Source organism: Streptomyces sp. NPDC047841 (genome assembly GCF_040704085.1).
GTDB classification, from domain to species: Bacteria; Actinomycetota; Actinomycetes; order Streptomycetales; family Streptomycetaceae; genus Streptomyces; species Streptomyces argyrophylli.
The window spans coordinates 113,991-171,168 of record NZ_JBEYRP010000012.1; the positions used below are offsets into that span (position 1 = coordinate 113,991).

General features: G+C 68.7%; 48 protein-coding genes (1 of these 48 running past the window's edge). 19 read left to right on the plus strand and 29 right to left on the minus strand.

Features of this window, described 5'->3' with window-relative positions; all coding sequences use genetic code 11:
- The 11 genes from AB0947_RS21315 to dndB form a co-directional block, all read right to left on the minus strand.
- Window positions 1-438: the beginning of a hypothetical protein gene (locus AB0947_RS21315; RefSeq protein WP_366751907.1), read on the minus strand. The gene continues 471 nt to the left of window position 1, outside the view; only the first 438 of its 909 coding nucleotides appear in the window; it begins with the start codon at window positions 436-438; its stop codon lies beyond the left edge, outside the window.
- Window positions 439-567: 129 nt separating this feature from the next.
- Window positions 568-1,230, minus strand: coding sequence for a hypothetical protein (locus AB0947_RS21320; protein ID WP_366751908.1), 663 nt, complete (start codon window positions 1,228-1,230; stop codon window positions 568-570).
- 291 nt (window positions 1,231-1,521) lie between these two features.
- Window positions 1,522-1,992, minus strand: coding sequence for a DNA phosphorothioation-associated protein 4 (locus AB0947_RS21325; protein ID WP_366751909.1), 471 nt, complete (start codon window positions 1,990-1,992; stop codon window positions 1,522-1,524).
- Window positions 1,992-4,046, minus strand: a complete 2,055-nt coding sequence (locus tag AB0947_RS21330) for an AAA family ATPase (RefSeq protein WP_366751910.1) — start codon at window positions 4,044-4,046, stop codon at window positions 1,992-1,994. Before AB0947_RS21330 ends, AB0947_RS21325 begins: the two co-directional genes overlap by 1 nt.
- The gene (locus tag AB0947_RS21335) at window positions 4,043-4,207 is read right to left on the minus strand and encodes a hypothetical protein (protein ID WP_366751911.1); all 165 of its coding nucleotides are present in this window, start codon (window positions 4,205-4,207) and stop codon (window positions 4,043-4,045) included. The genes AB0947_RS21330 and AB0947_RS21335 overlap by 4 nt, the downstream gene beginning before the upstream one ends.
- Before the next feature lie 27 nt (window positions 4,208-4,234).
- A complete protein-coding gene (locus AB0947_RS21340; protein WP_366751912.1) occupies window positions 4,235-6,379 on the minus strand; it encodes a DNA phosphorothioation system restriction enzyme in 2,145 nt (714 codons plus the stop codon).
- The gene (locus tag AB0947_RS21345; RefSeq protein ID WP_366751913.1) at window positions 6,379-8,286 is read right to left on the minus strand and encodes a histone-like nucleoid-structuring protein Lsr2; all 1,908 of its coding nucleotides are present in this window, start codon (window positions 8,284-8,286) and stop codon (window positions 6,379-6,381) included. Before AB0947_RS21345 ends, AB0947_RS21340 begins: the two co-directional genes overlap by 1 nt.
- A 1,471-nt stretch (window positions 8,287-9,757) precedes the next feature.
- Window positions 9,758-10,138, minus strand: a complete 381-nt coding sequence (gene dndE, locus AB0947_RS21350; RefSeq protein WP_366751914.1) for a DNA sulfur modification protein DndE — start codon at window positions 10,136-10,138, stop codon at window positions 9,758-9,760.
- A complete protein-coding gene (gene dndD, locus AB0947_RS21355) occupies window positions 10,128-12,155 on the minus strand; it encodes a DNA sulfur modification protein DndD (RefSeq protein ID WP_366751915.1) in 2,028 nt (675 codons plus the stop codon). Before dndD ends, dndE begins: the two co-directional genes overlap by 11 nt.
- Entirely contained in the window at window positions 12,142-13,722 is a 1,581-nt protein-coding gene (gene dndC / locus AB0947_RS21360) for a DNA phosphorothioation system sulfurtransferase DndC (RefSeq protein WP_366751916.1), read from the minus strand. The genes dndD and dndC overlap by 14 nt, the downstream gene beginning before the upstream one ends.
- The gene (gene dndB, locus AB0947_RS21365; protein WP_366751917.1) at window positions 13,719-14,858 is read right to left on the minus strand and encodes a DNA sulfur modification protein DndB; all 1,140 of its coding nucleotides are present in this window, start codon (window positions 14,856-14,858) and stop codon (window positions 13,719-13,721) included. The genes dndC and dndB overlap by 4 nt, the downstream gene beginning before the upstream one ends.
- 245 nt (window positions 14,859-15,103) lie before the next feature.
- Between dndB and dndA the strand changes: the two genes are divergently transcribed.
- Window positions 15,104-16,258 (plus strand): cysteine desulfurase DndA, encoded by a 1,155-nt coding sequence (dndA, locus tag AB0947_RS21370; protein WP_366751918.1) that lies wholly within the window; start codon window positions 15,104-15,106, stop codon window positions 16,256-16,258.
- Window positions 16,259-16,264: 6 nt separating this feature from the next.
- On the opposite strand, the gene AB0947_RS21375 is transcribed toward dndA, so the two are convergent.
- The 4 genes from AB0947_RS21375 to AB0947_RS21390 all read right to left on the minus strand — a co-directional run bounded on the left by AB0947_RS21375 (window position 16,265) and on the right by AB0947_RS21390 (window position 21,472).
- On the minus strand, window positions 16,265-17,701 hold the full coding sequence (locus tag AB0947_RS21375) for a DNA phosphorothioation-associated putative methyltransferase (RefSeq protein ID WP_366751919.1): 1,437 nt from the start codon (window positions 17,699-17,701) through the stop codon (window positions 16,265-16,267).
- 230 nt (window positions 17,702-17,931) lie between these two features.
- Window positions 17,932-19,200: a restriction endonuclease gene (locus AB0947_RS21380; RefSeq protein WP_366751920.1), complete on the minus strand. Its 1,269-nt coding sequence runs from the start codon at window positions 19,198-19,200 to the stop codon at window positions 17,932-17,934.
- A gap of 253 nt (window positions 19,201-19,453) precedes the next feature.
- A complete protein-coding gene (locus AB0947_RS21385) occupies window positions 19,454-20,137 on the minus strand; it encodes a hypothetical protein (protein WP_366751921.1) in 684 nt (227 codons plus the stop codon).
- A 633-nt stretch (window positions 20,138-20,770) separates the two neighbouring features.
- Window positions 20,771-21,472: a type 1 glutamine amidotransferase domain-containing protein gene (locus tag AB0947_RS21390; protein WP_366751922.1), complete on the minus strand. Its 702-nt coding sequence runs from the start codon at window positions 21,470-21,472 to the stop codon at window positions 20,771-20,773.
- A 403-nt stretch (window positions 21,473-21,875) separates the two neighbouring features.
- Here AB0947_RS21390 and AB0947_RS21395 point away from each other — a divergent pair, with 403 nt between their 5' ends.
- Together AB0947_RS21395 and AB0947_RS21400 are read left to right on the plus strand one after the other, a co-directional pair.
- On the plus strand, window positions 21,876-22,376 hold the full coding sequence (locus AB0947_RS21395; RefSeq protein WP_366751923.1) for a hypothetical protein: 501 nt from the start codon (window positions 21,876-21,878) through the stop codon (window positions 22,374-22,376).
- Window positions 22,377-22,534: 158 nt separating this feature from the next.
- Window positions 22,535-22,990 (plus strand): GNAT family N-acetyltransferase, encoded by a 456-nt coding sequence (locus AB0947_RS21400; RefSeq protein WP_366751924.1) that lies wholly within the window; start codon window positions 22,535-22,537, stop codon window positions 22,988-22,990.
- Here AB0947_RS21400 and AB0947_RS21405 read toward each other — a convergent pair whose 3' ends face one another.
- Together AB0947_RS21405 and AB0947_RS21410 are read right to left on the minus strand one after the other, a co-directional pair.
- Window positions 22,991-23,587, minus strand: a complete 597-nt coding sequence (locus tag AB0947_RS21405; protein ID WP_366751925.1) for a hypothetical protein — start codon at window positions 23,585-23,587, stop codon at window positions 22,991-22,993. It lies immediately after the preceding gene.
- 123 nt (window positions 23,588-23,710) lie between these two features.
- On the minus strand, window positions 23,711-24,781 hold the full coding sequence (locus AB0947_RS21410; protein ID WP_366751926.1) for a Ku protein: 1,071 nt from the start codon (window positions 24,779-24,781) through the stop codon (window positions 23,711-23,713).
- 54 nt (window positions 24,782-24,835) lie between these two features.
- Here AB0947_RS21410 and ligD point away from each other — a divergent pair, with 54 nt between their 5' ends.
- A complete protein-coding gene (ligD, locus tag AB0947_RS21415; protein ID WP_366751927.1) occupies window positions 24,836-25,723 on the plus strand; it encodes a non-homologous end-joining DNA ligase in 888 nt (295 codons plus the stop codon).
- A 533-nt stretch (window positions 25,724-26,256) separates the two neighbouring features.
- Here ligD and AB0947_RS21420 read toward each other — a convergent pair.
- Window positions 26,257-27,060 carry a nuclease-related domain-containing protein gene (locus AB0947_RS21420; RefSeq protein WP_366751928.1) on the minus strand — a complete coding sequence of 268 codons (804 nt, stop codon included), beginning with the start codon at window positions 27,058-27,060 and terminating at the stop codon, window positions 26,257-26,259.
- 100 nt (window positions 27,061-27,160) lie between these two features.
- On the opposite strand from AB0947_RS21420, the gene AB0947_RS21425 reads away from it, so the two are divergent.
- The 5 genes from AB0947_RS21425 to AB0947_RS21445 all read left to right on the plus strand — a co-directional run bounded on the left by AB0947_RS21425 (window position 27,161) and on the right by AB0947_RS21445 (window position 32,738).
- Window positions 27,161-27,667, plus strand: a complete 507-nt coding sequence (locus AB0947_RS21425; RefSeq protein WP_366751929.1) for a protein phosphatase — start codon at window positions 27,161-27,163, stop codon at window positions 27,665-27,667.
- Between the two features lie 91 nt (window positions 27,668-27,758).
- Window positions 27,759-28,484 carry a hypothetical protein gene (locus AB0947_RS21430; protein ID WP_366751930.1) on the plus strand — a complete coding sequence of 242 codons (726 nt, stop codon included), beginning with the start codon at window positions 27,759-27,761 and terminating at the stop codon, window positions 28,482-28,484.
- A complete protein-coding gene (locus AB0947_RS21435; protein ID WP_366751931.1) occupies window positions 28,484-29,728 on the plus strand; it encodes a HAMP domain-containing sensor histidine kinase in 1,245 nt (414 codons plus the stop codon). Before AB0947_RS21430 ends, AB0947_RS21435 begins: the two co-directional genes overlap by 1 nt.
- Window positions 29,729-29,886: 158 nt before the next feature.
- Window positions 29,887-31,248: an FtsW/RodA/SpoVE family cell cycle protein gene (locus AB0947_RS21440; protein WP_366751932.1), complete on the plus strand. Its 1,362-nt coding sequence runs from the start codon at window positions 29,887-29,889 to the stop codon at window positions 31,246-31,248.
- Between the two features lie 32 nt (window positions 31,249-31,280).
- A complete protein-coding gene (locus AB0947_RS21445; RefSeq protein ID WP_366752076.1) occupies window positions 31,281-32,738 on the plus strand; it encodes a penicillin-binding transpeptidase domain-containing protein in 1,458 nt (485 codons plus the stop codon).
- A gap of 255 nt (window positions 32,739-32,993) precedes the next feature.
- On the opposite strand, the gene AB0947_RS21450 is transcribed toward AB0947_RS21445, so the two are convergent.
- Together AB0947_RS21450 and AB0947_RS21455 are read right to left on the minus strand one after the other, a co-directional pair.
- Window positions 32,994-33,851 (minus strand): hypothetical protein, encoded by an 858-nt coding sequence (locus tag AB0947_RS21450; RefSeq protein ID WP_366752077.1) that lies wholly within the window; start codon window positions 33,849-33,851, stop codon window positions 32,994-32,996.
- A 58-nt stretch (window positions 33,852-33,909) separates the two neighbouring features.
- A complete protein-coding gene (locus AB0947_RS21455) occupies window positions 33,910-35,019 on the minus strand; it encodes a ferritin-like domain-containing protein (protein ID WP_366751933.1) in 1,110 nt (369 codons plus the stop codon).
- Window positions 35,020-35,142: 123 nt separating this feature from the next.
- Between AB0947_RS21455 and AB0947_RS21460 the strand changes: the two genes are divergently transcribed.
- The 4 genes from AB0947_RS21460 to AB0947_RS21475 all read left to right on the plus strand — a co-directional run bounded on the left by AB0947_RS21460 (window position 35,143) and on the right by AB0947_RS21475 (window position 38,327).
- The gene (locus AB0947_RS21460; RefSeq protein ID WP_366751934.1) at window positions 35,143-36,081 is read left to right on the plus strand and encodes a diiron oxygenase; all 939 of its coding nucleotides are present in this window, start codon (window positions 35,143-35,145) and stop codon (window positions 36,079-36,081) included.
- Between the two features lie 96 nt (window positions 36,082-36,177).
- Entirely contained in the window at window positions 36,178-36,828 is a 651-nt protein-coding gene (locus AB0947_RS21465) for a TetR/AcrR family transcriptional regulator (RefSeq protein ID WP_366751935.1), read from the plus strand.
- On the plus strand, window positions 36,821-37,141 hold the full coding sequence (locus AB0947_RS21470; protein ID WP_366751936.1) for a hypothetical protein: 321 nt from the start codon (window positions 36,821-36,823) through the stop codon (window positions 37,139-37,141). Before AB0947_RS21465 ends, AB0947_RS21470 begins: the two co-directional genes overlap by 8 nt.
- Window positions 37,142-37,253: 112 nt before the next feature.
- The gene (locus AB0947_RS21475; protein WP_366751937.1) at window positions 37,254-38,327 is read left to right on the plus strand and encodes a C40 family peptidase; all 1,074 of its coding nucleotides are present in this window, start codon (window positions 37,254-37,256) and stop codon (window positions 38,325-38,327) included.
- Between the two features lie 165 nt (window positions 38,328-38,492).
- On the opposite strand, the gene AB0947_RS21480 is transcribed toward AB0947_RS21475, so the two are convergent.
- The 6 genes from AB0947_RS21480 to AB0947_RS21505 all read right to left on the minus strand — a co-directional run bounded on the left by AB0947_RS21480 (window position 38,493) and on the right by AB0947_RS21505 (window position 45,104).
- On the minus strand, window positions 38,493-39,074 hold the full coding sequence (locus tag AB0947_RS21480) for a TIGR00730 family Rossman fold protein (RefSeq protein ID WP_366751938.1): 582 nt from the start codon (window positions 39,072-39,074) through the stop codon (window positions 38,493-38,495).
- 395 nt (window positions 39,075-39,469) lie between these two features.
- Entirely contained in the window at window positions 39,470-40,723 is a 1,254-nt protein-coding gene (locus AB0947_RS21485; RefSeq protein WP_366751939.1) for a styrene monooxygenase/indole monooxygenase family protein, read from the minus strand.
- A 41-nt stretch (window positions 40,724-40,764) separates the two neighbouring features.
- Window positions 40,765-41,421, minus strand: a complete 657-nt coding sequence (locus AB0947_RS21490) for an ATP/GTP-binding protein (RefSeq protein WP_014674963.1) — start codon at window positions 41,419-41,421, stop codon at window positions 40,765-40,767.
- The gene (locus AB0947_RS21495) at window positions 41,402-41,827 is read right to left on the minus strand and encodes a DUF742 domain-containing protein (protein WP_366751940.1); all 426 of its coding nucleotides are present in this window, start codon (window positions 41,825-41,827) and stop codon (window positions 41,402-41,404) included. The genes AB0947_RS21490 and AB0947_RS21495 overlap by 20 nt, the downstream gene beginning before the upstream one ends.
- Window positions 41,824-42,327: a roadblock/LC7 domain-containing protein gene (locus tag AB0947_RS21500; protein ID WP_366751941.1), complete on the minus strand. Its 504-nt coding sequence runs from the start codon at window positions 42,325-42,327 to the stop codon at window positions 41,824-41,826. The genes AB0947_RS21495 and AB0947_RS21500 overlap by 4 nt, the downstream gene beginning before the upstream one ends.
- Window positions 42,324-45,104 carry a nitrate- and nitrite sensing domain-containing protein gene (locus tag AB0947_RS21505; protein WP_366751942.1) on the minus strand — a complete coding sequence of 927 codons (2,781 nt, stop codon included), beginning with the start codon at window positions 45,102-45,104 and terminating at the stop codon, window positions 42,324-42,326. The genes AB0947_RS21500 and AB0947_RS21505 overlap by 4 nt, the downstream gene beginning before the upstream one ends.
- A 372-nt stretch (window positions 45,105-45,476) precedes the next feature.
- Here AB0947_RS21505 and AB0947_RS21510 point away from each other — a divergent pair, with 372 nt between their 5' ends.
- Window positions 45,477-46,265 (plus strand): protein phosphatase 2C domain-containing protein, encoded by a 789-nt coding sequence (locus tag AB0947_RS21510; RefSeq protein WP_366751943.1) that lies wholly within the window; start codon window positions 45,477-45,479, stop codon window positions 46,263-46,265.
- 342 nt (window positions 46,266-46,607) lie between these two features.
- On the opposite strand, the gene AB0947_RS21515 is transcribed toward AB0947_RS21510, so the two are convergent.
- The gene (locus AB0947_RS21515) at window positions 46,608-47,099 is read right to left on the minus strand and encodes a MarR family transcriptional regulator (RefSeq protein ID WP_366751944.1); all 492 of its coding nucleotides are present in this window, start codon (window positions 47,097-47,099) and stop codon (window positions 46,608-46,610) included.
- Between the two features lie 251 nt (window positions 47,100-47,350).
- Here AB0947_RS21515 and AB0947_RS21520 point away from each other — a divergent pair, with 251 nt between their 5' ends.
- On the plus strand, window positions 47,351-48,193 hold the full coding sequence (locus tag AB0947_RS21520) for a lysozyme (protein ID WP_366751945.1): 843 nt from the start codon (window positions 47,351-47,353) through the stop codon (window positions 48,191-48,193).
- 141 nt (window positions 48,194-48,334) lie between these two features.
- Window positions 48,335-50,695, plus strand: a complete 2,361-nt coding sequence (locus AB0947_RS21525; protein ID WP_366751946.1) for a SpoIIE family protein phosphatase — start codon at window positions 48,335-48,337, stop codon at window positions 50,693-50,695.
- A 73-nt stretch (window positions 50,696-50,768) separates the two neighbouring features.
- On the opposite strand, the gene lon is transcribed toward AB0947_RS21525, so the two are convergent.
- A complete protein-coding gene (gene lon, locus AB0947_RS21530) occupies window positions 50,769-53,189 on the minus strand; it encodes an endopeptidase La (RefSeq protein WP_366751947.1) in 2,421 nt (806 codons plus the stop codon).
- A 160-nt stretch (window positions 53,190-53,349) separates the two neighbouring features.
- Window positions 53,350-54,147 carry a rhomboid-like protein gene (locus tag AB0947_RS21535; protein WP_366751948.1) on the minus strand — a complete coding sequence of 266 codons (798 nt, stop codon included), beginning with the start codon at window positions 54,145-54,147 and terminating at the stop codon, window positions 53,350-53,352.
- A 197-nt stretch (window positions 54,148-54,344) separates the two neighbouring features.
- Between AB0947_RS21535 and AB0947_RS21540 the strand changes: the two genes are divergently transcribed.
- The 3 genes from AB0947_RS21540 to AB0947_RS21550 all read left to right on the plus strand — a co-directional run bounded on the left by AB0947_RS21540 (window position 54,345) and on the right by AB0947_RS21550 (window position 56,996).
- Window positions 54,345-55,022: a spermidine synthase gene (locus AB0947_RS21540; RefSeq protein WP_366751949.1), complete on the plus strand. Its 678-nt coding sequence runs from the start codon at window positions 54,345-54,347 to the stop codon at window positions 55,020-55,022.
- Between the two features lie 112 nt (window positions 55,023-55,134).
- The gene (locus AB0947_RS21545) at window positions 55,135-55,875 is read left to right on the plus strand and encodes a response regulator transcription factor (protein ID WP_014674952.1); all 741 of its coding nucleotides are present in this window, start codon (window positions 55,135-55,137) and stop codon (window positions 55,873-55,875) included.
- The gene (locus tag AB0947_RS21550) at window positions 55,872-56,996 is read left to right on the plus strand and encodes an ATP-binding protein (RefSeq protein ID WP_366751950.1); all 1,125 of its coding nucleotides are present in this window, start codon (window positions 55,872-55,874) and stop codon (window positions 56,994-56,996) included. Before AB0947_RS21545 ends, AB0947_RS21550 begins: the two co-directional genes overlap by 4 nt.
- The last annotated feature ends 182 nt before the right edge of the window (window positions 56,997-57,178 follow it).

Consider the following 57,178-nt stretch of genomic DNA (forward strand, 5'->3'; position numbering starts at 1 on the left):
ACGAGCGTAGTCCGTCCTTTCATGGTAGGGACGGCCGCCCTGCAGTTTGCGGAAAATAGTGACCAGGCTTTGCAACACGCTCCACTTGAGTAGGTCCGGCCGGTCCCCGCCGACACCGGTCTGTACAAGCCCGCAAAACGGACTGTCCTCGGCACGAGTTAGATAAGCAATGGCCTGGGAGTCCTCGAGTCGGATCCCTGCTCCCTTGAGTCGCTCCCGGACTGATTGCAACTCTTCCCGACCGAGACTAGTCGAGATGATCGTTCCCAGCAGGGCCGGCCCCATGAGTACTGCTTTCTGGTTGACGACCACGAACTGAAACACATGCTCGCTTGGACTGCTGTCCATGAGAAGTGAGATGGGAAGGTGGCGACTCCTTTCCAGCAGCACCTGCCTCACCGCCTCGTCAGGATCCAGACCCGCTTCGACCGATTCCATAACCGCTTCCTCGGCCGCCGGGGTCTCCGCCAGTTGTTGAGCAGACAGGACGGCTCCTCTGAGCCTGTGTTGCCCATCGACGAGGACGACGGGCTTAAGATATCCCAACAGCGCAGCCTTACTGAAGCCCTAATTCTCATCGGCATCGTCAACCCCTAGATGCTGCAGAACACGCATCCGCGCCTTAAGCTCTACGTAGAAGTCGACTAGATGCGTTTCTTCGGCGAGCAATGCCGCGTTTACATCACCGCCTTCATTGTCCGCAATTATCTCGTTCATATCGTCGCTAGACACGTCTTCCGACTGTTCGTCATCTGCGACAGTCGACGGCTCTGCTCGCTGAGATTCCCGCTCGAGCAGCAGAGCCACTTTTTCCTCGTCAACGAGGGTTTCATTGAGTGCGCTGACACGCTCTTCAAGTTTTTTAGTCAGTCTCTGCAGCAAGTTAAGGAGTGTGACTTTCGAGTAGTCTTCGTACTCGATCTCGAGCTGTCCAAAAGGGGAGCCCGGGGTCTTCTCTTTAAAATTCACCTTCGTTTCATCTTGCAAGGCTCCAAGCAGCGGATTTTGAGCTACGTTACGGTCATTAAAAAACGTTGCTAGTTCTCGGACCCGACTAGCGTCCTGTTCACGTTGGAATCCTGCGGTCTCCTCTCCGGCGAGGCGTCGCCGTTCGGGAACACCTGACCACTTCTCGATCTCCACGGCGGGAGCAGAGAAGAGAATCAGTGGCTTACTGTCTGAAGTCTGAAATGTACGAAAAGCGTCGTACGAACGACGAATCGTCACCACGGTGTTTTCCTCCCCCTTGCAGATCAGCAGCTGTAAAACGCTAAGTGCATCACCTGGAAGCGAGGTTCGCTTCCAGCTACTTGATAGCAGTCCCTGGTGATGCGGCTTGTGCTAGAGCGGCTGTCGACCATATGTGTTCCGTTCCCTGACGGAACGTCATTCTATCCGTACAGCAATCCCGCCGGAACTCCCTCAACACAGGGTTCAGGGAAATTTGGCATAGGTAGGACTCGGCTGGTGGACAAGCCCGGCACAGCAGCTGCAGCGCTGTGCCGGGCGCCTATGTGGCTGTTACCAGTCCAGGTCTACGGCTTGCATCAGCTCGGAGGAGACGTCGTTTTGCCGCTCGTCGGGCGCGGTGAGCGCAGCCATGACCAGGCTGCTGATGACGGAAACGTAGTCGTGCCCACCACTGGCGTTGATCTCGCCTTGGATATAGTTCAGCCCGCCGTTGGCATACTCTTCGAAGATCTTGACCCGATCTGGCTGGCGCTCGTCGGCGAGGATCTTCGGGTCGTCCGGTTCCTCGGCCACTGCGATCATGTCTATGAGTACATCGCCGTATTGGCGGCCTTCGATCAGCGCCAGGCGGATGGGCTCGCCAGCTTTGTCGAAGGGCTTGCGCTTCTCCTTGTTGCGACCCAGCACAGCGGCGAACATGAGCACGTCCACCATTGCGTTAAAGGGGCCTTCTTTGCCGGCCAGTGCCGAGATGAGCTCCTCGTGGGCAGCTGGCCTGCGGAAGCGGTCTTCGAATGCCATCAGAAGGCTACCTCTTCCAAGACAGTGTGCTCGAATTCGCCGTGCGTGACGTAGGGGACGGCCCGGTTGTTGATTTCGATGGTCTCTTGCGCGGCATCGGTGTTGGGGGTCACTGTGCGCAGAACATACATGCGGGTGGCCGCTCCTTGGAGGTTATCCATAACTTTGCCGCTTGCCTGGGAGTTCGACAGGAGTGTGACGATCTGAGACGTGAGCTTCGGCAGTGCTCGGGAAATTTCTTCCTGGTAGGTGAAGTCCAGGCTGCCGAAGGGGGCATCCATGACGACCGGGTAGATGCCTCCCTCGCCGATGATGTCTTTTCTGTCTTTGGCCCTGCGTTGATGGATCTTCTTGGCGATCTCCGAGACAGCACCGACAAAGGACAGGCCTAGGACCTGGTTTTCGCCCGTGCTGCGGATAGCGATGCCCGCGGGCGACTTCAGCAACAGCTCGAACGAGTCGGTCAGTTCAGGCTCGTAGGACTTGATGAAGATCCGTGAGAAGACCTCCTTGAGCTTCGCATCGAGCTGTTCGCGAACTTCTTCGGTCTTAAGTTCCAGTGCCTCGCGGAAGGTGTCCAGCACCTCGTTGACAAGATTGACCTGCCGCTGCACCTTGCGAGACGCCTCGTCCGCCGCCTGCGCGGACCTAAAGAGCCGCTTCAGCTTCTCGATTTCGGCTTCGAACTCAACCCGGCGCTCTTCCAACCTCCGGTGCTCAGCGAGCCCATCGATCCGCTTTTCGTCGTACTCCTTGCGCCGTTGTTCAAGACGCTGTACGTCTTCGATATTCACGCCCTGAAGTTGGCGGTCGATCTCACTCTTCTCTTCCTCCAGGCGCTTGATCTCCTCCTGGCACTTTTCAATCTCGAATGTTGCCTGCTTCAGGTCATCGAGAAGCTTTTGGCGTGCCTCGCTCAGGTGCTTCATCTGTCCACTGACATACATCCACCGGGCTTCCACATCAGCGAGACCGGCGTTGTAACGGCGTTTGTCCAGCTCTCGATATGCCGCGCTCCCCTGTGGGACGGGGGTGCCGCACATGCACGTCCCTTCGTCGAGGAGACCGTCGATAAAGTCGCGTTGGATGCCGGCGGGTAGTTGGCGGCGCTCCCGCATGGCTTCTGCTAGCCCAATGACGGTTTCGTCGACGTGCGAGGTGAAGGCGAGGAAACCTGCCTTTGAAAGAACTTCCCGTTTGCGCGCATATCGGTCCTGCAGCTGCCCGCCCATTTCGTTGATTTTCCATTCGAGCTTCTTGCGGGCATTTTGCAGAGGTTTGGACTCCGAGTGGCTGCGCAGCGCGCGTTCCATCTCTCGAACTTCGCTCTCGTAGCTGCTGATATCAGCGGAGACTTTCCTTGCGCGGCGGCCAGCATCATCGCGCTGCTGCTCGAGGCTTTCCTGTTGATCACGCAGCTGCTGGAGGCGCTTGTCGCCACCCTTGTCGATCTCCTTGGCGAGGCGTCGTGCAGCTGCGGGGAGGTGCTCGGTGATCGCCCGCTCCATCGGTTCAATATCCATCATCGTCTTGATGGCGCGTTTGACCTCGTCGTTGTTTTCTTCACCGATGAACATCTTCTCCATGCGCTCACCGTTGAAGAAGAAGAAGCGGCGCAGCCCTTCGGGGAGAATTTTTTCGATGCGGTCTTGGCCGTTGGGAACGGGTTTGCTCTCACCGTTTTTGATCTCGTTCAAGGTGAGCTTGGGCGGTACGAGGGTTTGTTCGTCAGCATTCTTGATGGTGGCCACTTCGCGCAGAGCGGTGAAAATCACTCCTGCGTGTTCGAATTTCAATTCCACCGATGCGCTGACAGGAGTGCCGTGCTGTGTCTCCGCCCATTTTTGGTCGTGGATGACCCGGTGCTGCTGCTCGACGTCGGCGGAAAACTTGCCATACAACGCCCAGCCGAAGGCGTTGAGGAGGGTAGTCTTTCCCGCACCGTTGTTACCGAATATCAGCACCGCCGGCTTACTGTCGTCGACGGCCAAATTCAGCGTCTGACGGCCATAGAACGCGCGCCAGTTATCCAGCGTCAGCCTCAGGAGCTTCACTTGATCAGTCCCTTCACGGCCGCCACAATTTCGGTGACCACGGTGGTGGAACTTCTAATGTGCAAGTTTTCACGCTCCAATTCCATGACGCGCTTCGCGAGTTTGACTCCCTGGGGCGACAGCTGATTCAACGCGTCCTGCGCAGTTTTCTTATCGTTCACGGCTACTCCCTTGGGTGATGCTGTGGATCAAATATCGAGCAGGCCATAACGCAGGCGTAGCGGACGAAGCATGTCGAGGGTTTCGGCCTCGTTGTCCGCTAGTTGTGCAAACTCCGTCACCCGGGCCAGCTCGCGGGCCACCATGCCGCGCTCGGTGCGGTCCTGCAGGTCCGGCATGTTGGCTGGGGGGACCACGATGAAGTCAACGATGTCGGCCATGGTCTTGCCTGGTGCCTGTCGCAGCACTCGGCCGCGGCGTTGGATGAACTGCCGGGGGTTGGAGGAGCTGGCCAGCAGGTATGCGGTGCGGGCGGCGGGCACGTCGACGCCTTCGTCCAGGCAGCGCATGGAGGCGATGACTTGCAGCTTGCGGTCGGCGAACCGCTGCAGAACCTCGCGACGTACGGGTCGTTTGGTCTCGGCGGTGTAGCGAGCGGCGGGCATCTGCAGCTGGTTGCCGACGAGGTCCAGTACTTGATCAATCTGCGCTGGTTCTGTCGCGGCACCGTCTTCGTAGGACAGGGGGTGGTGCCCCTCTGCGCAGTACAGCAGCTGATACCACTCCTCGCTGCGCCGGCTGATCTGCCGTCGCAGTGCCGGGAGTTTTGCGCGGGCGTGGCCGAGTAGGTTGGCCCGTTTGCGCAGCAAGTGGCCTAGGGGGCTGTTGTCGTCGGCTTGTTCGGAGAACTGCTGCATCGCAAACAGCTTGCCGATCTTTTCGGTGATCTCTACGTAGAGGTCGGTCTCGTCGGCCTCCAGTTCCACGATCACGGGCTTATAGGTGTAGCGGCACAGTGCGCCCGCTTTGATGGCGTCGCCGAGGCCAAGCTCGAAGACCACCGGACCGAAGTAATCGGTGAGTGCGGCGGTGCCTTCGTCGTCGAACCAGCGTTCCGGGGTGGCCGACAGTCCGAGGCGAAACCGTGCGCTGTCGGGCAGCTTGGAGCGGATGCGTCGGGCGCCAAGGTTGTGTGCCTCGTCGGCGATGAGGAGGAGCTGGCCGCGGTAGCGCTGGAGGATGCTTTGAAAGGCGGTCTCGCCGAAAGTCTTGTTCGTGGTGATGATGACGCCGCCACGGGTGGTGTGCAGCGCCAGCGCATCCAGCATTTGGGAGGCGTGAGGGAACCATGAAGCGGTCGACTCGTAGGCCCGCAGTGGGTGCACCCCGAACCACGTGATGTCTTTCGCCCACTGGTCGACCAGGTGCTGGTAGGGGGCGATCACGACGGTGAGCAGTGGTTCGCCGGCCCTGTGGAGCATCTTGGTCACCTGGGCGGCGGCGGACAGGGCGGTGAGGGTCTTGCCGGTGCCGGTCGCCATGCGCAGGATGCCGCGGCCCTGCTGGGCGAACCACTGGGTGACGGCCCTCTTTTGGTAGTCGCGCACTTGCAGCTGCGGAGGGATAGTCAGCATGCCGGTGCTGTCTTCGCGGGTGATAGTGATCGGTGCGCCGGACGGGGGGATTGCTGCGTCGTCGTTGGGGTCGGCTGCAGCACGGCTGCTGCGCTCGATGATCTGCTTGGCAGCGTCGGTGAAGGGCATGACACGCAGCAGGGGGGTCTTGTCATGCCACAGGTCGTCGAAGTCTTTGCTGATACGCAAAGCCCGTTCGCGGTCTCGGTCGTCCCAGCTGCGGAAGACCTCGATGGATTCGAAGTTGCCCACCAGGCCCGACAGCGTCTCATTTGCGCTGCCCTTAAACGCGACGAGGTCGTAGTCGTCTCGGAAGACGCCGATCTTTTCGTGATACATGCCGACCCGGTTGCCGGCCGTGACGTAGGCGAGCTTCATGTCCAGGTGCCCCTCGGCGATGAGCTCGCCGAGCTTGCCCAGTCCGCGCACCGCCCTGACGTCTTCCGCCGCACGCTCCAGGTCGCGAAGGGCGGCCTTCTCCATGACGGCGCGGAGCTCGTAGCCCGCTTCTATCTCAGCGATGTCTTCGGCAAGGAGATAAGGCGAGGCCACGATGCGCATTTTCCCGGCGCGCTGGGTGAATTCTTCTAGGCCCTCGCCGATGACAGCCAGGACAGAGGCGGTGAAGTAGCCGACAGCGCGGTCATAGGCGGTCGATGCCCGCAGGGCCGGCACATAGAAGTTATCGACAACGCTGCCGCGGTCGCTACGGTACTCTCCCCCAAGATCAGCTTCTCGGAGAGCTTTGAGTGCGTGCACTAGAAGTCCAATCCGAGATCCCGGGCGAGCTGAACACCCACGGCTTCATCAGTGGGCTTGTCGGTCTGATGCGTGTGTCGTTGTTCCCTCTCGCTCTCAAGGTCGGCGAGCCGTCGCACTCGTCCCCCGCGTACAGTGAAGGGCGGGGTGGACATTGCCTGCCGCACCGTTGATTCCTTAATCGAGAAGGCTTGTGTCAGCAGCTTCACCAGCTGATCGCTTTCTATGCTGCCGCCTGCCTTACCGACTTCCTCGTCTACCAATGCGGGCACACTGGTGTAGGGGCGCAATTGCCATTCTGCGAGCGCCCAGGAGTCGATATCGCTGCGTGTGAAACGTAGGTCAGCGGCAAGCTGTACCTTCAAGGACCGCTCATTTACGGCGTCGCCCATACGTGAGATGAGTTCGCCGGTCGATAGCGGATGGTCCGCTACCTGGAGTACCTCCCAAGCGCGCTGCTTAAGCGTTTTCCGTGCGGGGGCACTGTCGCCAACCTGCGGGACCTCTTCCGTGCCCACGATCCATCCATTTTCACCCAGCGTGGCGTTGAGGATGCGGCTGACAATATTCTGTGCCTGCGGCGGTAGCTCTTCTACGAATCGCAAGAGGAAGCCGAATGTCACGCCCTGCTCGTCGGGGTTCATCAGAGCTGCAAGCGTCGTGAATTCCTCGGCAAGCGCGTTATTTGTTGAACCGGAGGGATCATTACCACGGGTGAGAGACAGTGGTGGCGTCTCTTGCGAGGATGCAGCAGGCGACATGTCGCCGAGTGCCGCGGCATAGGCTTCTTGAACAGCGCGCGAAATACGTCCGCGCTCTCCTATGGCAAAGCCGTTGCTGCGTGCCCATGCTCGAATAGCGACGGCATCTGCCTGCGCTGGGATGCCGCCAACCGAAGAAGGCGACTTCGACTCCCCGGCGTGATCGTGCGTGCCGGGCTGTGATGCTCCGTCGAGATTCTTCGCAGTTGGGGGCTGATCTCCTATCGCCGACTGGGCATCCTGTCGCGGAAGATCACAGGGCTCGGGTGCGATGGACGCGCTGCCGAAGTGCAGCTGACCGGAGTGGGAAGATATTTCGCAAAATGCGAGCCAGGCATCAATGTATGCTGCAACCCATCCCTGTTGACTCAATATCCTCCGGGCAACGGAGAGCGACATCACCTCATCTTTTTCAAAATCAAGGAGGTTTAGTGTCTTTTTCACCTGCTCACGCACAGTGGGGCGGCATATCCATTTTTCTTGCACTTCGGCGTGGCGCAGGGAGGAGAGTAGCGATATGAAACTCACGTCACTGTCCGGCAAGAAGTCGCCCAGCCACGGACGGCGCTGCTGAAGCTGCACAACAGGTGTCGGCGTACAGGTGACATGGTCGAAATCTGACACGGCTGCCCGCAAAGCGTCGGATATTGCCATGGCAGCGTCGAGGCGGCTGGGTAGCTTGTCACAGAGTTCTTGCAAGCGCTCCAACGGTATGCGGTGCTGCGTTGCCAGCGTGGACAATTCTTGGGGCTCTGCGGCACATCGGTGCAGGAGCAAGATATTTTGCTCTTCGCTGTCCAGCTCACTGAACCACCGTGTTACTGCTACGGCATGTGACCTCTCGTCCGGCAGGGCGACCACACGCATCACAGCGCACAGTAGGGTGGCTACCTCAGCCTGCGTCAGGGGAAGGTGCAAACTGAGATCATGCGGTGTCTTGCTCCGCAAATCACTCAGTGTGAAAATCCCGAACTCCGCCAATGTTGCGACGTTTCCCATATCGAGGTCTTCGATGACAGTGGTGGCAGGCAAAGCCGGAAAGAGCGTGTTGCAGTCTTCGTTCACGAGGTTCCCGCTAGACAATAGGATGCCCCCGAGCAGGTCAAAGACTTCTTCCATGGAAGCCCGTCTCATCGCCGTCTGCATCGGACTTTCCTTACCCCACCACTGAGCGGGTCCCCCGAGTCGTTGGAGGTCGATAAGGTCTGAGGCACCAAGATATTCGATCCACGGGAAGACATCAATCCACGTGTCAACACGCTGCGACGACTCAGCTGGAAATGCCGCCACTTTACGCTCCCACCATGCTTACGTCACTGCCGTATCGGATGCGCAATTCACCTGTGCGACCGGTCAGCGGGCCGACAATCCGGCTTTCAATTTTGATGACTTCGCGATATTTCTCGCAGGAAGAGATCGCTCTTGTGCCTCGCATGCGGTAAATCCCCCCGACCGCCGATAGTCCGTTACATCGCCGAGCCCCTTAACGGGGCAGGAGCCGGATCCCGTCGGCCCGGATATGCTGGATGGATTGTCGCCTCCTTCGGGGCAACGGCGAGAATGCGATGGCAGTAGACCGTGCTTGCCGCACCGCACCAGCATGCGCAGGCCATGTTCGGGGCTGGGGCTGGGCCTGGGCAGCCGGGCCGCTGCACACGCGGAGGTCGGACCGCACTCGCGAGGCAGCGAACAATCTGAGGGCACACTGCTGGCCGACCGGTGCCGCCCCTACGGCGCTGCCTTCATCACCGGGTACATGGTGTGCGGAAGACGGCAAGCACGCCCCCTCGGCGGCTCGACCCGCCCGCGTGCGGCGCCGAAGGTCTTGCAGCATGGAGTCCTGCCCTTTCGCGCGTGCCAATCACCGAAGGCGACGCACCGTCGCGGTGCGACGAGCCAGTGCGAGCAACGTCACGCTCTGCCCCGCACTTTGCGTCTCGGCAAGCGGAAGGTGGCGGTGGGGCGTCCACTTTCCGCCCGGCATCGTAGCGGAACGTACTGGTGGGCGTCTCTCTTCGATATATCACGATTCAACCACTATCCCCATCAGAGGCTGAACCGGGAGATACTGCGCACCGGGCGCTGGGGAGTGCGAAGAGCGCCGCTGGGGGTTCCCCCTCGATGAGATCCCTCCCTAAGGGGGTACCGGCATGTTCTCTCTGGGGGTTGCCGCCGCTCCCACCACATGGGGGGCTCCTGTATCCCAATAGGTGGCGCGGAACGGAGGGTGATGTGCGCACAGGCCTCGCTGCCTGCGCGGAGTCGACGTCGCACTGTGAGGCCGAAAAGGAGCTAAGCGCCCGCAATCTCCGCTTCGCCATGGGGTTGCTGCGCCCGGCAGCTCACGCAGTCGCCGAAGCTTGCACGTCCTGGTGGCGTCGCCGCCCTGTCCTTGGCTCAGGCAACGTCTCCCTCAGCGGTGACTGCGCTGGCGAGGGATGGTGCTGACGTTGTAGGAAAATTGCGGTGCGTCGAGCATGAAGCTGTCGGGCATGCGAGGGGTCGCATGCCCGACAGCATGGGGCGTAGGGGCCTGTGTTCTCTTTGAGGGTGGATTTGTGTGCCAGGGCGGGGCGGATTGTGCGCCCTGGCAGGCGCGAGGGCGGGTGTTGGCGCGTCAGGCGGGCACGACGGCGCCAATCATTCCTTCGATGGTGGCCATCGCCTTGTCCGCGCCCAGATATCCGATGCCGCGGTGCAGGTGCACGGTCAGCATGCGAGCGACGTTCTCATCGGAGACTTCCTGCCCAATCGCCGCGCAGCGCTGCTTGAGCAGGGCCAGATAGACATCACCATGCTGGCCGGCGAAGGTCTTCCAGGTCATCTCCACGTTGGAGTCGGTGACGATGTCCTTGACCAGCGGAGTCGAGGGGTCTTTGAGGGACAGCAGCAGCGCCCAGCGGCACAGTACGTTCCACTGGGTGATGCCGGTGGTGCGCTTGAGGTAGATCAGCCGGTCCTTGGCTGGCTGGGACAGGCGGACGTTGTCAACCGGCATGCTGTGCTCCTGCGTTCCACCAGTAGCCTTCAACGACAGCGGTGGTGAACTCGGTGTCGTCGTGGACGAGGGTGTAGGTCTGGGCGATGGACTTCTTCAAGCGGCCCAGCAGGTACTCGTCGATCTCCTCGTCGGTGGACAGCAGGAGGACCTGGTCGCTGGCGTTGGGGAAGTAGCGGTCGACGAGGTGCTCGCGGTGACGGCTGTCGAGGCGGCCCAGGGGGGTGTCGATAACGCTGGGCAGGCGGTTGCCGGCGACCCGCATCAGGCCCCACAGCAGGGAGACGGCCAGGAGCTGGCGCTCGCCGGCGCTCAGCCGCGCGGGGTCGATGGGCTCACCATCGGCATCAGCGAGGGTGAGGGTGAACTTATCGGTGTCGATGCGCAGGTCGTGCACGAGTCCTTGCTTGCGCATGAGGACCTTGAAGCTCTGCAGGACGGCCACTTCGAGTCGGCTGATGTGCCGCTTGAGGAGGGCCGAGCCGAAGCGGTCGAGAGTGTCGCGGGCCTTTTCAGAGTATTTGATGATCCGCTCGACTTCTTCTGCTTTGACCTTGGTGCGGACGAACTCCTTGTGGGCCCGTTCGAGCAGGGTGGTGACGTGCTCGCGGCGTCGCTTGAGGTCCTCCAGCTTGGCCGTGGCGCGGTCGCAGGCGGCTTGGCTACGGGCGACTTCCACGATCTGCTCGTCCCGAGCGACTTGCAGGGCTTCGACCTTGTCCTGGGCGGGGACGCCGGCGAGCTGTCGGTCCAGTTGGTCGAGTTGTTCTGTCAGTTCTGCGGCGCTGTGCAGTAGTTGCTGTGAGCGCTCCTGGTCCCGCTGCAGGAGTTCATTCAAGACGGTGAGCTGGGCCAGTGCGTCGTGCGGCAAGCGTAGGTCCACCGGCAGCTGCGTCTTGCCGGCACGCTCGGCGCGGTCGGCGTCCAGTTGCTTGAGCACATCGGCACGGACGGTGTCGGGCACCAGATCCAGCAACCACTGGTCACGCGCTTCGAGTACCTCCAGAACCTGCGCCGATTGCTGGGCTTCCTGCTCCCTTTCGGCCTGCCGGCGCACGTCCTGCAGGAGCGGTTGGGCCATCAGCAAGGGCAGCGGGCCCGCGGCGAGCTGGATCAGCTCGCCGCGCACCTGGGCCAGGCGGGCGGCGGTCTGCTTCTTGTCGTTCTCCAGCTCGATGCGCCTAGTGAACAGATCGCCGCCCTCGTCGGCGAACGCCTTCTCCAGGCTGTCCAGCTTGCGCTGCGCCTTACCGAGCTCGGTGCGGGAGTGGGCGAGTTCCTGATGGGCGATGTCGTACTGGGAGAGCACCGCTTCGCGTTCGGCTTCCTGGGCGCGGATGTTGTCCAGCAGGTGCTGTTCCTCGTCGGACAGCTTCTGGCGACGCTGCAGGGCCAGCAGGTCGTTGCGCAGCTGCTGGACGGTGCTCACGCCCAGGAGAGAGTGGACAGCGGACTCGATGACAGAGGCGGCCCGTTCTGGGTCGGCCAGTGATTCGATCTTCTCACCGTCGAAGAAGGCCAGGGAGGCGATCTCCAGGGGGAGGAGGGATTCGACGTGGTCGGCCCAGCCCTCACTCAACAGCCGATTGAACTTACCCTCGGGCGTGACGCTGTGTTGCGTCTTTGCGCGTGCGCCGTAGGTGTCGTCGACGTAGACGTTGAGGAATTCCTTGAGGGTCTTGCCGCTGATGTGCCAGCTGCGGACGACTCGGTAGTAGTGCTCGTGCCCGCCGGTCATGACGGTGAACTCGAGAGTGATGGCAGAGCCGCGGGTGGGGTCGGCCTTGCGGTTGATGCTCTCACGCAGGTAGGCGTCGTAAGCCTTGGTGCCGCGGCCGCTGCAGCGGGCGCGGTTGCCATAGAGCGCCAGCTGGATGGCGTCGAGCAGGGTCGTCTTGCCGCACCCGTTCAACCCGCCGATCAGGATGATCGGCTTGTTCTTTTTGGGGGTGAGATCAAGAGACTGCTTGCCGCGGTAGGCCCCGAATTCTTCGAGGGTGATCTTACGCAGGAGCATCGAGTTCGTTTTCGTCGTCGAAGGTCAGGTTCTCGGCGATGTCGTCACGCCACTTTTTCTTGCGCGTTGCGAATTCCACGGCGTCTTCGTGGTTGTCGTAGTAGCCCTTTTGCACGGCTTGCTCAAGGGCCTGGAAGAGGCCGGACCGGCGAGCCATGGTGCGGTACTTCCGCTCGACGGCAAGGAGTTCGCGGACCATGTTGTAGTGCAGGTCGTCGCCGTCGCAGACCTGCTTGAGGACATCCATCTCGTCGGAGCCCATGACAAGCTGCTCATCCAGCGGGCCGCCCGGGAACGGCTCGCCGGTGGCGTCCTGATAGATCTGCGGCAGGCTGTCCTCGACCTCATGCTTGTCGAACACCCAGATCCGGCGGATCTCATGGAGTTCCTCAAGCGTGATGAGTTCGATGTTCTGCACGTGCTCGGGGGCGTGGGCACGGATCCATGTTTGCGCCTGGAGCAGCTCCTTGAGCCACTCTTCGCGGTAGGACTGCAGATAGGGGCCGTGGATGGCGCCGTCGTTGAACAGCATCACCTTGCCGTTCATCCGGCGGAAGTCACGGGCCGGCTTGTCGGGGCGCGGGAAGGGTGCCTTGCGACCGGGCGGGAGGTCGGGGTCGCCCTCCTGGTAGTGGCCGAAGGGGGCATCGAGCTTGTTGCGCAGATCCAGCAGGGGGAGCATCCACTCCTTCTCCTCGTCATTCTGGATCATGGCGGACATGGACTTGTCCTGCTCGACGAGGGTGCAGGTCCAGCAGCCGAAGCGGCTGGAGCCGCAGGAGGGGGTGGTGGAGTCGACCACGAGGGGGCATTCGCCGTCCCCGGAGGCGCCCTGGTACATGGTGAGCAGGTCCTGATTGTTGTAGCCCCAGGGGTTGGGCTTCTGCATCAGGAACTCCCACACATCGTCGTTGGTCCAGTCCTCAACGGGGCTGTAGACGAGGGAGTTGGGCAGGTTGGCGTTGGGTGAGAGGCGGTCGCGCACGCGTCGCTTCTCGTGCTTTTCCATGGCGCGGGCGCGGGCTTGGCTTTCTGCCTTGCGAATGCCCAGGACCATGATCGCTTCGCCGTGGGCAGCGACCACGCTGCGGATGAAGCTGTTCGACGGCTTGATCTTCAGTCGTTCGGTGCACCAGCGGAACTTCGGGCGTGGCGCAGGATAGCCGCGGCCGATGAGGTTCACCCAGAAGGTGTCCTTTATCTCCGGCGTGAGGCGGTGTGGTTCGATCGGCAGGCTCTGTGCCTGTGCCGCGTCCTGCATGGTGCCCAGGGAGGCGGAGACCCAGGCGGCGACGACTGGGTTCTCCACGAGGGTGTCGGTGGAGATGACGTGCACGGCCTTGGTGCGCTGCTCGGCGGGCAGGTCCGCGAGGGCCATCCACACCAGCTGCAGGACGGCGGTGGAGTCCTTGCCTCCGCTGTAGCCGATAACCCAGGGCACCTGGTCGGCAGTGTAGAGCTCGCGGATCTCCTCGGTGAGCTCGGTGACGACCTCGTCCAGCGAACGCCCGTTGAAGGGCTTGCGGCGTACGGGGGTGAGCCCGAGATTGAGGGGGATGGTGGTCATGCCTCGCCTCGCAGGTATGCGTCTTCCACGCGTTGTTCTTCCGGGCTCAGCTCCAGGCCCAGATGCTTACGCAGGTAATTCACGGTAAGTGTCACGTTTTGGTGGCTTTTGGAAACGCGACCACCGACGATGGCGCGCCCCTCCCAATCGGCGTTGGCCCGGCTCCAGTCCACGTGCTTTAGCGGAGCCAAACGCTTCTTCCACGCGGTCGCCTTGGTGGACTCCCGCAGGAGCGAGTTGCCGATACGGCCCAGCGCATGCAGGGCGATGCCGTGGCTGTGAATGAAGTCTCGGCGCATCTCTTGCGCGGAGAGTTGCTTGTCACGCACCATCGCCCATTCTGGCAGCGCCGCGTCCATGGCCTCCCAGAACGACTGCGCCAGCCCAGTCGCCTCGTCCTGCTTCAGCTCGAGGCCCTGGAGCAGGGCTTGGTTGCCGAAGTACAAGGCACTGAGGGTGAACAGCTTGCGGGAGCGGGCGGACAGGGTGCTTTTTTCCATCTCCACAAAGCCCTTGAAGATGGCCGAGCGTTCGGTGAGGGTCCGGGTGATCTGTGCGTTGACGTCCCGGTGGTCGTACAGGACGCCGATGGAGCGCGCTGGACGGACGGCGTGCCGGTTGAGGTCGGCGAACATCTGCTGAGAGCGCGCAAGTCCCGTGTCGTGGAAGAAGACCACGGCGATGGTCTCGTCCCCCAGGTCGGGGTTTTCCTTCAACGCCAGCTCGATGGCGGCGCGGCGGTGCTGCCCGTCGTTGATGAGGAAGCGTGCGTCCATGGGGATGCGCAGCTGCCCGGTACGGTGCGCGGCTCCTTCGGCTCCCTGGCTATCGAAGACCATGTCTCCGTCCACGGAGGCGGTGAGGGCACTGAAGACGTAGTCCTCGGGGTTGTCCAGGATGTAGCGGGCGAGCGCCGGCAGGCGTCCCTTGTTCAGGACGCGCTGGGCTCTCAGCTCGGCGGAGAGATCATCTTCGTCGAAGAGGAAGATCTTCGGGATGAGCCGCAGTGGGCACATCGACGCATAGAACTCCCGCCCCGCCTGCACCCCGCGGATCGCAGGAAAGGTGTACTCAAAGCCATCAGACGCTCGCGAGACAGCCCGCCCCGCAGCTTTGCTCGCCGCTTCAGTCTGCACCCGTGCACTCTAGCGTGCGCGTACGTGTCCTGAGAAACGTACGTCGCTTTCGTCTCGACGTACTCAGGTGCACAGAATGACGTACCACTCCTTCGACCATGCGTCTGCAGTCGGCGAAGCGACACAGGCACAAGCACCGCGAGGACGATGTTGACGTACTGGGGTGATGGCTTCATGCGCTGCGGTCCCAGCGTGTACGTTAACCACTTGACGTACGACTGTTATGGAAGCGTGCAAAGAGGCGGGTGAGCGCCGTGGTGGCGTATCTGGATGTGGCGGCGACGACACGGGTGGACCCGCGGGTCGCCGAGGTGGTGCTGCACTGGATGACCGAAGACTTCGGCAACGCCGGCAGCCGCACCCACGAGTACGGTGCACGCGCCAAGAAGGCGGTGCAGCAGGCGCGTTCCTTCATCGCCAGCACCGTAGGCGCCAAGACGGAAGAAGTGATCTTCACCAGCGGGGCGACGGAGTCCAACAACATCGCTCTGCTCGGGCTGGCGCCGCACGGCGAGCTCACGGGTCGCAAGCACATCATCACCTCCGCCATCGAGCACAAGGCGGTACTGGAGCCGCTGACACACCTACGCGACACCCGCGGCTTCGAGGTCGACTTCCTCTCCCCCGGCCCCAGCGGCCGCATCACCGCCGACGCCGTGCTGGAGCGGCTACGCCCGGACACCCTGGTCGTGTCGCTGATGCACGTCAACAACGAAACCGGCGTCATCCAGCCGGTCGCCGAACTCGCCGAGAAGCTGCGCGGCACGCCCACATATCTGCACGTCGACGCCGCCCAGGGCTACGGCAAAGTCCCCGCCGACCTGATGGCGCCCATCGACCTGATCAGCATCTCCGGCCACAAGATCGGCGCCCCGAAGGGCGTCGGCGCTCTTATCACCCGCCGGCGAGGATGGGACAAGGTGCCGCTGGAGCCGATCATGTTCGGCGGTGGTCAGGAGCGCAAACTGCGCCCCGGCACCCTCGCTGTTCCATTGATCATGGGCCTGTGCGAGGCCGCAAAGATCTTCACCGAGAGCCGGGAAACGTGGGAGCGGGAGGCGAAGGCGATGCGCGAGCGGATCCTTGCTGCGCTCAGCACGACGCGCTTCCGCCTCAACGGAGACCCCGAGCACAGCGTCCCCCACATCCTCAACGTCAGCTTCGATGAGCTGAATGCCGAAGCACTCATCGTCCGCCTCAAAGACCAGGTCGCCATCGCCACCGGCTCGGCCTGCACCAGCGCCTCTTACACCCCCAGTCACGTCCTTCAGGCAATGGGCCTGGACGACGCCGTGGCTGCCAACGGGCTGCGTCTTTCCTGGTTCCCTTCCCAGGCAGCCGATTTCGATCCCCTCCCGCTCGCCGAGACCATCGCCAGCATGCAGCCTCAGGAAGGTTGACCAGCCCTACGCCTCGGAGCGACGCACCAGCCGGTGCCCGCGCAGCTGCCGGCCGCACCTGACGAGCTCGGCCTCCCAGCCGTTCTCGGTCCCGATCAGATGCGGCCGTTCATACAACCCCACCCGCATCTCAGACTCGGTCAACCGGCGGTATCGCGGCACGTCCGCATCATCTGGTGCCAGAAACTCGTGCTTGCGGTGCAGCAGCGGCCGGTTGGCCGAGCTCTCGTATGAGAGGTGGGAAGCTTCAAGCGTCTGCAGGTCCACCATGTAGGAGGACCGGATCCGCGGATGCGGGTCTTTGTCAAAGTCCGGGTAGTCCAGCCACGAGACCGCTCGCCCTTGGTGCTTGAGCTTGGCCACGGTCCACTGCTCCGGGCGACCGGCAGCGATCGATGCGCAGTGCTCGTACAAGCGCAACACCGTCGGGATCCGCTCCAGCGCGCGTCGATGCACGTACAGCGCCGTTGGTGTCACCTTGCCGGCAATGGAGGCGTTCATGGCATTGCGCACATAGCCGTCGTCGCGGAGCTTCAACAACAGTCGGTCAGCCCGCTGACACGCCTCCTTGTAGGAACTGAAGAACGTGCGCACGTCCTGTTGCAAGCCCACTGGCAGACTCCCGAACGGCCCGCGACCGTTGAACAGCTCCACCGCCAGGTAGAGCAACGTGTTCAACGTCGATCGCTTAGCCCCCGCAGTGGCCCGCTCAGGATCAGCACCATCCCGCACCAGGCGCTTCACGTCGCCGGGCCGCAGGTGAGCCAAGAGCTCCGCAACGGTCCGCGGCATCTCCTCAATCCGCGGCGGACGTCCCCTACGCTCGAAGAAGTCCACCACCGCACTCACCGCTGAGGCAGTGTCCTCGGAAGCAAGCCACTCGGCATCCGGGATCACCCGCTGCGCCAGATAGCTCAGACGGGCGCCCTCGTCCCGAAACGCGTAGACGACCCCGGGCGCAGCCGCCACCACCCGCGCGCCAGTCACCTGCTCCACGTACTCCCGCAGCTCACTCGCGGCATAAAGATGCTGGAACGTCTGCCGGCTCGTGAGCAGGCCGTCACCGAACTCCTGACCGTGGACCTTTGACTTCTCCCACGTCAGCCGGGCTGAGACAACCAGCAGCGTCGAGGTCAGCTCCCACGCCTGCTCCAAGGTCTGCCGACGCTCTACCGGATCCTCGATCACGTTCAACACGTAGGTCAGCAACACCACGTCGCTGGCGACCAGCTGGGTGTCGGAGCGGTAATACGGATCCCACCCAGCCACCTGGCAGTCCAGTCGCTGCAAAGCTCTGACATCGTCACCACGGCCACAGCCGTAGTCGAGGATCGTCCGCTCAGGTACCAACTGGCGGTCCGCCAGCGCTTGACGCGCGGGCACCGACAGCGTCATCCGCCCAATCGCCGTCCGGCGACGCTCACTACCCCAGATTTGCTGCATAACAGACACCTGCGTCCAGGTAACGACACCATCAGCAGAGTAGAAGACATTGGACCGGCACACCCACGCAACGACAAAGATGCCCCCAAAGCGCCAGCAGGCGGCTGTCTGGCAGTGGACGGTTGTCACGCACGCCGGCCAGCCCTTGCGACGGTAAACGTAGCCCGGCTATGAGCAAACGCGAGGGGTGCAGCACCTGACGCTCGCCGCCGCGTTGGCCACCGCGTGTGCTATCGGGAAGCGGCAGGCCTCTTTATGTGACTGAGCCACTTCTCGACCAGTGTCGCTTGAGTAGGGGTAAGCCCCGCTAGGGATCCATCCTGGAGTTTTTTGCGTAGATCCGCCCTTGTGAGAGACCTGGACAGTTCTTCGATTTCCCGGGCACCCACGATACGACTTAGAAACAGCTCGAGGAGGAAGCTTGAATCCGGGTATTCCAGCAATTTCCGACCAGCCAGGGTCAAGTTCATGTGATCATTCTCAACATCCACTAGACCTAGGGAAACCAGGACACGCGACCGTCGACGCGCCTCATCGGAGCGCGTAATCGTAGGAAACCGCTCCTGGAATTTGGCGACGTAGTCATCCCAACTCGGCTGACCATCGGCAAGGTCGGTCATAGAGACGATGCAGTCCAAAAGATCCTTGCCTCGATCCGATGGCATCTTCTCGATGTAGTAGCGCGGCTGAGCATTTTGAGACGGTTGGGAGGGGCTTCCTTGAATAGGGCTCCCAGCCTTGCCTGTAATAGTTGCCAATGCCTCCAAGTCGAGGGAAAGGAGGGAAAGACGCGACGCCTGGACTCCAATACCGTGCTCAGTTAGCAAATCAGTCAACAACCGGCCATCGATCAGGTGAATTGGAGTGAGAGCATCATCCAGGGCCTCCTTGGGAGCATCTTTAGTGTACTTTCCGGTGGTCACGATGATCCCCTGCGTACCGGCCCTCAGCGTGCCCCTGAGTTCTCTAACCTCCTTGACGGTTACCGGTTTCGACCAGCGCTTCACTTGGATGGCGGTAGGTACTGTCATAACGCCGCCTGCTACGAGAGTGGCTCGGACGTCAACGCCACCATCCTTAGATCTTCTAGTGACCTTTACGTCTTCGTATCTCATCGCAGTGAACAAATCAGCTACAATGTGCTCGAAAACTTCCGGAGGAACTTCTCGCAACTGCTTCAGCAGCTGCTCCTTGACTTGCTCATTTTCTTGTTCAATGGCCAACTCAGCTCGGTTGCCGGGAGGGCGGAGGCGAATAGACCTCCCGGACATCGAAAAGCGCTGTCGATATCCTCGCGCCGAACGCAATCTGTCATCCCTCAACAACGCTTCAAGCAGCTGCTCTTGCGCGAGGGTGCTGCCGGCGATCTGTCCGTCACCCAATTCCGTGAGAATTCGGTCAAACTCCAGAGGGCCCCCATTGTGGTCACGGAGGACTTCGTAGACCTTGTGAGCGGTGAGCTGTCCAGGAGTGGCGAGAACTGTGAAGGCGGAGTCCATCAGAGGTTTGCGTACCTTCTGTCAGATTGTGCGCGTGTTGTCGGTGCGGCCGACGCATGAAGCGACGCGGTCATCAGAAGCAAGCATGACACTGAGGTCTGACAACCCACCGTGGGGTCAGGGCATTTAGCCCCGCACCCATCGGACAGGTGGTGGGCGAGCAGCCGCTCTCGAGACCTACCCATCCCTCTGACCAGCCCAGACGGCTGAAGCAGACGCCATCCGGAGTGGGGCGCGAATGGCTGTCGAGCGGTCAGACCTTCCGCTGGCTTTCCCAGATCGCGTGGTCCAGCTCCCACGGTGTGCACCTCAAGCGTGCCGCAGCCTCAGTGATGAGTTCGATCGCTTGGGCCGTGGTCACCGTGTGCTGCAGCACTGTTTGCAGCCATCGAAGAACCATCCGGTCCGGCTTGATGCGGCTGTCGTCCCCCAAGAGCATCCACAGGTAGGCGAGACGTGCGCCGGAGCCGTGGCCGGTAACCCCCGCGAGGTCACGCTCAACGGCCTTTAGCGTGTCCCAGTCAGCGAGCGACGCGTTGGCTTCAGCGAGGGTTGTAATGCCGTGGGATACCAGGATCTCGGCGTATTGACGGGCAGCAGCCACCTTCAGCGGAGCATCGCGGTTTGCCCGTGTGCGCTGCTTGTTCTGCAAGATCTCCGAAGAAAATGCCGCTTCGCCGTGGGTCTGGATGTGCGTAACGAAGCTTTGTAGCGGTTGTTCGTCGCGGACAGGGAGTTGCGCACTACCTGACAGCGGGTCTGAGATGCCAGCCCAGCCCGCGTAGCGGTGGCAGGTCGGGACCGTGTGCCGCTCGTAGTGAGCGTTGATAGAGAAGACGGCGTCCAGGACACACAGGGAGGCATGGGCCCACCGACGGCCTCGCGGTTTCAGTGCCAGATGCCCAGCGGCAACGACTACTTGTCCTATCTCGTCCATCGATCCCCCATTGATCAAAACCGGGAGACAGTGTTGCATACGGCACTGACAAGAGACTCAGGTTCGTTCACACACCGCGAGGGCGTCGGCAGGGTTTGGGTACGCTGTCGAATGCGTGTCGAGACTCATCGGGGAGCACTCGTGTTCCTGGCCGCTGCCATCGGTGTCGCGGCGGGAACTACTGGTTCCTGCTGTGCCCTCGTGACTGCTTCCAGCGCCAGGCCGTGGACTACCTGTGGACAGGGTGATCTCAGCAGGCGCCCCTAGGCTCTGTGACTTGCACATTTACACAAGTCAGAAGCCCCCTCCGGAGCCGTGTGCGCAGGTTCGAATCCTGCCGGGGGCACCCCTTATGAGGTGCCCAAAAAGACCCCGTCACCAGCGGAAACGCTGAGGCCGGGGTCTTCGCGTATGTGCAGGCCTGTGCAGCGCTGAGCGGCCCTGGGACGGGGACCGGGGACTATTCGTGCACAGGATCTTGGCGCATTCGCCCTGGTCAGCCGGAACAGACGAGGACGCCACCGGACGGCTTCGAGGGTCGGGAGCCTCGCCGCGACGGGTCAGCCCGCCTTTCGGGACCAGCCGTCTACGGCAGACTGCCTCCGGGCCGGCTCGGCTCTGGTGATGCTGCGCTCAGGCCGTGCTCAACTGCTTCAGAACCGCCTCTGCCACTCCCCTGGCACTACCAGGGTTCTGGCCCGTGATCAGCCGCCCGTCCTCGACCACATAAGACTCGAAGGGCTTGTCGGCCGTGCTGTAGTCGGCCCCGAGTTCCTTCAACCTCTCCTGCAAGTTGTAGGGGACGGCGTCTGCTCGGTTCGCCAGTTCCTCTTCGGGCCAGGAGAAACCCGTGACCCTCCTCCCCTTCACGAGAGGGTCGCCGTTGCTCAGGACGACGTTGAGCAGGCCGGTCCCGCCGTGGCAGACCGTAGACACAACGCGTCCCGACTCGTAGAACCGCGCCATCAGTTCTTCCAGCTCAGGGGTCTGCGGAAAGTCGAACATCACTCCGTGACCACCCGTGAGGTAGATCGCGTCGTAGTCGTCGAGGTGCACGTTGGAGATCTTCCGCGTGTCTTCCAGGAGATCCATGAACGCTCGGTCTCGGTACCGCTTTTCGGTGCCGAGTTCCGCCAGGACCTCGTGAGAAAGACTCTCAGGATCCAGCGGGATCTTGCCACCCTGAGGACTGGCGATGTCCATGGTGTAACCACCCTCTGCAGCCACGTCCCAGAAGTGAGTCAGCTCCCCCAGCCACAGCCCCGTACGCATGCCGACTTTCTCGTACTCACCGACGTTGGTGACGATCACCAGTATCTTCTTCGTCGCTGCCATGATCTCTTCTCGCTCCAGTCGTTTTCCGCGTACCGAACGATGCCTTGGCTTGGAAAATCCGTGTCATTCGACCTCCGTTCCGCGGTCAGAGCGAGGTAGCTCGCTGAGCCCCGCCTCCTCATAGACTGAGGGTGCGGACGTCAGGGAGATCCCGAAAACAACCGTAGACCGATCGATTTGGCACGGCAAAGTCACGTCACAGCGATGGTGAGGGCCCCTGGACTGTCCAGGACAACTCCTCGATCTTGCGGTTAGCGATAGCTTGGCAGCCGTCGATGCACTTCGCGTAGCGGCTCGACAGGACCTCGACGCTGTTGCCCGCACGCTCGGCGCCGGCGGCATCGGTTCGTCCTTGACTCGTCCATCTGGTGCCGTCGTTACCAGATGCCCCAAGCTGGCCCGCATGGACTGGTTGCCACTGCTCTCCACCCTGGTCGGGGCCGCGATCGGGATCGTCGCTCCTCTCGTCGCCGATCGGAATCGGTGGAAGCGTGAGGATGCCAAGGACGCCCTTCGGCTGCGGCTCGACGTCTACACGCAGTACACGACCACCGTGAAGGTCCTCGGGGAGAACCTGCGGGCCCTGGCCGAGCGAGGGCACGCGTCCGATGACGAGCGGGCGCTTGCGTTGCGCGAAGCCTTTCGGGGGTCCGGCATGGCCATCGCCTCTGAACGGATGTGGCTCATCGCGCCTCAGCCTGTCGTCAATGCCTCCAACCGCGTGTTCCACTGCCTTCGCAGCATCTGCGACGGCTACGCCGACGGCACCGCTGTCAGCAGTCCGGAGGACCGCGCCCGCTGGCAGGCCCGCGGCAAGGCAGCCGCCGAGATGCGCGCGCTCATGCGTGAGGATCTCGGCGTCGGCCCACTCACCGAACGCCACAGCCCCCTTCTCGGCGACTAGGACAACCCCGTGCGCAGCCGCCTCGGGACAGTCACCGTCCGGCGTGCCGGTCCTGTTTCGCGTCCACGGTGCCGCATACGCTGCCAAGACGTCCGATTTGGCGTCCTTGATAGTGGCTGCGCACATCTGGGAAAGGGTGTGGCATGGAGCCTCCCGGCGTGCACCTGCGAGAAGTCACCGACGACAACCGGGATGCCGTTCGTGCCCTTCGCGTCCGGCGTGATCAGAAGCAGTTCGTCGCCTCCGTGTCCAAGTCGCTCAAGCAGGCGGCACAGCACCCGGAGGCCAATCCCTGGTACCGCGCGGTGTACGTCGGTGACGAGCCGGTCGGGTTCGTGATGCTGTCGTGGAAGCCGCCGGCTGGTCCCTACAAAGGGCGCCACTTCATCTGGCGCCTCCTCGTCGACAAGCGGCACCAGAGGCGAGGGATCGGCCGGGAGACTCTCGCACAGGTCGCCGCCCTGGTGCGTGCGGATGGCGCCACCGAGCTGCTGACCAGCTACGATCCCGGCGAGGGTGAACCGTGGCCCTTCTACCAGAAGTTCGGTTTCCAGCCCACCGGGGAGATCGATGACGGGGAGGTCGTACTGCGGCTCGTCTTCCCCACCCGCTGATCACCTGTCCGAGCTCCCTCCGCCCCTGGGTGACAGGAGCCTGGCGCGGGTCTCTCTCATGAAGTCGGGTTCGGACCATGGGGTGCGTTGGTGTCGTAGGCGGCGTATGTGCCGGTGGGTGTGGGGGCGGAGCAGCCAGCCCCAGGGGGTCAGTTCTCTTCGCATCGCCAACAGGCACAGTTCCTGCTCCGGTTGGTTGTCGTAGGGGAAGTACGCCCTCCCGGACATGTCCGAGTCGGTCGCGACGGGGGGTGTGTTCCAGGCCTCCAGTCGGTGGGGGCCGGCGTGGCGGCGGGTCTGCTGGAACAGGTCGGCGTACGCCTCGCCGACTACGTAGGAATCCATCAGCAGGAGGTTCTGGTGCAGGTTGACCTTCGTGAAGACATCGCTGATCTGCTGGGCCAGCGCCGCCCTGGTCGGGGGGTCTGACGCGGGGCGGCATCTGATCAGGTAGGGGAGGTCTTCGTAGGAGTGGATGACCTGGAGCGCCTCCGCGTACATGCGGCTCTTCTGCTCACGGCGCTTGGCGTGCTGGTTGATCCAGTAGCCCATGAGCGCCACCAGCGCGGTGGTGAGCGCGGCCAGCAGAGTGGCCATCGAGGCAGCATCCATCGTCGCCGGCGCCCGGGCAGGCGCCTCCCCCCTTCGCGCGACCAAGACCCTGTGGGCAGGTTCGGCAGAGGGAGGGCTCTGCGTAAAGAGCGTGAATCGGACAGATCCTCACGCCGTGCTTTTGCGTGACGCCGTCTTCTTCGTCGCCGTCTTCTTCGCCGCCGTACTCTTCGACGCCCCCGTACCCTTCGAGGCCCCCGCGTTCCTCGCCGTCGCCGTGCTCTTCGTGGTCGTCTTCTTCGTCCCCTCCCCCGTCCTGGCCGTCGACTTGCGGGCCGGCGCCGTCTTCTTCGTCGTGGCCGGCTTCCTCGTGGACGTCGACTTCTTGCCCTCCGTCTCCTTCGGCTCGGGTCGGCCCCGGCGCAGGGGTCTGACCTCGGCCTCCTCGCCGGGGGGCGGGGTGCCGCGGGACTCGCGGGCCGCGCGGACGCTGTTCTCCAGGGCTGCCATCAGGTCCAGTACCTTGCCGCCGGCCGCGGGCTCCGGGGTTTCGGGCGGGGCCTCGCCGGAGGCCTTCGCGGCGATGACCTCCTCCAGCGCCTCCCGGTACTCGTCGTGCAGGTCCTCCAGGTCGACCTCGCCGAGGGTGTCCATCAGGGCGTCGGCGAGGTCGAGTTCCTTGTCGCGGATGGTGACGTCGGTGTCGGGGGCGACGCCCTCCGGGGAGCGGACCTCGTCGGGCCAGAGCAGGCCGTGCATGGCGATGGCGTCGCCGACCACGCGGAGCATGCCGAGGCGTTCCCGGCCGCGTAGGGCGTACTTCGCGATGGCGACCTTGTTGCTGCGTTTGAGTGCTTCGCGCAGGAGCGTGTACGGCTTGGCGGCGGGGGCTCCGCCGGCGGCCAGGTAGTAGGCCGCGCCCATCTGGAGCGGGTCGATCCGTTCGGCCGGTACAAAGGCGACGATCTCGATCGTGCGGGCGGTCGGGATCGGGAGGTGGGAGAGGTCCTCGTCGGTGATCGGGATGATCGAGCCGTCGGCGTCCTCGTACGCCTTGCCGATCTCGCCCTGGCTGACCTCGCGGTCCTCCAGTTCGCACACCTTGCGGTAGCGGATGCGGCCGTTGTCCTCGGTGTGGATCTGCCGGAAGGAGATGGCGTGGCTCTCCGTGGCGTTCACCAGCTTGATCGGGATGCTGACGAGCCCGAAGGAGATGGCGCCGTTCCATATCGATCGCACGTGCCGCACCCTTCCCGTTGCCGATTCGCCCGGTTCGTCTGGGATTGTCATCCTATGACGCCTATCACAGAGGTGGAGGGGCGCCGGATCGCGCTCAGCAACCTGGAGAAGGTGCTGTATCCGGAGACCGGCTTCACCAAAGGGGAGCTGCTGCACTACTACGCGACCACCGCCACGGCCCTGCTGCCGCACCTGCGCGACCGGGCGGTGTCCTTCCTGCGCTATCCGGACGGCCCCGAGGGGCAGCTGTTCTTCACGAAGAACGTGCCGCCGGGTACGCCCGACTGGGTCACCACGGCCGAGGTCCCGCGGTCGTCGGCGGACAGCCCGGCCCGGATGGTCGTGCTGCAGGACCTGCCGAGCCTGGTCTGGGCGGCGAACCTCGTCACCGAGTTCCACACCCACCAGTGGCTGGTGCGGTCCCCGCTGGAGGCGGACCGGCTGGTCCTCGACCTCGACCCGGGCGCGCCCGCGACGATCGTGCACTGCTGCGAGGTCGCCCTGTGGCTGCGGGAGCGGCTCGCGGCGGACGGGATCGAGGCGTACCCGAAGACGGCGGGGTCCAAGGGGCTGCATCTGCTGGCGGCGGTGCGCGGGAGCTCTTCCGAGCGGACGTCCGATTACGCGAAGGCGCTGGCGGTGGAGGCCGAGCGGGCGATGCCCCGGCTGGTGGTGCACCGGATGACGAAGAGCCTGCGGCCGGGGAAGGTGTTCGTCGACTGGAGCCAGAACGCCGCGCGCAAGACCACGGCCGCCCCCTACACCGTGCGCGCCCGCCGCCTCCCCCTGGTGTCCGCGCCGGTGACCTGGGAGGAGGTGGCCGGCTGCCGCAGTCCTGGGCAGCTGGAGATCCACGCGGAGGACATGGCTGCACGGTTGCGGGACCACGGGGACCTGATGGAGCCGTTGCTGGACCGGCGGTCGGCGGTCCAGCTGCCGTGACGGCGCACGTCAGCCGCCCGCGCGGCCCGGTTCCGCGAGCGGTCCCAGGGCATCCCGTGCAGCGCCCCCACGTCCGCCGCCCCGAACACCCCGCCCAGCCGGGGCAGCCCCGCCGGCTCCGGGTCCGTCATGATCCCGACCCTGCGCGGACCGTCTCCGCCACGACTCCCGGGCCGTCCCGTGCGGCGCCTCCATCCCCGCCGGCCCGAGCACCCCGCCCAGCCGGGGCAGCCCCGCGGGCTCCGGGTCCGTCGTGATCCCGACCCCGCGCGGACCGCCTCCGCCACGACTCCGGGGCCGTCCCGTGCAGCGCCCCTACGTCCGCCGCCCCGAACACCCTGCCCGCCCACCCGGAGCAGCCCCGCCGGCGCCGTGCCCGTCGTGATCCCGACCCCGCGCGGACCGCCTCCGCCACGACTCCGGGGCCGTCCCGTGCGGCGCCTCCATCCCCGCCGGCCCGAACACCCCGCCCAGCCGGGGCAGGCCCGTCGGCGCCGTGCCCGTCGGGGTCACCGCCTCGCACAAGCCCCCCGCTACACCCTCCCCCACGTGTTCCGGTCCCGGGCCATCCCGTGCAGGGCCTCCACGTCCGCCGGCTTGAGCACCCCGCCGAGCCGGGACAGGTTCGCCAGTTCCGTGTCCGTCATGATCCGGACCCCGCGCGGCTGCGCCGTCACCGTCACCTCGGACGGGCTGACGAGGGCCAGCAGCGGGTGGACCTCCGCGGTCAGGGCGTAGGAGGCGCGGTCCGCGTCCGCGCGCAGCCGGCGCAGCAGCGGCTCGGGCTCGTGGCGGCCCAGGGTGACCATCGGGTCGGCGACCAGGACCCGGCCCTTGCGGGCGTACAGGGCGTGGACGGCGTACAGACCGCCGGGGCCGATCACCAGGTGGTGGATGCGGTCGCCGCCGGGCAGGGGGAGGGAGTGCAGGGTGTGCCAGCCGGCCCCCTCCAGGCCGTCCAGGGCCTCGCCGACGCTCTGCTCGGCGGTCAGGGCGCGGCGGCGCGGGTCGGGGCGCAGCCGGTGGGCGGGGCCGGGGTCGCGGTCGAGGGCGACCAGCAGGGCCTCGCCGGGGCGGTTGGGGGCCAGGTCGTCGTCCGGGTGCAGGGTCAGCCGGGCGAGTTCGGCGGGGGTCGGGACCGGGGGCGGGCCCACGGTCACCGGGCCGGTCAGGAAGGGCTTCAGGGCGTGGAGCACCTCGTCCCTGCTGTCCTCGCCGAGCAGGTTGACCCGGCCCGTCTCCCGGTCGTACCAGGCGATATTGCCGCCGTCCTCGCGGCAGACGTACAGCCGTTCCCGGCCGTGCCGGAAGGCCGGCACCACGCGCAGTCCGCTCATGCGCCATCACCCCTCGACCATGGGAACAGGCGGGGTGCTCCCGGGGCAAGACCGGTTACCGTGGAGGGCGTCCCGGTGAGGGAGAGTTGGGGAGGCGCCGTTGCGGACCCGCGGAAAGCAGCCCGACGTACCGGCTCCGGACAGCCCGTGGAGCGAGATCGTGCCCGGCCTGTGGATGGGCGGGCACGAGTTCCGGGGCGGGTCCGGCCGCTTGGAGTTCGCCGTCGTCCAGGACGAGTTCGATGTGGTGCAGTCCCTGCTGCGGCTGCCCGGGTACGGTCCTGATCCGGGCGTGGAGCACCATGTGTGGCCGATCCCGGACGGTCCGCTGGACGGGACGCAGCTCGCCGGGGTGATCCGGCTGGCGCGCGCGGCGAACGAGGCGCTGGACACCGGCCGCCGGGTGCTCGTGCGCTGTTACCACGGGTACAACCGCTCGGGGCTGGTGATCGCGCACGCCCTGGTGCAGCGGGGTGACTCGGCCGACCAGGCGATCCAGCTGATCCGGGCCCGGCGCTCGTCCTGGGCGCTGCACAACGAGCTGTTCGTGGAGTACCTGCGGGCGGGTCTGTCGACCGTGCGGCTGCTGGAGGAGCTGGCCGAGTAGCCCCGCCGGACGCCGGGCACGATCAGCCTGTCCCCCTGCCCACCCCGGACCCCCGAAGCAGCACAAAGCTCACTTCCGTCAGAATGTGACCATGCCAGTCCCCCGTCCCGCGCGCACCGCCCTCGCCGTGGCCGCCGTCGCCCTGCTCGCGGCGACCGCGACGGCCTGCGGGGACACCGGCGAGCTGCGCGGCGCCGGGCCGGCCCCCACCGCCGTCAGCCCCGCCCGGCTCTGGCCCGATCTGCGTCCGGCGTCCAGCCCGGCCTACCCGTACGACGTTGCGACGCGGGCGACGGTGCGGGGCGTCACGGTCCCCGGTGACGACATCCGCCGGGTGGACCCGGTGGACGTGGTGGAGGCGGAACTGAAGGCGCACCCCGACGACTACGGGTCGAAGGGCGCCTTCCACGGGACCGTGGACCGGCTGAAGGAGTGCCGCCCGGGCGGGGAGCGGTCCCGGTGCCCGCTGCTGAAGCCGTACTACCGGGACCTCACCGGGGACGGCCGGGCCGATCTGACGCTCGGCTTCCGGCTGTACCCGACGAACCAGACGGCCGTACGGGTCTACACCGTCGAGCGGCACGGGCTGGTGCAGGTGCTGGCGGACAACGACGCGATCACCGGGGTGGAGCTGGCCGGCCGGGCGCTGATCGAACGCTCGCCGGCCGACATCTCCGGCTACGAGTACCGCACCACCTGGCTGTGGGACCCGGGGCAGCGCGCGATGGTGTTCTCCCGCGACGAGTACCTGCACGTCGGTGACGGCCGGCACGGCAAGACGCCGTCCCCGTCGCCCTCCCCCGCGCAGAGCCCGTGATGCGGCTCGCGCTGCCCCGGTGGGCCGGGACCCTCGCCGTCAAGGCCGCGGCGTTCATCACGGTGATGTGCTGCGCGCTGGCCGCGCTGCTCGGCGTGCTGGTGCACGTGTCGGTGCGGAACCAGACCGTCGGCCAGGCCCGTGACCTGGCGCTGTCACGGCTCGCGGACGCCACCGAGGCGTACGAGGCCGGGGACACCCTGCTGCCGGGCGCCGGTGTGGACCCGCGGGGGCTGCCCGCGTCACTGCGGACGCTCGCGCTGGCCGGGCAGCGGGGCACGATGGTGGCCTCGTACCGGGGGCGTCCGACCATGTGGGCGGCGGGGCCGGCGGCCGGGCACCGGGCACTGGCCGTGGAGGTCGACTACTCGCAGCAGTCCCGCACCATCGCCGGTCTCGACCAGTCGATCCTGTGGTCGTCGGGGCTGGCGATCGGCGCGACCGTCCTGGTCGGCGTGTTCGCGGTGACCCGGGTCACCCGGCGGCTGCACGGCACCGCGCGGGTGGCCCGGCGGATCAGCGCGGGCGACCTGGACGCCCGGGTGCACGACCCCCGGACGCGGGACGCGACGCGTCCGCAGGACGAGGTCGCGGCGGTGGCCGCCGCCCTGGACACGATGGCCGCGAGCCTCCAGGGCAAGCTGCTGAGCGAGCAGCGGTTCACCGCGGACGTCGCGCACGAGCTGCGCACTCCGCTGACCGGGCTGCACGCGGCGGCGGAGCTGCTGCCTCCGGGGCGGCCGACGGAGCTGGTCCGGGACCGGGTGGCGGCGCTGCGCACGCTGACCGAGGACCTGCTGGAGATCTCGCGGCTGGACACCGGGCGGGAGCGGCTGGAGGCCGACACGGAGGAACTGGGCGCGCTGGCCGGGCGGGTGGTGCGGGCGTCCGGTACGCGGACGGAGGTGCGCGTGCTGCGGGACGCGCGGGTGGACACCGACCGGCGGCGGCTGGAGCGGGTGCTGGGGAACCTGGTGGCCAACGCGCACCGGCACGGGGCGCCCCCGGTGGTGCTGACCGTGGACGGACCCGTGGTGACCGTGCGGGACCACGGGGCCGGGTATCCGGAGTACCTCCTCGCGCACGGCCCGCAGCGGTTCCGTACGGAGGGCGGGGCCACGGGGCACGGGCTGGGGCTGACCATCGCGGTGGGCCAGGCGGAGGTCTTGGGCGCCTCACTGACCTTCGCCAACGCGGTGGACGGGGGCGCGGTGGCGACGCTGACGCTGCCTGTGGCCGAGTAGAGCCCGGGGGCCGCCTGTGGTGGTCGGGCTTCCCGCCGTGTGCGGTCGCTGGCGGGCCACGCGGCGGAGCCGCATGCCGGCGCCGACACGGTCCCGCCCTTCGGGGGCGCGGCCCCGCCCTCCCCGCACAAGACGCCCCGTTTAGGTAGGTTCCGGACATGACGAAGGCCGGAACCACCCTGGCGGCGGCTCCCGCTCCCGCGCGTGCCGTGCGCCTGCCGCGGCGCCGGGGCGTCGAGCTGTCCCTGCTCGTGCTGGCCGTCCTGCTGTCCGTGTACGGCTACTGCGCGGTGGGGCTGGCGCGGGCCGGTACCGTGCCGCCCGGTGCCGTCGGGTACGGCGCCGGGCTCGGCGTGCTCGCCCTGTCCGCGCATGTCGCGGTCCGCATCCGGGCGCCGTACGCCGATCCGCTGCCGCTGCCCATCGGCGTGCTGCTCAACGGGCTCGGGCTGGTCCTGATCTACCGGCTGGACCTGGAGACACCGGGTGACCGGGCGGCCCCCGCGCAGCTGGTGTGGTCCACGCTGGGGGTGGGTCTGTTCATCGCCGTCGTGCTGGTGCTGCGCGATCACCGGGTGCTCCAGCGGTACGCGTACGTCTGTGTGGTGGCGGCCCTGGTGCTGCTGGCGCTGCCGATCCTGTTCCCGCCGGTCAACGGGGCCCGGATCTGGATCCGGATCGCCGGGTTCTCCATCCAGCCGGGCGAGTTCGCGAAGGTGCTGCTCGCGGTGTTCTTCGCCGCCTACCTGGCCGCCAACCGCAGCGCGCTCGCGTACACCGGGCGCCGGCTGTGGCGGTTGCAGTTCCCGACCGGGCGGGTGCTCGGGCCGATCCTGACGATCTGGCTGGTGAGCGTGGGCGTGCTGGTGCTGGAGCGGGACCTCGGGACCTCGCTGCTGTTCTTCGGGCTGTTCGTGGTGCTGCTGTACGTGGCGACCGGGCGCACCGGCTGGATCGCGGTCGGGCTGCTGCTGGCCGTGCTCGGCGCGTTCGCCGTGGGGCGGCTGGAACCGCATGTGGGCGCGCGGATCGAGGACTGGCTGCACCCGTTCGCCACCATCGAGGCCGGGCAGGGCCCCAACCAGCTCTCCCAGTCGCTGTTCGCCTTCGCCGCCGGCGGGTTCCTCGGCACCGGGCTCGGGCTCGGCCACTCCATCCTGATCGGCTTCGCCGCCAAGTCGGACTTCATCCTGGCCACCGCCGGTGAGGAGCTGGGCCTGACGGGGCTGGCGGGGATCGTCCTGCTGTACGCCCTGCTGGTGGAGCGGGGTTACCGGGCGGGCCTGGCGCTGCGCGAGCCGTTCGGCCGGCTGCTCGCGGTCGGGCTCGCCTCGATCGTGGCGCTCCAGGTGTTCGTGATCGCGGGCGGGGTCACCGGGCTGATCCCGCTGACCGGGATGGCGATGCCGTTCCTCGCCCAGGGCGGCTCCTCGGTGGTCACCAACTGGGCGATCGTGGCGCTGCTGGTCCGGGTGAGCGATTCGGCGCGCAGCCAGTACGACGGCCGGGAGGCACCGTGACCGAGTACGGCCTTCCCGACGGCGGGCGCCCGATGGGGAAGTACATCCGGCACGCGTGCGTGTTCTGCGCCCTGCTGCTGGCGGCGCTGCTGGCCAACGCGACGCGGGTGCAGGTGGTGCGGTCGGAGGAGTACAACGGCAGTCCGGCGAACCGCCGGGCCGCGATCGCCCGGTACCAGGTGCCGCGCGGGAACATCCTGGTGGACGGCGTGCCGGTCACCGGGTCCGTGGACACCGGCGAGCAGCTGCGCTACGAACGCACCTACGGCAACGGCCCGTTGTACGCACCGGTCACCGGCTTCTCCTCGCAGAAGTACGGCACCACGTACCTGGAGCACGCGGCGGACGGGGTGCTCTCCGGCACCGATCCGGCGCTCGCGCCGCTGCCGCTGTGGACCGACGTGACGCGGGCGCCGAACCGCGGCGGCGACGTCGTCACGACCCTGAACCGGCAGGCGCAGGAGGCCGCGTACCGGGGGCTCGCCGGGCGGAAGGGCGCGGTGGCCGCGGTCGAGCCGGCCACGGGCCGGGTCCTGGCGCTGGTGAGCAGCCCGTCGTACGACCCCTCGGAGCTGTCCGGCAACAGCGAGGCGGTGACGTCGGCGTGGGCGCGGCTCAACCAGGACCCGGAGAAGCCGATGCTCAACCGGGCGGTGCGGCAGACGTATCCGCCGGGGTCGACGTTCAAGGTGGTCACCGCGGCGGCGGCGCTGGACGCGGGCGTGGTCAGGGATCTGGACGCGCGCACCGACTCCCCCGACCCCTACCGGCTGCCCGGGACCACCACCCGGCTGACCAACGAGGGCGACGGCTGCCGGGACGCGTCGGTGCGGGACGCCTTCGAGTGGTCCTGCAACACGGTCTTCGCCAAGCTGGGCGTGGACGTGGGGGTGCGGGACATGACGACCACGGCCCAGGCGTTCGGGTTCAACGACACCGGGGTGCGCATCCCGTTCTCCGTGGCGCCCAGCACGTTCGACACGCGGGTGGACAGGGCGCAGCTGGCGCTGTCCTCGATCGGTCAGTACAACACCCGGGCCACGCCGTTGCAGATGGCGATGGTCGCGGCGGCGGTCGCGGACGGAGGCCGGCTGCGTCCGCCGTACCTGGTGGAGCGGACCACCCGGCACGGCGGCGAGACGGTCTCCGGCAGCGCGGCCCGGCCGGGGCGGCAGGTGATGCGTCCGTCCACGGCGGCCCTGATGAAGGAGCTGATGGCCGGCGTGGTGGAGGACGGCACCGGTACCAACGCGGCCATCCCCGGCGCGCTGGTCGGCGGCAAGACCGGCACCGCCCAGCACGGGCTCGGCAACGCGGGGGTGCCCTACGCCTGGTTCGTCTCCTGGGCGCAGGCCGAGAACACCCCGGAGCCGCAGGTGGCGGTCGCGGTGGTGGTGGAGGACGCCTCGGCGGACCGGGGCGAGATCAGCGGCGGCGGGGACGCGGCGCCGATCGCGCGGGAGGTGATGCGGGCGGTGCTGGGACGGTGAGACCCCGCAGCCGGCTCCGGCGCCCCCGAGCGGATCGCGGGACCGGCCGACCGGTACCGCGCCCCGGGGCGGATCGTGAGGGCCGGCCCATCGGTCCCGTGCCGCGGCGCATGGCGAGGGTCGGCGGATTGACCCGTGCCCTGGGCGGATCGCAAGGCTCAGCCCATCCACCCAGCACCCCGGGCGCATCGTGAAGCTCAGCTCCTCGCCCCCCGGCCCCCGGCCCCCGGCGCCCGGGCGGACCATGAGCGCGGGTCAGCCGATCGGTCCCCGCATCTCCGAGCGGATCGTGAGGGTCTTGTGCGCGAACGCCTCCAGGTCGACGTCCGAGGGGTCCTGGTCCATGGCCGCCGTGGCCACCTCGGCGACCGTGGCCCCGGTGTTGCCGTCGGCCCAGGCGCACACCGGCACGGTGACCTTCGTGCCGAGGTGTTCCTCGGTCATCACCTCGCAGCTGATGGTGACGCCGTCCAGCTCGAACTCCTTCGCCGGTACGGCGACGGTGGCGCCGGCGCCCTCGCCGGCGCCCTTCATCATGTTCGTGCGGGCCTCGTCGGTGTTCTTGAACCGGCCGTACATGCCGGACACCACCAGGGTGCCCTTGGTCTCGTCGCCGCCGGGGCTGTAGGTGCCGACGACGCCGTGGATGTCCTTGGCGTCCCAGGCCCCGTCGGCCTCCTCGCTGATCTTCCTGCCCTCGGACCCGGAGAGGTCGTCGACGAGCCGGTACTTCCCTTCGAGCAGCGTGCGGGGCAGGGTCAGTTTGTGCTCCGCCGCGGGGAAGCCGCTCTCGGCGACCATGCCGAGCGCGATGAGCAGCACCACGACGGCCGCGACGACACCGCCCACGATGCCGAGCACCAGACCGATCCGCCGCTTCTTGGAGGGCGGGGCCATCGGCGGCACGCCCCAGCCGGGATAGGGCTGCTGCGGGTACGGCTGCTGGGCGGGGTAGGGCTGCTGGGCCGGGTACGGCTGCTGCTGCGGGTAGGGCTGCTGGGGATACGGGGAGCCGTACGGGCCCGGGGCCTGCGGGGGCTGCCCGCCGTACGGCCCCGGCTGGTGCGGGGGCTGCTGGCCGTAGGGGCCGGGATTCTGCGGCGGCGGAGGCATGGACACGCCAGCACGCTACTGCACCCGGGTGACGGACCGGCACCGCGTGCCGCGCCGGTCAGTCCTCCGCCGCCCCCGACGCGATCGCCGTCTCCACCTCGGCCACCCGTTCCCGCTCCTCGGCGGCGAAGCGCTCGGCGTCCAGCCGCTCGGCCAGCTCCTCGTCCTGGGCCATCAGCAGGTCCAGGTCGGAGTCGCCCAGCTCCAGCACACCCATGTCCACGTAGGCCTGCTGGAGCCGCCTGCCCCACAGCCCGATGTCCTTGACGCACGGGACGATGCGGCTGAACAGCAGCTTGCGGAAGAGCTGGAGGAACTCGGAGCGCTCGCTCAGCGCCTCCGCGTCGGCCTTGGGGATGCCGAAGTTCTCCAGGACCTCGACCCCGCGCAGCCGGTCGCGCATCAGGTGGCAGCCCTCGATGACGAACTCCTCGCGCTCGCGCAGTTCGGCGTCGGTGAGCTGCTTGTAGTAGTCGCGCAGCGCCATCCGGCCGAAGGCCACGTGCCGGGCCTCGTCCTGCATGACGTACGTGAGGATCTGCTTCGGCAGCGGCTTGTCCGTGGTGTCCCGGATCATGCCGAAGGCGGCCAGTGCCAGGCCCTCGATCAGCACCTGCATGCCGAGGTAGGGCATGTCCCAGCGGCTGTCGCTCAGGGTGTCGCCGAGCAGCGACCGGAGGTTGTCGTTGATCGGGTAGACGAGGCCCATCTTCTCGTGCAGGAACCGGCCGTAGATCTCGGCGTGCCGGGCCTCGTCCATGGTCTGGGTCGCGGAGTAGAACTTGGCGTCCAGGTCGGGCACCGACTCCACGATCCGCGCCGCGCAGATCATCGCGCCCTGCTCGCCGTGCAGGAACTGGCTGAACTGCCAGGAGGCGTAGTGCCGGCGCAGCTCGCCCTTGTCCCGCTCGGAGAGCCTGTCCCAGTACGGGGTGCCGTACAGGGACATCGCCTCGTCGGGTGTGCCCAGGGCGTCGCAGGGGTCGACCTCCAAGTCCCAGTCGATCCGCGTCCGCCCGTCCCACTGCTTGTCCTTGCCCTTCTGGTACAGGGCGAGGAGGCGGTCGCGGCCGTCGTCGTACTCCCAGCTGAACCGGGCCGCGCCGGCGGCGGGCACCTGCCAGGGGGAGTCTCCCGGCTCGTTGGCGTAGAGCTCGTGGGTCGGCATACCCCGCAGGCTCACACGCGGACGCCGGCTCAACAAGTCATGCCCAAGGGATTGACGGCCTTGCTGACAGGCAGTCTCATAAGAGGCAGGACGACTACCCCCGGGTAACGAGGTGAGGGAGCCATGACGACCCTGACGGAAGCGGACGCGCTGGAGGGGCTGCGCGACGCGCTCGGCCTGCTCAAGGACCGGGAACAGGTGGCCGAACGGCTGCTCGTCTCTTCCGCCAAGCACTCCTTCGACCCGGACAAGGAGCTGGACTGGGACGCGCCCTTCGAGGAGGGCAAGTGGTACTGGCCGCCGGAGCTGGTGTCGCTGTACGGCACGCCGATGTGGAAGCGGATGAGCGAGGAGCAGCGCATCCTGCTCTCCCAGCACGAGGCCGCCGCGCTGGCCTCGCTCGGCATCTGGTTCGAGATCATCCTCATGCAGCTGCTCGTCCGGCACATCTACGACAAGGCCGCGACGAGCGCGCACGTGCGGTACGCGCTCACCGAGATCGAGGACGAGTGCCGGCACTCGAAGATGTTCGCGCGGCTCATCTCGCACGGCGGCACGCCCTGGTACCCGGTGAGCCGCGCCCACCAGAACCTGGGCCGGCTGTTCAAGACGATCTCCACGACCCCCGGTTCCTTCACCGCCACGCTGCTCGGCGAGGAGGTGCTGGACTGGATGCAGCGGCTGACGTTCCCCGACGAGCGGGTGCAGCCCCTGATCCGGGGCGTCACCCGCATCCACGTGGTCGAGGAGGCCCGGCACGTCCGGTACGCCCGTGAGGAGCTGCGGCGCCAGATGGTGACCGCGCCGAAGTGGTCGCAGGAGTTCACCCGGGTCACCTCGGGCGAGTTCGCCCGCGTCTTCTCGGTCGCCTTCGTCAACCCGGAGGTCTACACCAACATCGGCCTGGACAAGCGGGAGGCGATGGCGCAGGTGAAAGCCAGTGCGCACCGGCGGGAGGTCATGCAGACCGGTGCGAAGCGGCTGACGGACTTCCTGGACGACATCGGGGTGCTGCGGGGTGTGGGGCGGCGTCTGTGGAGGTCCTCCGGCCTGCTGGCCTAGGGAACCGCCCGGGCGGCCACCGCGGACCGGCGGCCGGAAGACGGCCGGAGCCGCGGGGAAGCCGGCCGGGGCCGCGCGGCGATTAGGCTGCGGGGCATGACCCCGTCGGCCACCCCCGCATACCGCCGGCTCAGCGTCGAGGAGCGGCGAAGCCAGCTCCTCGACGCGGCCCTGGGCCTCTTCGCGCACCGCGCGCCCGAGGACGTCTCCCTGGACGACGTGGCGGAGGCGGCCGGGGTGTCGCGGCCGCTGGTGTACCGGTACTTCCCCGGCGGCAAGCAGCAGCTCTACGAGGCCGCGCTGCGCTCCGCCGCCGAGGAGCTGCGGCAGTGCTTCGACGAGCCCCGCGAGGGCCCCCTGCTGCCCCGGCTGTCCCGCGCCCTGGACCGCTACCTGGCCTTCGTGGACGGGCACGACACCGGCTTCAGCGCGCTGCTGCAAGGCGGCAGCGTGGTGGAGACCTCCCGCACCACCGCCATCGTGGACGGGGTGCGCCGGTCCGCCGCCGAGCACATCCACCAGCACCTCGGCGTCGTGGACCCGGGTCCCCGGCTGCGCATGACCGTCCGGATGTGGATCACGGCCGTGGAGGCGGCCTCCCTGATCTGGCTGGACGAGGGCAAGCAGCCCCCGGTGGAGGAGCTGCGCGACTGGCTGGTGGAGCAGTTCCTGGCCGTCCTCACGGTCACCGCGGGCCGGGACCCGCAGACGGCCGCGCTGGTCACCGCGCTGTCGGCGGATGGCTGAGACTGGACCCGTGAAGAGCCAGGACACCCCGTTCGAGGGCGGCCCCATGGACGGGCGCGTGCTGCCCGTCCTGGTCGGCCCCACCGGGCACCCCCCGAAGACGTACCGCATCCCCGTCCCGGACCCCGGGGGCGGCCCGCCCACGGTGCTGGTCTACCGCCGCGTGCCGAGGGGGCACAGCAGGAGGCTGGGGCTGATCCAGGGGTGGAAGTACCGGTACGACCCGGACGACCGGTCGGGCGGGAAGCTCCGCTGGCCCTGGTCCCGGCCGGACGCCACGCCGTCCGTCAAGCCGGACGACGCGAACGGGTGAAACCGCTGCGCCGAACCGCGCAGGCTTCGTATCCAGCCGGCACCGACACGTCTGATTATCGGGTTGCGCCGGGAAGCGGAGATTCCGTTTCCCGCGCAGCGGAGGTGATGACGTGTCAGGAAGGCTTCTGCGTCTGGCCTGTACGACGGCGGTGGCGGCCCAGGCCGTCCTCGCGCCCGTGCCCGCCGCGGCCGCGCCGGACCCCCAGCGGTCCGTCGCCGGACTGCTGACGGACCTTCAGCGGCTGTACCGCAGGACCGAGCAGGCCACCGAGACCTACAACGCCACGACCGAGCGGCTGGAGCGGCAGCGCGCCGAGGTGGCCCGGCTCGACGGCGAACTCGCCGGTGCCCGGCTCCTCCTGCGGGACAGCCGGGCCGAGGCCGGGCGCCTGGCCCGGCAGCAGTACCAGAGCAGCGGCGGCCTCGGGCCGTACGTGCGCGTGCTCCTCGCGCCCGACCCGCAGCACGCGCTGGACGAGGGCCACGTCCTCGGCGAACTGGCACGCGAGCGGGCCCGTACGGTGGCCCGGCTGACCGCGGCGGAGCAGCGCAAGGACGCGCTGGCCCGCGCGGCCCGCAGGGCCCTGGACACCCAGCTCGGCCTGGCCGCCCGGCAGCAGCGGCAGCGCGACGACGTCCGGGGGAAGCTCGCCGACGTGGAGCGCCTGCTGGCCGGTCTCACCCCGGCCCAGCTCGCGGCCGTGGCCCGGCTGGAGCAGCAGGGGGTCGCCGCGGCCCAGCAGCGCCTGACCACCGCGGGCGCCCTGCCCGCCGACCGCGCGGCCACCCCGGCCGGCGACCGTGCCGTCCGCTACGCCATGGACCAGATCGGCAAGCCGTACCAGTGGGGCGCGCAGGGCCCCGACGCGTACGACTGCTCGGGCCTGACCTCACGGGCCTGGTCCCACGCGGGCACCCCCATCCCGCGCACCAGCCAGGAGCAGTGGAACCGGCTGGCCAGGGTCCCGCTGAACCGGCTGCGCCCGGGCGACCTGGTGGTGTACTTCCCGGAGGCGACCCACGTGGCGATGTACGTGGGCGGCGGGAAGGTCGTGCAGGCGCCCCGGCCGGGTGAGAAGGTCACGGTGTCACCGATGGCCAGCTATCCGGTCCTGGGCGCCGTACGTCCCGGTACGGCGCCCACGGCCGGTACCCACGGGGACGGACCCGTCAGGCCCCGGTGAGCGAGCCCAGGTACACGGACGTCGTCTCCGGGTCGGAGAAGCAAGCCGACGGCCCCGCAAGGCTTCTACCAGCGGTTTCCACCGAGTGGCGTACGGGACGGGAGCTGGGGACAGTGGTGGTGATGGAGGGATTGCAGGAGACAGGTCGTCTCAGCTCCTGATCAACTACCGCAGGCTCTCTCCGTGCGCGGGCTGCGGGATGCTACGCAGCCGCTCATCCAGCACGTCCAGCAGGCCGGGCAGGTCGGGGGCAATGGCGAGGTCTTCCAGAGTGGACGCGGAGAGGAAGCCGGAGTCGGCGATGCCGCGCAGAGCCCCGAGCAGCGGCGTCCAGAAGCCTCCAGCGTCGAGGAAGCCGACGGGCTTGGTGTGGAACCCCAGCTGGCGCCAGGACGACACCTCGAAGATCTCCTCCAGGGTGCCGAGGCCGCCGGGCAGGGCGACGAAGGCGTCGGCGTACTCGGCCATGAGTGCCTTGCGCTCGTGCATCGAGTCACATATGACCAGCTCCGTCACCTCCTCGTGCGCCCACTCGCGCTCGACCATGCTGCGCGGCATGACGCCAATGACCTCGCCACCCGCCTTCAGCGCGCTGTCCGCCATCACGCCCATCAGTCCCCGGCGGCCACCGCCATAGACGACTCCGATACCGCGCCGAGCCAGCTCTGTGCCGACGCTGGCGGCCAACTCGGCATGCGCCGGGTCGTGTCCGTTGGACGAAGCGAGGAAGACAGCGAGGCGACGCACGAAGATCTCCGGAACAGTCGAGACGGACCGCCCGGTCTACCACAGGCGTCTCCAGGCTGGCCAAGGCTTTTCCTGCGAGTAGCTTCGCGGGGTGATTGAAGGTGGGCAGCTCTTTCAGCCCGCCCCATCCGGGAGACGTGGCCCACATGCGTGTGGGTCGACGGCGGACGGGATGGAAGCTAGGGCAGTTCCGTGGGAAGAACAGACCGCTTCCCGGCCGCCGGACCCGACGGAGCACCCGGCGATATCCTGAAGGCCGGCAACGTGCGCGTACGCGATCTTCCGAACTAGAGACGGCCCCGGTGCTGCCGGGGCCGTCTGTGGGCCGTCCGAGGCCAACCGATGTCGGCCAGCAACGACAGACGAGGACGGCCGGACTCCAGGTCAGAGACCCCTTACGCTCCGGTGACCGAGGCCAGATAGGCGGCCGTCTTCTCCGGGTCGTAGAAGAAGTTCTCGAAGTCGGCCGGGTCGTTGAACCCGTTGGCGAATCGATCCGCCACGGGCTGCAGCTGCCCGGCCGCGCCGATCAGGTTCAGGACGTGCTCCGGCGGCGGCGCCAGCATCGCGTTCGTCCACTTGGTGACGTGCTGGGCGGTGGCCCAGTACCGGTCGAACGTCTGCCGCATCCACTCCTCGTCGAACGGCTTGTCACCGTGCTCCAGGATCGACGCGAGGTAGGCGGCGGCGCACTTGGACGCCGAGTTGGAGCCCTGGCCGGTGATCGGGTCGTTGGCGACGACCACGTCGGCCACGCCCAGCACCAGACCGCCCGAGGGCAGCCGGCCGACGGGGTTGCGGACGGTCGGGGCGTAGCGGCCGGACAAGGTGCCGCCCGCGTCCGTGAGTTCGACCTTCGTGGCCCGCGCGTACTCCCAGGGCGTGAACTTCTCCATGAGTTCCAGGGTCAGGGAGAGGTGCTCCGCCGGGTCCTTGACGCCCCGGAAGACGTCGAGCGGGCCGCCGGGTATGCCCTCCCAGAACAGGATGTCGGCGCGGCCGGACGTGGTGAACGTCGGCATGACGAACAGCTCGCCGACGCCGGGGACCAGGTTGCAGCGGACCGCGTCGAAGTCCGGGTGCTCCGGGCGCGGGCCGAGCCCGTGCACGTACGCCACCGCCAGCGCCCGCTGCGGCTCGCTGTACGGGGAGCGCTCCGGGTCGCGGGCGAACATCGAGACCAGCTCGCCCTTGCCGGCCGCGACCAGGACGAGGTCGTAGGTGCGGGAGAAGTAGTCCAGGTCGCCGACCGCCGCGCCGTGGATGACCAGCTGGCCGCCGCGCTGGGCGAACGTCTCCATCCAGCCGGCCATCTTCACCCGCTGGTCCACCGACTGCGCGTACCCGTCGAGCCTGCCCACCCAGTCGATCGCCCGCTGGGTCGGGCCCGGGTCGTGGGAACCGGGCGCGGCGACCGAGACGCCGAGTCCTTCGATCTTCGGGGCCTGGGACTCCCAGAAGTTCAGCTGGAGGTCGCGCTCGTACTGGAGGGCCGTGTCGAACATGCACTGCGTCGACATGACCCGGCCGGAGCGGATCTCGTCCGCGGTCCGGTTCGACATCAGGGTGACCTCGTAGCCGTGCGACTGCAGGCCGAGGGCGAGCTGGAGGCCGGACTGGCCGGCCCCGACGACGAGTATCTTCCGCATGCGGGTGGTGCCTCCTACGGGATGAGGACGAGGGGTGAGGACTACTCCGGGGTTTCGTCCAGCGCGTGGCCCACCAGGGCCAGGAGGACCTCGATCGCCGAGATCCGCCGCCGCGCGTCCATGATCATGACAGGGATGTGCGCCGGTATCGTCAGCGCCTCCCGCACGTCCTCCGGTTCGAACCGCTCGCTGCCGTCGAAGTGGTTGACCGCGACGACGTACGGCAGTCCGCAGCTCTCGAAGTAGTCCAGGGCCGGGAAGCAGTCCTTGAGCCGGCGGGTGTCGGCCATGACGACGGCGCCGATCGCGCCGCGCACCAGGTCGTCCCACATGAACCAGAACCGCTGCTGGCCCGGCGTGCCGAACAGGTAGAGCACCAGGTCGTCGTCGAGCGTGATGCGGCCGAAGTCCATGGCCACGGTGGTGGTGAGCTTGTCCGGCGTGGCGGACAGGTCGTCGGTGCCCTCGCTGGCCTCGGTCATCAGCGCCTCGGTCTGCAGGGGCGTGATCTCCGAGACGGAGGTGACGAGCGTGGTCTTGCCGACGCCGAAGCCGCCCGCCACCACGATCTTCGTCGCGATGGGGGCGCGCGTCCGGTCCGTCTGCCAGGACTTCAGGTCCTCGTCCGGTTCGGTGAACCCGGCGACGAGGGGGGTGCCCCCGAAGGAGGCGGTGGCGTCAGAGACGGCGGAGTCCACTCAGCACCCTTTCCAGCAGAGCGCGGTCCGGGCGGCCGGTGCCGTGACCCGTTCCGGTGCCGTACACACGGATCTTTCCCTGGTCCGCGAGATCGCTCAGGAGCACGCGGACCACGCCGAGCGGCATCTTCAGCAGCGCGGCGATCTCGGCCACCGTGCGCATACGGCGGCACAGTTCGACGATGGCCCGCATCTCCGGCATGACCCGGGTGGTGAGCGAGCCGTTCGTCAGTTCCTTGCGCTCCTCCGGGGCCTCCAGCGCCGCCACGAACGTCTCCACGAGGAGGACGTGGCCGAAGCGGGTACGGCCGCCGGTGAGCGAGTAGGGGCGGACGCGGGCGGGTTTGCGGTCGCCGCCGCGCACCGGAAGCTGCGTCCTGCCCGGTTTCTTCGGGGTGCCGGTCATCGGTCGCCCCCGGTCGACTCGGCTTCCAGGTTCTTGCGCAGTTCGCTGCGCAGCTCCGGGGTCAGGACGTGGCCGGCACGGCCGACGAAGAGCGCCATGTGGTACGCCACGACGCTCATGTCGCACTCGGCGGAGCCGTGCACGCCGAGCAGTGAGCCGTCGCTGATCGACATCACGAACAGGCTGCCCTCCTCCATCGCGACCATCGTGTGCTTGACCCCGCCGAACTCCATCAGCTTGGCGGCGCCGACGGTGAGGCTGCCGATGCCGGAGACGATGGTGGCGAGGTCCGCGGCGGAGCCCCGGGGGCCGGTCCGCTTGGTGTCGCGGGACTGGCGGGCGTCCTCCGTGTGACCCGGGTCGGACGACAGCAGGAGCAGCCCGTCGGAGGAGACCACGGCGACGGACTGGATGCCGGGTACTTCCTCGACCAGGTTGGTCAGCAGCCAGTGCAGGTTGCGGGCTTCACTGCTCAGTCCGTAGGTAGTGGGCGCGGTCAACTGCTTGCCTCCTCGGCTGTGCCCCCCGTGGCTTCTTGGGCGTGTGCGTGGCCGGCCGGCCGCCGGTTGTTGGCCGTCTGCTCGGCGATCTGCGCCTCTACGTCGCGGTAGCCGGCCTGGGCGCCGGTGCGGAAACCGCCGAGCCTGCGGCGCAGGGCTTCGGCGTCGACGCTGGAGCTGCGCTGGCGGGGCGGGGTGGTGGGGGCGGTGATCTTCGGTGTGCGCTTGGGGAGCCCCTTGCTGGTGAGCCGCTCCTCCTCCTCGGCTTCGGAGTCCGCGTGCCCGTCCGCACCGTCCGTGCGGGTCTCGTCGCCGGGTGCGGGGGGCTCCTGTGGGGTGTGCTCGCCGTCGGCGGCCGCCGGCGCGCTGGGGAGCAGCAGCTCCATCGTCGTCTCGGCGTACGTCTCCGCCGGGGCCTTCGGGCGGGTCTCCGTGTCCTGGGCGGGCTGGGCCGCCTGCTCGTGCGCCTCGGCCGGTGCCTCCTCGGGTGCCTCCCGCGGCGTCGTGGCCGGTGCCTCGGCGGCGGCGTCCCGTACGGCCTGCTCCGCCAGGGTGACCAGGGGGTCCTGGTGCTTGGCGCGGGCGGGCAGGACGTTGGAGTTGGCCTCGGCGTCGGCGCCGGGGAGGGAGAAGGTGCCCGTGCCGCCGGGGGCGGTGCTCTGCGGCGGGAGCGCCGTGGGCGCGGCCTCGACCAGCAGGGAGGCCGGGAGGACCACCACCGCCGCGATGCCGCCCTGCTTCTGCTCGCGCAGCTGGACGCGGACGCCGTGCCGGTGGGCGAGGCGCGCGACGACGTACAGGCCGAGGCCGAGGCCCTCCTCGCCCTCCTGGTCGTAGAGGGACTCGGGGTCGAAGTCGCCGAGGCGGCCGTTGAGGGTGTCCAGGCGGTCGGCGGTCATGCCGATGCCCTCGTCCTGGACCGACAGCATGACCTCGCCCGACTCCAGCAGCCAGCCGGAGACCTCGACGGGCAGGTCCGGCGGGGAGAACGAGGTGGCGTTCTCCATGAGTTCGGCCAGCAGGTGGGAGAGGTCGTCGGCGGCGAAGCCCGCGACGTGGGCGTGCGGCGGGAGGGCCGCGATGCGGACGCGCTCGTAGCGCTCGATCTCGCTGACCGCCGCCCGGACCACGTCGACCAGCGGCACCGGGCCCGGATGCTGCTGGACGTGCTCGGTGCCGGCGAGGACCAGGAGGTTCTCGCTGTGCCGGCGCATGACCGTGGCGAAGTGGTCCAGCTTGAACAGGGTGGCGAGACGGTCGGGGTCCTGCTCGCGGTCCTCCAGGCCCTCGATGACCGCCAGCTGGCGCTCGACCAGGCCCAGGGTGCGCAGGGCCAGGTTGACGAAGGTGGAGCCGATGCTGGTGCGCAGCCGCTCCAGCTGGGCGGTGGACTCGGCCAGCTCGGCGCGCAGTTCCTCGCGGGCGTCGGCCATCTTCTGGCGCTGGCCGACCAGGTGCTTGCGGTCGGTCTCCAGGGTGGCGACCCGCTCGTGCAGCGTCACGGCGTGCGCGTGCAGGGCGTTGACCGAGCGGACCACCTGGGCGAACTCGTCGTTGCGGCCGGTGAAGGCGATCGGCTCCTGGGCCGCCGGGTCCTCGGACGCGGCGAGGCGGGCGGAGCCGCGGCGCAGGACCGACAGCGGGCGGGTCAGGGTGCGGGCCATGGCGGTGGCGATGCCGACCGCGACCAGCATCAGCGCGCCGAGGACCGCGACGCGGATCTCCAGCGCGGTGACGTCGTCGTCGCGGAGCTTGGCCAGGTCCTTGGTGCGGTGGTCGTAGAGCGCGGACTCGGCGCCGCGCATCAGGTCGACACGGGCGGACAGGGCCGCGTCCAGCTTCTTGGTGCTGGTCGTCAGCTCGCTGTCGGCGAGGGTGGGCTGGCCGGTGAGCGAGGCGAGGTACTTGTCGGCGGAGTTGACCTCGGGGCCGGTGACCGTGGAGTCGTAGGAGTCCACGGCCGCCTTCGGCGCGGTCTCGCGGAAGCCGGCGAGGGCCGCGTCGGCGCGCAGCCGGGCCTGCTGGGCGGCGGCGGTGAGCGCGTCGCGCTGTTTGCGGTCCGCTTCGGTGCTGGTCGCGGTGGTGGTGGGCAGGCCGGTGGCGGGGTCGATCACCGTCTGGGTGCTGGACGGGATGTTCAGCGCGGCCAGCAGCAGGCCGCGGGCGGCGGCGGACTGCTGGACGGCGGAGTCCAGTTCGGCGAGGGCGTGGGCGCCGGAGCCGGCCCGCGGGGGCGTCTGCTCGGCCAGCTGCTCGGCGAGCCGGTGCAGCGCGGTGATCGTCGCCGAGTACGCCTGGTGGGTCTGGAGGGCGCCGGTCTTGCCGGTGAGGGCGCCGCGGCGGAGCGCGTCGATGCCGTCGAGGGCGGTGCGCAGGCCCGCCGGGGTGCCGGTGTCGGCGCGCAGCTCCTCGACCTGCCGGTCCACGCGGGCACTGCGGTCCTCGGAGGGCGCCTTGTCCTTGGGGCGGCCGGCCGCGACGTAGGAGGTGACCTCGTCGCGTTCGTCGGCGAGGGAGTGGGCGAGGGCGAGCGCGTCCTGGGTGCGGGCGGCCAGCGTCACCAGGTCCTGGGAGTCGCTGACGTCCTGGGAGGCCGTGAGCAGCGCGGGCGCGCCGGCTCCCGCGACGGCGGCCGCCACCACGGCGACGGCGACGATCAGCCGGGTGCGCACATGGGTGGGGCGACCGGAGCCCACGGGGGTCTGGGGGACGGTCCCCTCGGGGGCCGTCTGCCTGCCTGTGCGCCGAGGCCGCTTCTTCTGCACCGGTGCTCGCATTCCTGAACTCGTCTACCCAGGGGCCCGGGTGGCGCCCCGTCAGCTCGGTGCCAAGTGGTGCGTACACCCGGTTCGTACGGTTCCCGACCCTCCCAGCGCCGGTGGGCAGTGGTCGCGCATCACCTGACCCGCCACCCGAAGGAGTGAACATCGGAGGGGAGTTGGCGGGCAAGTTCCCGTGGCGCGTGCCACGCTCTTGCGCGGTGGGCCGGTTGGACGCGCGCGGCAGGCTTTGGCAGTATTCGCCGCCACGCCTTCCCGGAGTGGTTCATTCTTACCCAAACCAGGCGTCTGACCTGCGGGGTCGTGGGAATTCACCGGCCTGTGCCAGCCTTTGGCGCACCGTGTGAAGGGCTCGTGCAGACTGGCTGGATGCGTACTGATCTGGTCTCGGAACCCGGCGACGCGTCCCGCCCCAACGAGGACTTCGCCGGTGTCGGACTACCCGCCTCCGGACAGGGAGGTTGCGTGGTCGTCCTGGACGGAGTGACTCCGCCCAGCGGCGGGACGGGCTGTCTGCATTCCGTCCCCTGGTTCACGGCGCGGCTGGGCGGTGCGCTGACCGAACTGACCGTTTCCTGCCGAGATCTGACGCTGTCGGAGATTCTCGCGCGGGCGATCCGGCGCGTCGCGGACGCCCATGCGGACACCTGTGAGCTTTCTCACCCGCGAACCCCCCAGGCAACCGTCGCCCTGGCCCGCTGGTCCGCCACGGCGGTCGAGTACCTGGTGCTGTCCGATGCCGCGCTGCTGGTGCGGGGACCCGACGGCACGGTCACCCCGCTGCTGGACGACCGTCTCGCCCGGCTGCCCCGCTCCGCGCTCGCCACGGACGCGCTGGTCGACGCCAACCTGCGCAACAAGGAGGGCGGCTTCTTCACCGCCGCCGCCGACCCCGCGGTGGCCGCCCGGGCGGTCACCGGCACCCTGCCCCGGCGGGACGTCCGGGCACTGGCGGCGCTGACGGACGGCGCGACCCGCTGGACGGAGACGTTCCGCGAGGGCGACTGGACGGCCCTGTTCGACCTGCTCGCCAAGGAGGGCGCCCGGTCACTGGTGGAACGGGTACGGGAACTGGAAACGGCGGACCGCGAGGACCGGGCGTACCTGGGCCGCGCCAAGACACACGACGACGCGACGGCGGTGTACGTGGAACTGTGACGGAGGGACGCGGGGGCGGGACGCCGGGGGCACGGGTGGGCGACGGGGCCGCAGGTGGGTGCCGGGGGCAAGGGTGGGACGTCGCGGGGGCGCGGGCGGGCGCCGGGGGGGCACGGGTGGGACGCCGAGGCGGGGCGGGGTGCGGAGGCCAGGGCGGGGTGCGGGGGCCCGGCGGGGTGCGGAGGCCGGGCCCTGCACCAAGCCGGCCACACGCCCCAGCCAAGCCACCTCACCACACCAGGCCACACGCCCCAGCCGGCCCCTTCACCACACCGCCCCACCCCACCCGGACCCCACCCCGCACGCCCGAGCCCGTCCCCCCGGCGGAGCCGGTTCGTGTCGTTACTTCGCCATCACGCCGTTCAGCTCGTGGAGCAGTCGGGCCAGTTCGGCGACCTCGTGGCGGTCCCAGTGGGCGAGTTGGCGGACGTAGCGGCCGCGGCGGGCCTCGCGGACCGTGCCGACGCGGTGGCGGCCCTCGTCGGTGAGGGTGACGAGCCAGGCGCGGCCGTCGGCCGGGTCGGGCTCGCGCGCGATCAGGCCGAGGTCCTCCAGGGCGCGCAGCTGGCGGGACATGGTGGCCTTGCCGACCCCGATGTAGCCGGCGAGTGCCGTGGCCCGCTGGCCGCCCAGCTCGTCCAGCCGGATGAGCAGGCCGTACGCGGAGGACTCCAGGTCGGGGTGGACCTCCCGGGCCATCTCGCCCTGGTTGGCCCGGGCGCGCCGGAGCAGCACGGTCAACTCGCGTTCCAGCGCCAGGAATTCCTGGTCTGCACCACTGGGCGTCATCTGCCCGACGGCGCCGTGCGCGCCGCCGCTTTCGTCCTCGTGCACGTCAGCACCCCTGCTCGGTTTCGCGGTCCTGAAAGTTTCCGTCAAAAGTCGTCATTGCCGCAGCTCTGCCAGTATTTCGCAGGCGTAGACCAACGGCGTCGTCCGGACCCCCTTCCCTCACCGTCATCTACGTGCGTAGCTTCTTAGCACGTCGTTAATGGCATGCCCACGCCAGTGGGCCGGCGATCGGTGTCGCAGTCCCCACGTCACTCCCCCGCGCCACTCCCCCACTCCATTCCCGGAGGCACGTCATGCCCGTGCTCAGACCCGGCTCCACCCGCTCCGTCTCCACCTGCTCCGTCTCCCCCCTCGCCGTCCTCGTCTCGGCCCTGCTCGCGGCGCTCTCCCTCACGCTTCCGCTCACCTCCGCCCAGGCCGCGAGCACGCCCAGCCGCGGCTCCGCCCACATGGGCATGGGCGTCCTCGCCCACGACGGCCAGGACGGCACGCCCAGCACCGGTGACGCCACCCAGACCGAGGGCGTCGACGTCTCCGGCTACCAGGGCAACGTCGCCTGGTCGACCCTGTGGAACAGCGGGGTCCGGTGGGCGTACACGAAGGCGACGGAAGGCACGTACTACACGAACCCGTACTTCGCCCAGCAGTACAACGGCTCCTACGACGTCGGCATGATCCGCGGCTCGTACCACTTCGCCACCCCGGACACCACCAGCGGCGCCACCCAGGCCAACTACTTCGTGGACCACGGCGGCGGCTGGTCCCGGGACGGCAAGACGCTGCCCGGCGCGCTCGACATCGAGTGGAACCCGTACGGCGCGGCCTGCTACGGCAAGACCGCGAGCCAGATGGTGAGCTGGATCGCCGACTTCATCAACACGTACAAGGCGCGCACCAGCCGCTACCCGGTCATCTACACCGCCACCAGCTGGTGGACCCAGTGCACCGGCAACTACGGCGGCTTCGCCGTGAACAACCCGCTGTGGATCGCCCGCTACGCCTCCGACCCGGGGACGCTGCCGGCCGGGTGGTCGTACTACACGATGTGGCAGTACACCTCCTCCGGCCCGACGGTCGGCGACCACGACAAGTTCAACGGCGCCCTGGACCGGGTGCAGGCCCTGGCCCTCGGCTGACGGCCGGCGGCCGACGGCTCCGCGATGGCCCCTGCCGGACGGCGGGGGCCACCGTGTGCGCCGCGTCCGCGTTGGTGCTCCGCGCCGCCCGGGATCAAGCTGGACAGGAGAGCCTGCCGAGCTAGGGCGAGATGAGCGGCGATGGAGCGACAGTCGACGTACACGGCCACGGCCACCATCGATGAGCGGGGCATCGTCACCGGCTGGAGCGAGGGCGCGCGACGGCTGCTCGGCTACGACTCCCCCGCGGTGCTCGGCCGGCCCGCCACCGCGCTGCTCGCCGCCGACGGCACGGCGGTCCGGCGGGCACTGGCCGGCCGGACCCGCTGGAACGGCACCGTCCCCCTGCGCCACCGGGACGGCGGGCTGCTGGAACTGGGCGTGCTCGCCCACCGCCGGACCTCGCGCACCGGCGCCGCCGACTGGCTCGTGGTGAGCGCGGTGACGGCCCGGACGCAGCCGCCGCGCGGCGAACCGCTGGAGGAGTGGACGTTCCTCCAGTCCCCTTTTCCGCTGGCCATCTTCGACGCCGACCTGCGCCTGGTGCGCGCCAACCGCCGGATGGAACACGCCCTCGCGCTGCCCGAGGCGGCGATGCGCGGGCTGCGCCTCACCCACATCGTGCCGGGGCCGGTGAGCGAGGAGGCCGACCGGTCGATGCGGCGGGTGCTGGAGGGCGGCCGGGCGCAGGAGACGCGCGGCCGGCTCGGCCCGGAGCTCGGCCGGGCCATCGTCCTCACCCCGCTGAAGGACGCCGGCGGCCGGGTACGGGCGGTTTGCCTGTCCGTACCGGAGCCGGCCCGGGAAAGCGCGGGCGGGTCCGGCGCGCCCGTCGACACGGCGGCGGACCGGGCCCGCGCTGCGCGGGAGCTCGGCGAGGTCACGGTCCCCCGGCTGGCCGACCTCATGGCGGTGGACCTGCTGGACTCCCCGTGGACCACCGCCGAGGCCGCCGGCCGGCCGCCGGAGCGGGTGGTCCTGCGCCGCGCCGCCCTCCGCGCGGTCCCGGACGGCGGCGGGCCCGGCAGCGGCGTCCGGGCCGGCCCCGGTGCCGGTGCCGGTGAGGTGGTCGTCTGTCCGGCGGACTCGCCGCCCGCCCGGTGCCTGACGGCGGCCCGCCCGATGCTGTACGACATGGCGGACCCGGCCGTGGCCGAGTGGGCGGCGCTGGACCCGGGCGCCTCGTGGCTGCGCACGTCCGGGACGCGCTCCCTGCTGGCGGTCCCGCTGCTCGCCCAGGGCGGCACGCTCGGCGTGGCCCTGTTCGGCCGGCACGGCGGGCGGGGCCCCTTCGGACCGGAGGACCTGCGGCTCGCGGAGGAGTTCACCGCCAAGGCGGCCGCCGGCATGGAGCAGGCCCGCGGCGGCTCCCGGCCCGGCGCCACCGCCGAGGCCCCGCGACCCGGACTGTTCCCGCACACGGTGCCCGAGCAGGCGGCCCTGGAGATCGCCACCCGCTATCTGCCGGCCGCGACCCGGGCCGGCGTGGGCGGCGACTGGTTCGACGTGATCCCGCTGTCCGGGGCGCGGGTGGCGCTCGTCATGGGTGACGTGGTGGGGCACGGCATCCGGGCCTCCGCCACCATGGGCCGGCTGCGCACGGCGGTACGCACCCTGGCCGACGTCGATCTGCCCGCCGACGAACTGCTCACCCACCTGGACGACCTGGTGCTGCGGCTGGCCGCCGAGGAGGGCAGCGCGGACCCGGGCGCCGACATCGCCGGCGGCATCGGCACCACGTGTCTGTACGCCGTCTACGACCCCGTCTCGCGCCGCTGCTCGGTGGCCCGCGCCGGGCACCCGCCGCCCGCCGTGGTGACCCCGGACGGCGCCGTCCGCTTCCTCGACGTGCCCGCGGGGCCGCCGCTCGGGCTCGGTGGGCTGCCCTTCGAGGCGCTGGAGACGGAACTGCCCGAGGGCAGCCTGCTCGCGCTGTACACCGACGGGCTGCTTCAGGCCCGCGACCACGACATCGACGAGGCCCTGGACAGGATGTCCGTCGCGCTGGGCCGTCCCGCGCGGTCGCCGGAGTCGGTGTGCGACCGGGTCCTCACCGGCCTGCTCGGCCACCGCCCCGACGACGACATCGCCCTGCTGGTGGCCCGTACCCGGGCGCTGCACGAGGACCTGGTCGCCTCCTGGGAGCTGTCCGACGAGCCCGCCGTCGTCTCCCTGGCCCGCCGGTACGCCACCGACCAGCTGTCCGTGTGGGGCCTGGACGAGGCCGCGTTCACCACGGAGCTGATGGTCAGCGAGCTGGTCACCAACGCCATCCGCTACGGCAGCCCGCCCATCCGGCTCCGGCTGATCCGTCAGGGCAGGACCCTGATCAGCGAGGTCTACGACGCCAGCGACACCACCCCGCACATGCGCCGGGCCCGGATCTTCGACGAGGGCGGCCGGGGCCTGCTGATGGTCGCCCAGCTCGCCGAGCGCTGGGGCACCCGGCACGACCGGATCGGCAAGACGGTCTGGGCGGAGCAGTCGCTGAGCCCGCCCTGACCCGGACGCGCACAGGGCGAAGGCCCGGGCCTCCCTCACGGGACCCGGGCCTTCCCTCATCCGGCGGCGTCCGTCACGCCGCCACCGGAACCTCCGGCGCCGCGTCGCTCGTGGCGGGCGCGAGCGCCAGTTCCAGCACCTGGCGGACGTCGGTCACGGTGTGGACGTCGAGCTTGTCCAGCACCTCGGCCGGGACGTCGTCCAGGTCGGGCTCGTTGCGCTTGGGGATGATGACGGTGGTCACCCCGGCGCGCTGGGCGGCGAGCAGCTTCTGCTTCACGCCGCCGATGGGCAGCACCCGGCCGGTCAGCGAGACCTCGCCGGTCATGGCGACGTCCGTGCGCACCAGGCGGCCGGAGAGCAGCGAGGCGAGGGCCGTCGTCATCGTGATGCCCGCGCTCGGGCCGTCCTTCGGCACCGCGCCCGCCGGGAAGTGGATGTGCACGCCCCGGTCCCTCAGGTCGGCCACCGGCAGCTCCAGCTCGGCGCCGTGGCTGCGCAGGAAGCTCAGCGCGATCTGTGCCGACTCCTTCATCACGTCGCCCAGCTGGCCGGTCAGGGTCAGCCCCGCCCCGCCCGTCTCCGGGTCGGCCAGGGACGCCTCCACGAAGAGCACGTCGCCGCCGGCGCCGGTGACCGCGAGGCCGGTCGCCACACCGGGGACGGCCGTACGGCGCTCGGCCGGGTCCTGGGCGGACTCGGGAAGGTGGTGCGGCCGGCCGATCAGCGCGCGCAGATCGCCGTCGGTGACGGTGAACGGCAGCTCGCGCTCGCCCAGTTCGTGCTGGGCCGCGATCTTCCGCAGCAGCCGTGCGATGGACCGCTCCAGGGTCCGCACGCCCGCCTCGCGCGTGTACTCGCCGGCGAGCTTGCGCAGCGCGCTCTCGTCCAGCGTGACCTCGGCCTTGTCCAGGCCGGCCCGCTCCAGCTGGCGCGGGAGCAGGTGGTCCCGGGCGATGACGACCTTCTCGTCCTCGGTGTAGCCGTCCAGGCGGACGATCTCCATACGGTCGGCGAGCGCCTCCGGGATGGCCTCCAGGACGTTGGCGGTGGCGAGGAAGACCACGTCGGACAGGTCCAGCTCGACCTCCAGGTAGTGGTCCCGGAAGGTGTGGTTCTGCGCCGGGTCGAGCACTTCGAGGAGGGCGGCGGCCGGGTCGCCCCGGAAGTCGGAGCCCACCTTGTCGATCTCGTCCAGCAGGACCACCGGGTTCATGGACCCGGCCTCCTTGATCGCGCGCACGATCCGGCCGGGCAGCGCGCCGACGTACGTGCGGCGGTGACCGCGGACCTCGGCCTCGTCCCGGACGCCGCCGAGGGCGACGCGGACGAACTTGCGGCCCATGGCGTGCGCGACGGACTCGCCCAGCGAGGTCTTGCCGACACCGGGCGGGCCGACGAGCGCGAGCACGGCACCGCCGCGGCGGCCGCCGATGACGCCCAGGCCCCGTTCGCCGCGCCGCTTGCGCACGGCCAGGTACTCGGTGATGCGTTCCTTCACGTCCTCCAGGCCCGCGTGCTCGGCGTCCAGCACGGCCTTGGCGCCCTGGATGTCGTACGCGTCCTCGGTCCGCTCGTTCCACGGCATCTCCAGGACGGTGTCCAGCCAGGTGCGGATCCAGGAGCCCTCGGGCGACTGGTCGGAGGCGCGCTCCAGCTTGTCGACCTCCTTGAGGGCGGCCTCGCGGACCTTCTCCGGCAGGTCGGCGGCCTCGACGCGGGCGCGGTAGTCGTCGGACTCCTCGCCGTCCTTCTCGCCGTTGAGCTCGCGCAGTTCCTTGCGGACGGCCTCCAGCTGACGGCGCAGCAGGAACTCGCGCTGCTGCTTGTCGACGCCCTCCTGGACGTCCTTGGCGATGGTCTCGGCCACGTCCTGCTCCGCGAGGTGGTCGCGCAGCTGCTGCGTGGCGAGCTTGAGCCGGGCCACCGGGTCGGCGGTCTCCAGCAGTTCGACCTTCTGCTCGGTCGTCAGGAACGGCGAGTACCCGGAGTTGTCGGCCAGCGCCGGCACGTCGTCGATGGCCTGGACGCGGTCCACGACCTGCCAGGCGCCGCGCTTCTTCAGCCAGGTGGTCGCGAGCGCCTTGTACTCCTTGACCAGTTCCGCGACCTGGCCCGGCAGCGGCTCGGGAACGGTCTCCTCGACACGGGCGCCCTCGACCCAGAGCGCGGCGCCCGGGCCGGTGGTGCCGGCGCCGATGCGGACGCGGCTGCGGCCGCGGATCAGGGCCCCGGGGTCACCGTCGGCGAGCCGGCCGACCTGTTCCACCGTGCCGAGGACGCCGGTCTTGGCGTACGTGCCGTCGATGCGCGGCACCAGCAGCACCTTGGGCTTTCCGGGTTCGGAGCGGGCGGCGGCCTGGGCGGCCTCCACCGCGGCCCGCACCTCGGCGTCGCTCAGGTCCAGCGGGACCACCATGCCGGGCAGCACGACCTCGTCGTCGAGCGGCAGCACGGGCAGGTTCAGCGTGAACGCCGGTGACTCAGCAGCCATGATCTCCCCTTCGGCAGTCAACTTGAGCTATGCCGACTCAATGTTCTGGCGCGGTCTATTGTTCCCGGGGCTCTGTTCGCTCTGAGCGATCACCCGGGCCGACGGTGCCGAGCTGCGGAAACGCGTGCGGCCGCGCGCCGTTGGGGTGAGCGCGGCCCGGTCAGGCCGGCCGGTGCCACCGTCGGACCAGCGGCCAGGTCGCCACGCCGATCGCCAGGGCGATGACGTGGCCCCAGTTCGTCAGCGGGTCCGCGTACGCCAGCAGGTCGCTCAGCAGCCCGCCGGCCGCCAGGCTCAGCAACGGCCAGCGCAGCCAGGGCCGCAGCAGGCCCGTCAGGGCGCCGGTGCTCGTGGCCACGCCGAAGCTGATGCCGTAGTCGAGACGGTGCAGCGAGGTGTCGGGCAGGTGGCCCAGCAGGACGGCGAGGCCCACCGGGACCTCGGTGGCGAGGGTGGCCAGGACATGGCCGGCCAGGAAGACGCAGGCGGCCCGCGCTCCCCCTATCCGCCGCTCCAGCGCCGTGAGCACCAGCACGAACGCGACCGTGTACGGCGTGAGGACGCCGCCCGCGACCCACAGCGCGCTGGCGACCAGCACGAGCACGGGGGTGCGCACCAGGTGGGCCACGTCGGTGCTGGAGCCCTGGTGGAGCGAGTGCACGAGGCCGGGGTCGGCGTGGGCCGCGATCAGCGAGGTGACGGCCAGGAGGACCGCGTAGCCGAGGGTGAACGGGGTGCCGGCGGGGGTCGGCAGCAGGTGCCAGGGGCGGGGCGGCCGGTGGATCCGCAGGGCGGGCGGCGCGGGGGCGGAGGCCGCGGTGGCGGCGCGCTGGCGGGGCATGCCGTCCAGCAGGCCCGCGAGGACCGGGGCCGGGACGGCGGCCGTGCCGTCCGGAAGGGCCGTGCCCGGCGCGGGCGGGTACGCGTCCGGCGTGGGACCCGTCGTGCTCCGTTCCACGGTGAGCCGCTCCTTCCGTCGCGCCCCACCCTTCGTGCTCGGCGTGGCGCTGTCCATGACCGACGCCACACCGCGGCGGATTCACGGCAACCTCTCACCCGTCAGGCGGTTGCGGCCCCGGCACGGACCACCACCCGTCCGTGGGTGTCCTGCGCAATTCCCGTGAACACCGGGCCCGGTTCCAGCAGGATGGGGTCATGACTGCCGTGTACGACACTCCCGTGGTCCTGGACCGGCGCGACGGCCCGTACGGCGAGGTGGTGCTGCGCAGACACGGTGCGCTGCTGCAGATCATCGCCAACGGCTGCTTCCTGATGGACACCTCGGACGGCCGCTCGGAGCGGCTGCTGGTCGACGCGGCCCGTGCCGCGCTGGACGGGCGGCCGGCGCCCGAGGTGCTGATCGGCGGGCTGGGCGTGGGGTTCTCGCTCGCCCACGCCGCCGCCGACCCGCGGTGGGGGCGGATCACCGTGGTGGAGCGGGAACCGGCCGTCATCGGCTGGCACCGGGACGGACCGCTGGCCGAGGTGTCCGCCGGCGCGCTCGCCGATCCGCGCACCGCGATCGTGGAAGCGGATCTCGTGCGGTACGTCAATGAGACGTCGGACACGTTCGACGCGCTGTGCCTCGACATCGACAACGGGCCCGGATGGACCGTCACCGAGGACAACGACAGCCTCTACTCACCGGCCGGACTCGCCGCCTGCGCACGGGTGTTGAGGCCCGGAGGGGTGCTCGCGGTGTGGTCGGCCGAACCCTCTCCGGAATTTGAAGGAAGCTTGCGGAATGCCGGGTTCCAGCAGGTGCGTACCGAAGAGGTGCCGGTTGCCCGGGGCGTTCCGGACGCCGTCCACCTCGCCGTCCGACCTGGATAGCGACAGCACGGCCGGTCACCGTAATGTGCTGCCCTGACGCCGATCATTCAAGCGTCAAACGCAGACATGGGATCACCCCACTGATTCCGGAAAGCAACAACAGGGGCGGGCGATGGAGCAGACACACACCTCCCAGAGCGGCGCGGCGACGACCACTCCGGGCGCGCAGCGCCGGGTGCTGGTCGTCGAGGACGACCCCACGATCGTCGACGCCATCGCGGCCCGGCTACGCGCCGAGGGATTTCTCGTGCAAACGGCGGCCGACGGTCCGGCCGCGGTCGACACCGCCGAGGCATGGCAGCCCGATCTGCTGATCCTCGACATCATGCTGCCGGGCTTCGACGGCCTGGAAGTGTGCCGGCGGGTGCAGGCGCAGCGGCCGGTGCCGGTGCTGATGCTGACCGCGCGGGACGACGAGACGGACATGCTGGTCGGGCTCGGCGTGGGCGCCGACGACTACATGACCAAGCCGTTCTCGATGCGGGAGCTGGCCGCACGCGTGCACGTGCTGCTGCGCCGGGTGGAGCGGGCCGCGCTGGCCGCCACCACCCCGCGCTCCGGCATCCTGCGGCTCGGCGAGCTGGAGATCGACCACGCGCAGCGCCGGGTGCGGGTGAAGTCCGAGGACGTCCACCTGACGCCCACCGAGTTCGACCTGCTGGTGTGCCTGGCGAACACCCCGCGCGCGGTGCTCTCCCGGGAGCAGCTGCTGGCCGAGGTGTGGGACTGGGCGGACGCCTCCGGCACCCGTACGGTCGACAGCCACATCAAGGCGCTGCGGCGGAAGATCGGCGCGGAGCGCATCCGCACGGTGCACGGCGTGGGCTACGCGCTGGAGACGCCGACCCCATGAGCGGCAGCGGGCGCCAGACCGCACGGAGGAGCCCCGGGACCCTCGGCGAGGATCCCTGGGGCGGCGTGCGCCCGTTCTCGATCAAGACCAAACTGGGCGTGCTGGTCGTCATCTCGGTGCTGATCACCACGGGTCTGTCGATCGTCGCGGTGCACACCAAGACGGAGCTGCGCTTCATCACGGTCTTCTCGATGATCGCCACCCTGCTGATCACGCAGTTCGTGGCGCACTCGCTCACCATGCCGCTGGACGAGATGAACGCGGTGGCCCGCTCCATCTCCCAGGGCGACTACACCCGCCGGGTGCGCGAGAACCGCCGGGACGAGCTGGGCGACCTGGCCCAGACGATCAACGTCATGGCCGACGAGCTGGAGGCCCAGGACAACCAGCGCAAGGAACTCGTCGCGAACGTCTCGCACGAGCTGCGCACCCCGATCGCCGGGCTGCGCGCGGTGCTGGAGAACATCGTCGACGGGGTCACGCAGGCCGACCCGGAGACCATGCGGACGGCCCTGAGGCAGACCGAGCGGCTCGGCCGGCTGGTGGAGACCCTGCTGGACCTGTCCCGGCTCGACAACGGCGTCGTACCGCTGAAGCTGCGGCGGTTCGAGGTGTGGCCGTACCTGTCCGGGGTGCTGAAGGAGGCCAACATGGTCGCCTCCGCGCGCGCGGGCATGGCCACCGGCTCCGGCAGCCACACGCGCACGGACGTCCACCTGCACCTCGACGTCTCGCCGCCGGAGCTGACCGCGCACGCGGACCCCGAGCGCATCCACCAGGTCGTCGCGAACCTGATCGACAACGCGGTCAAGCACAGCCCGCCGCACGGCCGGGTGACGGTACGGGCGCGGCGCGGGGCGCAGCCGGAGTCGCTGGAGCTGGAGGTCCTGGACGAGGGCCCCGGCATCCCCCGGTCGGAGTGGCACCGGGTGTTCGAGCGGTTCAACCGCGGCGCGGTGACCCGGCCGCACGGTCCGGGCAGCGACGGCGGTACGGGGCTGGGCCTGGCGATCGCCCGGTGGGCGGTGGATCTGCACGGCGGCCGGATCGGTGTGGCCGAATCCGAGCGGGGCTGCCGGATCATCGTCACTCTTCCGGGACTGACTTCCGTTCCAAGTTGACGTAAAGTCCGAGCGGAACCTCAAGATCCACCCCGGCCGCCGCCGGTCCACGCGGCCGGACACGTGTGATCGGGGCAGGCCCGGGCACCCGTCGAACGAAGACGCGCAGGGTCCGTGCCCGCGCACCCTCCGCCCTGCGCAACCACGCTTGTTTCCCGCCATTTCAAGCCCTGAAACAAGAT

Excerpts from the sequence above, each read along its gene's own strand:
- AB0947_RS21325 (WP_366751909.1), bottom strand. The coding sequence starts at position 1,992 with ATGGCATTCGAAGACCGCTTCCGCAGGCCAGCTGCCCACGAGGAGCTC.
- AB0947_RS21345 (WP_366751913.1), bottom strand. The coding sequence starts at position 8,286 with ATGCAGACGGCGATGAGACGGGCTTCCATGGAAGAAGTCTTTGACCTG.
- dndE (WP_366751914.1), bottom strand. The coding sequence starts at position 10,138 with ATGCCGGTTGACAACGTCCGCCTGTCCCAGCCAGCCAAGGACCGGCTG.
- dndD (WP_366751915.1), bottom strand. The coding sequence starts at position 12,155 with ATGCTCCTGCGTAAGATCACCCTCGAAGAATTCGGGGCCTACCGCGGC.
- dndC (WP_366751916.1), bottom strand. The coding sequence starts at position 13,722 with ATGACCACCATCCCCCTCAATCTCGGGCTCACCCCCGTACGCCGCAAG.
- AB0947_RS21375 (WP_366751919.1), bottom strand. The coding sequence starts at position 17,701 with ATGCAGCAAATCTGGGGTAGTGAGCGTCGCCGGACGGCGATTGGGCGG.
- AB0947_RS21380 (WP_366751920.1), bottom strand. The coding sequence starts at position 19,200 with ATGGACTCCGCCTTCACAGTTCTCGCCACTCCTGGACAGCTCACCGCT.
- AB0947_RS21385 (WP_366751921.1), bottom strand. The coding sequence starts at position 20,137 with ATGGACGAGATAGGACAAGTAGTCGTTGCCGCTGGGCATCTGGCACTG.
- AB0947_RS21390 (WP_366751922.1), bottom strand. The coding sequence starts at position 21,472 with ATGGCAGCGACGAAGAAGATACTGGTGATCGTCACCAACGTCGGTGAG.
- AB0947_RS21395 (WP_366751923.1), top strand. The coding sequence starts at position 21,876 with ATGGACTGGTTGCCACTGCTCTCCACCCTGGTCGGGGCCGCGATCGGG.
- AB0947_RS21405 (WP_366751925.1), bottom strand. The coding sequence starts at position 23,587 with ATGGCCACTCTGCTGGCCGCGCTCACCACCGCGCTGGTGGCGCTCATG.
- ligD (WP_366751927.1), top strand. The coding sequence starts at position 24,836 with ATGACGCCTATCACAGAGGTGGAGGGGCGCCGGATCGCGCTCAGCAAC.
- AB0947_RS21420 (WP_366751928.1), bottom strand. The coding sequence starts at position 27,060 with ATGAGCGGACTGCGCGTGGTGCCGGCCTTCCGGCACGGCCGGGAACGG.
- AB0947_RS21430 (WP_366751930.1), top strand. The coding sequence starts at position 27,759 with ATGCCAGTCCCCCGTCCCGCGCGCACCGCCCTCGCCGTGGCCGCCGTC.
- AB0947_RS21435 (WP_366751931.1), top strand. The coding sequence starts at position 28,484 with ATGCGGCTCGCGCTGCCCCGGTGGGCCGGGACCCTCGCCGTCAAGGCC.
- AB0947_RS21440 (WP_366751932.1), top strand. The coding sequence starts at position 29,887 with ATGACGAAGGCCGGAACCACCCTGGCGGCGGCTCCCGCTCCCGCGCGT.
- AB0947_RS21445 (WP_366752076.1), top strand. The coding sequence starts at position 31,281 with ATGGGGAAGTACATCCGGCACGCGTGCGTGTTCTGCGCCCTGCTGCTG.
- AB0947_RS21450 (WP_366752077.1), bottom strand. The coding sequence starts at position 33,851 with ATGCCTCCGCCGCCGCAGAATCCCGGCCCCTACGGCCAGCAGCCCCCG.
- AB0947_RS21455 (WP_366751933.1), bottom strand. The coding sequence starts at position 35,019 with ATGCCGACCCACGAGCTCTACGCCAACGAGCCGGGAGACTCCCCCTGG.
- AB0947_RS21460 (WP_366751934.1), top strand. The coding sequence starts at position 35,143 with ATGACGACCCTGACGGAAGCGGACGCGCTGGAGGGGCTGCGCGACGCG.
- AB0947_RS21465 (WP_366751935.1), top strand. The coding sequence starts at position 36,178 with ATGACCCCGTCGGCCACCCCCGCATACCGCCGGCTCAGCGTCGAGGAG.
- AB0947_RS21470 (WP_366751936.1), top strand. The coding sequence starts at position 36,821 with ATGGCTGAGACTGGACCCGTGAAGAGCCAGGACACCCCGTTCGAGGGC.
- AB0947_RS21485 (WP_366751939.1), bottom strand. The coding sequence starts at position 40,723 with ATGCGGAAGATACTCGTCGTCGGGGCCGGCCAGTCCGGCCTCCAGCTC.
- AB0947_RS21495 (WP_366751940.1), bottom strand. The coding sequence starts at position 41,827 with ATGACCGGCACCCCGAAGAAACCGGGCAGGACGCAGCTTCCGGTGCGC.
- AB0947_RS21505 (WP_366751942.1), bottom strand. The coding sequence starts at position 45,104 with ATGCGAGCACCGGTGCAGAAGAAGCGGCCTCGGCGCACAGGCAGGCAG.
- AB0947_RS21510 (WP_366751943.1), top strand. The coding sequence starts at position 45,477 with ATGCGTACTGATCTGGTCTCGGAACCCGGCGACGCGTCCCGCCCCAAC.
- AB0947_RS21520 (WP_366751945.1), top strand. The coding sequence starts at position 47,351 with ATGCCCGTGCTCAGACCCGGCTCCACCCGCTCCGTCTCCACCTGCTCC.
- AB0947_RS21525 (WP_366751946.1), top strand. The coding sequence starts at position 48,335 with ATGGAGCGACAGTCGACGTACACGGCCACGGCCACCATCGATGAGCGG.
- lon (WP_366751947.1), bottom strand. The coding sequence starts at position 53,189 with ATGGCTGCTGAGTCACCGGCGTTCACGCTGAACCTGCCCGTGCTGCCG.
- AB0947_RS21540 (WP_366751949.1), top strand. The coding sequence starts at position 54,345 with ATGACTGCCGTGTACGACACTCCCGTGGTCCTGGACCGGCGCGACGGC.
- AB0947_RS21545 (WP_014674952.1), top strand. The coding sequence starts at position 55,135 with ATGGAGCAGACACACACCTCCCAGAGCGGCGCGGCGACGACCACTCCG.
- AB0947_RS21550 (WP_366751950.1), top strand. The coding sequence starts at position 55,872 with ATGAGCGGCAGCGGGCGCCAGACCGCACGGAGGAGCCCCGGGACCCTC.